Below are 57,671 nucleotides of genomic sequence, written 5' to 3'. Positions count from 1 at the left end.
GCGCTACCGTGCAGGTAAAGTAAAATCTGTGGATGTTGAAGAGATTCGGGCAACTCAGGTTTCTGAACAAGCGGGTATTTTAAGCGCGCAAGCTGACTTAGAAGTAAAAAGAGCAACGCTTGCCGAACTTATCAATCAAACGCCGCAAAGTGTTGATCAAATTCGTACCGATTCACTTGTAGAGCCACCTATGTTGGTGAACTCACAACAACAATGGCTAAAGCTTGCGAAAGACAGCAGTCCAGAGCTGCTGGTGGCGGCGCAGAATGTTAAAGCGAGCGAATTTGCGAGAGATTCTGCCAAAGGTGGTTATTACCCAACACTAAAGGGAGATGTGGGATACAACGGCGGGGACCAACGCAAAGATGGTGAGTTCAGTGCTGGTATTACCCTAAGTGTCCCCATTGACCTCAATGGCTCGACGCGTGCCAAAGTAGATGAAGCATCACTTAATATTCTCAGCGCCAAGCAGGACTTTCGCAAAGTAGAGATCGACATCCATAAACGATTGGTGCAGCAATTTACTCAAGTGGAAATCAATTGGAATCAAGTGCTGATGGCAGACAAACTGGTGCTATCTCGAGAGAAAGTCCTGCGCAGTAAAGAGAAACTATACGATGCTGGATTGCTGGAAGTGTCAGAAGTAATCAACGCCCACAACAGTCTGTTTGAAGCAAAAAACAGCCTAAAAACCAATCTGTACAATTATTGGCGCCAGCGCATAGGCTTATTGCAAACGGCAGGAAAGCTGGATGATGACACGATCGCATTGATATCTAGAGCACTTAACTCATGACCAATCTGATGCAGCAAACATGGCAAACTCTGCTGGCGCACCGCATGAAAAGTGCACTCGCAATTATTGCCATTGCTTGGGGTGTCATCTCCGTGGTGGTATTGATTGCACTTGGAGAGGGCTTTTATCGTCACCAAACTCAACAGCTATCTTTCTTGATGAATAATGTACAGGTTGCATTTCCTTCTAGTACCAGCAAGGCTTGGCAAGGCTTACCTTCTAGACGTCAGATCACTATTTCCCAAGAGCAAGTTGAAAGAATAAAAAACACCGGCTTCGTCGATGCTGTATCGAGTGTTTACGCCAAATGGGATGCCAGTGTTACCAATGAAAAAGGGCAAAACCTATCGAGCAGTGTAAACGGTATCGACTCGAGCTATTTCTCCCTTATGCAAAGTAAGTTCGAACCCACTTCGCGCCATATCTCGCCTAGTGATATTGCTAATCACACTCGTGTAGCCGTGTTAGGCGACCAAATTGCCAAGATGGGAGGCCTCTCCATTGGCCATACCGTCAAAGTGAACGGCATTCCTTTTCTAGTGATTGGCGTGCTCAAAGATGAAGATTCCGCCAGCTTTTTCAGTGATAGTCGCACTGTGTACATTCCTCAAACTACTTATCGTGATTTATGGAACGTTATACCATGGATGCTGTTGATGAAGCCTATTGAGGGCATGGACGCACATTCGTTCAGAAAAAGCGTCGCCGACTTTTATTCGAAGCTGCTTCATTTTGATCCCACAGATAGAGAGGCCATTGATATGCCAGACTTTAGCGAGGGCGCCTCAATGATTAAGGGGATCTTCAGAGGTATCCAGATTTTCTTGGGCGCGAGTGGCGCTATGACCATGGCAGTTGGTGCGCTTGGTGTTGCTAATATTATGTTCCTGTCTGTTACCGAAAGAACCAGAGAAATTGGTGTACGCCTAGCAGTCGGAGCAACGCAAAAATCGATTCTGAATCAGTTTATCCTTGAAGGGCTCATTCTTGTTGCCGTTGGAACGGCGCTAGGGTTGGCGTTCGCCTTTGCCACCATAATGTTACTTAACTCTATCGCTCTTCCCGAGTGGTTAGGCACACCAATGATAACCGGAGGCTCCATTGCTTGGTCGCTACTGGTGACTCTGATTTTAGCGTTGATGGCCTCTTATTTTCCCGCGAGGCGAGGTTCACGCCTTACTCCGGTTATTGCGTTAAGTGCGAGGGCGTAGCGATGTTGTTACCAATAAGACAAATCTTTCAGGAAATGTCAGCAGAAAAGTTACGTCTGGGTTTAACCATATTGGCGGTGGCTTGGGCAACGCTATGTATTGCTGCCATGCTTGCTGTCGGTGAAGGTATTCGTCAAGGAGTACTGAAAACGGCGCAAAATGGCAATGGCAACTTGATCTACTTAACTGGTGGCATCGCCAGTATCGACCATGGCGCTTTCCACCAAGGTAAGTTTCTTAAGCTAAAAAAAGAGGATGTCCAAGTTATCAAGGCGTTACCTGAAGTAGCCAGTGTCGCTCCTACTGCTCAATGGAATGAAAACATCACGGTTGGCGATAGAGGTTCATGGCAACAGCCGATAGCGGTTCCGACCGATTTTGCGTCGATGACTAACCTAACCCCGTTGCCGGGAGGACGATGGTTGAACCCGCTTGACCAAAAGCAGATGCGCAAAGTGGTTGTGCTTGGCTATTCATTGGCTGCGGATCTGTTTAATCCAACTGACGACTATAACTGGTTTGCGACGGTGACTTTACAAGCGGATCCTGTTGGAAAAAAGGTGAAAATTGGCAGTGAGGAATTTACGGTTGTTGGGGTTTTGGCGAAGAATAGCGGACGAGTTGAGCAAGGGGATGGCATTAACTATTCGAGCTTTGTACCGCTGGCTACTTGGCAACGGTTTCACACCAATGGAGACATTGGCGGTATAAACGTCGAACCTAAAGCCAATGTGGACCGCAAAAGGTTGGCGCAAATCATTCGCCAAGTCATCGCTCGTAAACACGGAGCAAGCGTCCATGACGAGCAAGTAGTTCAAGTGGAAGACATGTTCCTACGACAAAAAAGTATGCAGCAGTTTCTTATTGGCTTACAAAGCTTCCTAGGCATTATTGGTTTTGTCACTCTTGCGGTGGCGGGTGTTGGGATTGCCAATGTCATGTATGCGACGGTAAAGCGTTCAACTCGCGACATTGGCGTTCGTATGGCGGTGGGGGCAACGCCTACGGCTATCCGTGTTCATTATTTAGTTCAATCTCTTATGACCATGATGATGGGTGGCGCGTTAGGGTTAGGTGTCACTTACGCTCTGATCTCTGCGATTAGCACCATCAGCCTTGAGGGCAATGCGTTCTATGAACAACTCGGAAAGCCTGTTCCTGAATTATCTTGGATTGTGGTCGCGATTGTTATCGTTACCTTAATGATTATCGGTGTCGCATCAGCTTGGTTACCCGCCAACAGAGCGGCAAAAGTCAGCCCGTTGGAGGCATTACAAAGTGAGTAACAATAACGCGAAACAAAGCTTGGCAAATATGCCTCTTGTTGAGCTGACTAACATTTGCAAATACTACGCTAGTGGTGAAATGGAAGTACGGGCATTAGATGGCGTTGACTTAACCATTAACCAAGGTGAATTCCTGTCGATTCTTGGTCCTTCAGGTTCTGGAAAATCAACCCTAATGAACATGCTTGGTTGCTTAGATAAACCTAGCGATGGGGACTATTTATTAGCAGGCCAGAATGTCGCGAGTTTAACCGCTAATGCTCTAGCTGCAATTCGAAACCAGAAGATTGGCTTTGTGTTCCAGAGCTTCAATTTACTTGAATACGCTACCGCACTCGACAATGTAGCGTTACCTCTGGTGTACGGCGGAATTAAAGCCAAAGAGCGTCGCCAGCGTGCGGCAAGACTGCTAGAGCAGGTAGGCTTAGGGGACCGCCTTGACCATAAACCAAACCAACTATCTGGCGGTCAAAAGCAGCGAGTTGCCATTGCTAGAGCCTTGGTAAATGACCCTCAAATTATCCTAGCTGATGAACCCACAGGCGCATTGGACTCGAAGTCAGGCGCTGAGATTGAAGCATTGTTTAATCAACTTCATGAGGAAGGCAGAACACTCATTATTGTTACTCACGACAATGCATTAGCAGAGCGTACTAAACGTATTATTACTATTAAAGATGGTAAGGTGATTTCAGATAGAGCGCCGACTTAGAGCTTCTGCGTAAGATTCCTTCAATGAGTTAACATGCCGACCACTATCTTAGTGGAGGAATATAATTAGCGGCGGCATGCATTCTACTAAGTTAGCGCTGTGCTTAGTTCGTTATTTGATAGCATACGTCTCGAAAATCAACCCACCAATTTCGTTGATGATTTGGTTACGTTCAGACATCGATAGGTCGGTTTGTGTTAGATAAATGCTGATGATCATTGGCTTGTGATTGTCAGCCCAAATAGCACCAGTAAAACCACGTGAACCATTAGCGCCTGCACCAGAGCGGTCTGCAATAGACCATCCTTTCGGTAGAATTGATCTTAGCAATGAATCTGAAACCGTGTTCCCTTGCATCCAAGCTATTAACTGATTTTTCGAACCTTGATTCAGTGCACCTTCAAATAGAAGACGATGCAGTGTGGTATTCATCGCATTTGGTGTTGTTGTATCCCGTTTATCGCCTGAAAGTGCCTGATTTAACTCTGGTTCAATGCGGTCTAATCGAGTCACGTCATCTTGGTTCAAACGCAGAAACTCAGTGAGTCCTTGAGGTCCCCCTATGGAATGTAGAACGATATTGGCTGCGGTGTTGTCGCTCGTTTCCATTGTCGCTTCACAAGCTTTGCTGACGGTAATAGAACTGCCCACCATTTTTTCTGTGACCGGTGACCAAGGAATAAGCTTGTCAGACGTTATGGGAGCCAGAGCGTTCTTGTCTAGCTCTCCTGAGTCAACGTCATGCAACATCTTGGCACATGCCAGAGTTTTAAACGTGCTCATCATAGGAAACCGCTCATTGCCTCGATAGTGCCATTGCTGTTGATTGCTGGAATCCAAAACGGAGACACCTATGCGTCCTGAGATTCGTTGTTCAATTGATGCTATAGACTCATCGAGCGTTGAGGCAGATGAAAAGAAAGATATAAGTATGAGGCTCAAGAGCAAAACAGGTTTTTTCATGGTTTCAGTTCTTACAGGAAAGTGAGTTACGGTGCGAAGTATTACTAGGGAACCGGTATTATTCAACCGTCAAAATGCGCGCAGTGCTTAATATGTTCAATGAACAACGGTATCTTGTTAGCTACATGCTTTCTTGACGCGTAAAATGCGTATAGCACCAAGTCATCAGGTTGATGCTCCATTTCTATCACTTTTAAAGCACCAGAACTCAGTTCACTTTGGCATATGTCTCTAGGGAGAATTGCCAGCCCTATACCAGAGAGCGCGCCTGTTTTAGCAAGATGTCCGCTATTGACCTTAAAAGAAGACTTAACTTTTTGGGTAATTCGTTCACCGCTGTCCGTTTTGAAAACCCACGGTTCGCCGTTGATGGCGGTCAGACTGCTAATGCAAGGAATGTGTTGTAAGTCAGTGGTCCTAAAGGGTTTTGGATAACGATCAAGAAGTTCCGGAGCACTGACTACAATACTAGGCCAGCGTTTAATTTCCCTCGCTACCAAATTAGTATCGTCAAGATTCCCTCGATGGAATTTTAAAATCACATCGAACCCGTCGAATAAATCTTCCTTGGGGCTGACGCTGGTATCACAACTAAGCGAAATTGAGGGGTGTTTTCTGCAGAAACTCACCACGGCATTAGCCAAGACAGGAGAATCGGGCATCAGTATTCTCAACTGCCCAATGGCCTCTCGAGAATGATACGTAACCTCTTCAAGTGCATCATTAAGCTTATTTAGCAGAGGCTGTGTGAGTAGATATAGCTGCTCCCCAGCACTTGTCGGCGCAATTTTTCTAGTCGTTCTATCGAAGAGTCGGGTATCAAGTCGCTCTTCAAGCAAGCTGATATGGCGACTGAGATTGGAGGTTGGCAATTGGAGAAACTCCGCGGCACGTTTAAAGCTCATGTTTTCGTACACACAATGAAAGCTCTTTAGCCATTGTTGATCAATTCTCTCAAGCATGACTTATTGTCCCAAAATACTGGATTAAGTAACTCAATATAGACACTTTATTGCTAAATATGAGTTTATACAATGATGAAATCAGTTAAATCACGAAGGTATAAACGCGCATGAATTGGCTTGAAAAGCTATTACATAGAAAAAAATTGGTTAGTAATCGCAAAGCAAACATACCAGAAGGTTTGTGGAGAAAGTGCCCTCAATGCGGCCACATTCTTTACAACAAAGCGTTGCAACTGAGTTTGGAGGTATGCCCCAAATGTAGTCACCATATGCGAATAACAGCGCGTCGGCGTCTCGCTAGTTTCTTAGATACCGAGGAACAGGTTGAAATTGCAAGTCACTATCAGCCAGAGGATATCTTGGGTTTTAAAGATAAAAAGCATTACACCGACCGCATAGCTTCAGCACAAAAAGAAACTGGGGAGAAAGATGCCCTCGTCGCAATGAAGGGAGAGCTTATGGGGTTACCTGTTATCGCCTGCGCGTTCGAGTTTTCGTTTATGGCTGGTTCTATGGGGTCGGTAGTAGGTGCTCGGTTTGTTCATGCTGTTAACGTCGCGAGAGATAGCAATTGTGGCCTAGTGTGTTTTTCAGCTTGTGGTGGTGCACGGATGCAAGAATCTTTAATGGCATTGATGCAAATGGCCAAAACCAGTGCCGCTTTGAATCAACTATCAATGGCTGGATTACCTTATATTTCCGTCCTCACTGACCAAACATATGGCGGTGTGTCTGCTAGCATCGCTATGCTGGGTGACATTAATATTGGTGAACCCCAAGCAAGAATTGGCTTCGCTGGACGCAGAGTCATTGAGCAAACCGTACGTGAAGAATTGCCAGAAGGCTTTCAGCAAAGTGAGTTTCTTTTGGAGCATGGGGCGTTAGATATGATTGTGGATAGGCGCGATATGAGAAATCGAATCGCTGAGCTTTTATCTAAGATGACCAATAGTCAGTTGGTGGAAGAGAGTGATTAGACATTTACACTGATTTACTCTCCCTGACGTAGGGTTACATTGGAAGGAGTAGAGTTAAAGCTCAACAGGAGCGTTATTATGAACAAACTCTATTCAATGGTGCTCACCCTCACCCTGGCTATCATTTTTATTTGGCTTCAGGCAAGTTAGATTTTGACGATAGTAAAAAGCAAGTATGGATTGCTGGGGGGATTGGTTGCGCGGCGTTTAAAGCCCGATTGGAGGAACTCGCCCAGCAACCAAATAGGGGTGGAGTTGTTTTCTATTATTGTACCGAGAGCCCATCGCCTTCACTGATCCTAGAGATGGAAAGTGCAGCCAGAAAAGCAAACGTTGAGTTTCATGTGATCGATAATCGGCTAAACTCTTTTTTGTCTATTGAGCAGATACGTCAAAAACATCCTGATATTGCGCAACGAAGTATCTGGTTTTGTGGTCCTGTTGGATTTAGGAAGGCGTTGCTTGGTCAACTAAAAGCAATCAGATTCGACACGAAGAATTTTCATTCAGAGTGGTTCAACTTTCGCTGATCTTGTTTAGTCTGGATTCTCTCACAAGGTTCAAAGGTGCTGTTTGGTGTGTTCAACCAAAAATAAACTAATGGTTGCTAATTGAACTGGTATAAAAAGATTGCAATATTGAACGACAAAATCCATTAAAAATCAGCCAATAAGCGTTAGGTCGCTTGAATCAGTGAATGGGAGAAGACATATGGAAGTTAAAGAATGGGATACTCCATTCAGTGAAGGAACGATATATATCGTCGATTTATCATGGAATGGAAGGCATTTTTCAGTGACGTATCCAGATGGTAGTGGTTACGAGCTTAAAGGAAGTGAGCGGCATAAAGATTACGCATTGATAGTAAGTGTCTTCCATGAAGAAACTGAATCTCTATACGATGTCATGTTTGAAACGGTAAGTGGGTTTCGCCTATTAGATGAAGGCGGTTTACTCGAACTTTGGGCGGTAGGGGAGAAATTCCCAAATTGTGCTCTTATTAAAGGGCATCAATGGAGCAAAGAAAGTCCAATAACGTTCATTTCAGGCTATGAAGATGAATGGTCTCATTTAATGGCAACCTCAGATGAGTGTGTAGAAATTGTTTCTCATAAGCATCCAGACATCAAACTCGTAGGGAAATCTAGTAAACGAATAGCAACCAGTTAACAAATAGGCCGAAGGGAAACGTAGCTCCTCTGAGAATGGTAAAGAAGCTTGATAAAAGAGAATACATAAGTTGCGAATGTTAGGTATTCCAAAACGAGTTCTGTCCATTTTTGTATCAGCAACTTCAGTACAGGCTTACATGAAATATGTAAGGTGAGAACTAGTATGTTGGTTAATAAATGCAGCTTTGTTCATATCAAGAGCATTATGTCTGTATAGAAATGTCAGGTCTGATCTGAAAAATTGATCTTGAACAAGTTATACGAATGCGATTTTATATTTAGGTACTCATATAACAGAAAGTAAAGGTATAAAAATGGCACAAGTAACTTTCCAAGGTAACCCTGTAACTATTGCAGGCTCTATTCCTGTAGCTGGTGAGTCTGCACCTGAGTTTTCTCTTGCTGCGTCTGATTTATCGGACCTTACGTTATCAGGCCTTACAGGTAAGAACCTGATTCTTAATATCTTCCCAAGCATTGACACGCCTGTGTGTGCGACTAGTGTAAAGCGTTTCAATGAAGAAGCAGCGCAGCTAGAAGATACGCAAGTGATCTGTATTTCAGCTGATTTACCTTTTGCCGCTGGTCGATTCTGTGAAATTGAAGGGGTTGAGAATGTTCAGCACGCATCGACCTTCCGTAGCGCAGATTTTGCAGAAACCTATGGAGTGGCAATTCCAGAAGGTGCTCTACGAGGTTTGACGGCTCGTGCAATCGTATGTGTGAATAAAGAAGGCGTAGTGGTTCACAGTGAGTTAGTTTCAGAGGTAACCAACGAACCAAATTACGATGCTGCAATTGCTGCGGTAAAGCAATAAAACTAAAACAAGCAGTGCGAGCAGAGAAGCGTATTTGTAGTTTATTGCTACTTCATCTCTAGCTGTACGGCATATGTTAATTAAAGCGCCTTGGTTTGTGGGGCGCTTTACTGTTTAGGCAATCTAAACATTACTAATGTAGTGGTGCTGTCGAACCTAACTGCGCATTGTCTTAAAGAATCACTTCGGTATTGCAATTTTTCTAAAGGCTTTCGATGATTTTAGATACCTCCATGTGGATTTGGCTACCACTCTCTTTGGCCATTATCTTTGCTTTTGTTGATAAAACTAGACTTAGTATCGTTCTTGTTATTATCAGCTTGATTGGCGGCTTGATAGAGAACAGGCTTAACATCATCGGCTTGACTACACTGCTTGTTGGCCTTGCCATCGCTTATAAAACCCCGAGTTTGGAACGAAAATGGCAATTAGGAAGTTACCTATTTATTCTGCTCTGGTGCGTGGTTCTTTTCTTACATTTAATACCAGGCTTTGGTAATGCGAAAGTGCTTGATTCTGTTATCGCAGGCCCCCAAAGCATCCCGTTTACTATGTACTTAAATCTTGATAAGCCGTTCATCTTTTTCGGTTTGTTGTTGGCTTACCCTGCAATTTTAGGAAGTAAGGCTACGTTTAATTACAAAGCTATTTTATTTAGCGCAATCCCATTATTTGCTTTGTTACCCTTTGCATGGCAACTCGGTGCGTTGCAGCCAGAGTTTACAATGCCTTATTGGTGGTGGCTATTTTCGTTAAATAACTTACTGCTTACCTGTACAGCAGAAGAAGCCTTCTTCCGTGGTTTTGTACAGCAATCACTAAGTAAACGATTTGGTTGGATTGTGGGCGTAGCTGCGGCGAGTTTGTTATTTGGTATAGCGCACTTTAATGGTGGTTTACTACTGGTTTCTTTTGCAACATTAGCTGGTGTGGGCTATGGCTTGATTTATCATTACAGTTCACGACTTTGGGTTACAGTGTTATTCCACTTCTTATTTAATTTGGCTCATCTATTATTCTTTACTTATCCAATTATGAAATAAAAGTGGCGGAAATTGTTGGTCTGCAGTATCAATATTGCAGACCAAATCCATCATCGCTAAACCTTACTTCGCTGTTAACGCCGCACCTTCAAAGCGAATACCAGCCCAGCCATGCTGGATAAAATTACGAATGTTGGCATGGTCACTGCCATCTGGATTCTTTAACACGTCATCACGATAGAACTGGCCGAAGCAAGCGAGTGTTGATGGTTTGTCTAATCCTTGTATCTGAGCAAAAGCAAAAATCTTACAAGAGCCATTGTTTTGTCCTGCCTGATTTTCGGTTTCTCTGTTTACAAAGCTGACTGGGCTAAAGTCAAAATGTTCGTCGATAACCTGCATTGTTTGCTCGAAAGTGACTTCATTAGGCTTAGTCGCCAGTAGCTTTAGAAATTTATCCATTTTACTTTATCCTTGATACTTGATTAGAGTCGCTACTATAACACCCAGTCAACAGAATGTGATGATATCGATATAGGAAAGTACTAGTTTACGGGGAGTTACGGTTCGTTCTTCGCAATTTGTATGCATGATGGCAGAGTTCTTAAAACAGCCCATTAGTCCTTAAAATAAAAAAGCGAACCGATTAAGGTTCGCTTTTGAGTATCATTTGTGGCATAGAAAACTAGTCTTCGTAGTTATCAATGCTTGGACAAGAGCAAATTAGGTTACGGTCGCCGTACACGTTGTCTACGCGGTTAACCGTTGGCCAGTATTTCCAGGTCTTAGTCGCGCTTGACGGGAAGCAGCCTAGTTCGCGAGAGTATGGACGATCCCATTCTTCTTTCGATAGGTCTACTTGTGTGTGAGGCGCGTTAACAAGAGGGTTGTTATCTAGTGGCCAAACACCTTCTTTAACTTGTGTCATCTCGTTGCGGATAGCAATCATTGCGTCACAGAAACGGTCTAGCTCTTCAAGGTCCTCGGACTCTGTTGGCTCTACCATTAGCGTGCCAGCAACCGGGAACGACATCGTTGGTGCGTGGAAACCGTAGTCCATTAGACGCTTAGCGATGTCTTCTTCACTGATGCCTGTCTCTTCTTTAAGTGGACGAATGTCGATAATACATTCGTGCGCTACGCGGCCGTTAGTGCCACGGTAAAGAACAGGGTAGTGAGGAAGTAGACGTTCCATTACATAGTTCGCGTTTAGAATCGCGACTTTAGTTGCGTCAGTTAGACCCGCTTCACCCATCATTGCAATGTATGCCCAAGAGATTGGTAGGATAGAAGCACTGCCTAGATCTGCCGCAGATACCGCGTAATCGCTACCTTCAACACCATTTTCGATGTGGCCTGGAAGGAAAGGTGCTAGGTGTGATTTTACACCGATAGGACCCATGCCTGGACCGCCACCACCGTGTGGGATACAGAAGGTTTTATGAAGGTTCAGGTGAGAAACATCAGAGCCGATGAAACCAGGGTTAGTCAGACCAACCTGCGCGTTCATGTTCGCACCATCTAGATAAACCTGACCGCCAGCTTCGTGAACCATTTCGCACACTTCTTTCACATGCTCTTCGTACACACCGTGTGTAGAAGGGTAGGTGATCATGATGCTTGATAGGTTTTCGCGATGTTTTTCAATCTTCGCAACTAGGTCGTCAGTGTCGATGTTACCGTTGTCGTCACACTTCACTACCACCACTTTCATTGACACCATAGACGCTGTCGCTGGGTTAGTACCGTGTGCGGAGCTTGGAATCAAACAAACGTTACGGTGACCTTCGCCACGGCTTTCATGATAGCGTTGAATCGCAATCAGACCAGCGTACTCACCAGATGCACCTGAGTTAGGTTGCAGTGAGAACTCATCGTAGCCTGTGATTTCACATAGCTTCTTCTTAAGGTCAGTAGCTAGGGCTGTGTAGCCCGCCGCTTGGTCCATTGGTGCGAATGGGTGAATAGAACCAAACTCTGGCCAAGTTACAGGAATCATTTCAGCTGCCGCGTTTAGCTTCATGGTACAGCTGCCTAATGGAATCATACCGTGCGTCAGTGAGAAGTCTTTGTTCTCAAGCTGTTTTAGGTAGCGCATCATCTGTGTTTCGCTGTGGTGCGTGTTGAACACAGAGTGAGTTAGGTAGCGAGAAGTACGACGACAGTTCTCTGGAATAGCGGCAAACTCATTACCAGCGATTTCAGCAGATAGAGTTTCTACTTTCTCTTTAACTTCGAAGACGGCAAATAGGACGTTGATATCTTCAATCGTTGTTGTTTCATCGAAGCTGATACCGATTTGACCATCTAGTTGACGTAGGTTGATGTCAGATGCCACGGCTTTTTGAAGCAGCTTATCTGTGTTCTCACCGGTGTTGACTGTGATGGTGTCGAAGAAGCTGTTGTGAGCCAGTTCATAACCAGATTTAGTCAGACCTGCTGCTAGGATAGCTGTCATGTGGTGTGTACGGCGAGCGATAGTTTTAAGGCCTTCTTCACCGTGGTAAACCGCGTAAAACGCAGCCATGTTGGCAAGCAGTGCCTGAGCAGTACAGATGTTCGATGTCGCTTTCTCGCGGCGGATGTGTTGCTCACGAGTTTGCATTGCCATACGAAGTGCTTGGTTACCGTTAGTATCGATAGAAACACCGATAACACGACCAGGCATAGTACGCTTATGCTTATCTTTTGTTGCCATGAACGCTGCGTGTGGACCGCCGTAGCCCATTGGTACACCAAAGCGTTGTGCAGAACCGATAACTACGTCTGCACCCATTTCACCCGCAGGTTTAAGTAGGGCAGAAGCAAGAAGATCGGTGGCTACCGTTACTAGCGTCTTGTTTGCTTGTGCTTTAGCAATGATGTCAGTTAGGTCGCGTACTTCACCTGTTGTGCCAGGGTACTGTACTAATGCACCAAACACATCTTGTTCAGGTAGTGACTCAAGTGAACCAACTTGAACTTCGAATCCGATGAACTCTGCACGAGTTTTCACAACTTCTAACGTTTGTGGGTGTACATCGTCAGCGACAAAGAAGACTTTGCTCTTGCTCTTACCAGCACGCTTACATAGGGTCATCGCTTCTGCCGCTGCAGTTGCTTCATCAAGTAGCGACGCGTTAGCGATTTCCATACCAGTTAGGTCCATGACCATTTGTTGGTAGTTTAGAAGTGACTCAAGGCGGCCTTGAGAGATCTCAGGCTGATAAGGTGTATAGGCTGTGTACCAGCCTGGGTTTTCCAGAACATTTCGCAGAATCACGTTTGGCGTGAAGGTGTTGTAGTAACCCTGACCGATGAATGTGCGTTTAACTTGGTTCAAATCCGCGAATTTTTTCATTTCAACCAGCATGTCCGCTTCGCTCATTGGAGCGTCTAGCGTCATTGGCGTTTCAAGGCGGATTTGCGCTGGGACAGTCTCTTCAATTAACGTATCTAGGTTGAGTACGTTAATCGCGTCCAGCATCTTTTGTTGGTCAGATTTGTTTGGCCCATTGTGGCGTGCAACAAATTCATTTTGCGTGCTTAGGCTTTGAAGTAATTCAGTCATGATTCCTTTACCTTCTCAAAGATCCTCTGCGAGATCTTTAAAATCGTTGCTCGAATTTTTAACGTCATCCCTACTTTTTACGTCATTCCTGCGCAGGCAGGAATCTACTAAAAGTATTTGCCCAACTAAAATAAGATCCCCGCCTACGCAGGGGTGACGACGCTTTTTACTGATGCGTCGATTGACGTTAGGCGACATTAAAACAGACGAGCAACGCCTGTATGTTGCTTACTCGTCTTCGATAGAAGCTTGGTACTCTTCTGCGCTCTTAAGGTTTTCCAGCTCAGAGGCGTCAGACATTTTCACCTTAACAATCCAGCCGCCTTCGTACGACTCTTCGTTGATAAGCTCTGGGCTGTCTTCAAGCTCTTCGTTGATTTCAACGATTTCACCTGAAACTGGCGCGTAAATGTCAGAAGCTGCTTTCACTGACTCTACTAGAGAGAAGCTTTCGCCCGCTTCGATTTCGTCTTCTACTTCTGGTAGGTCAACGAATACTACGTCACCTAACATCTCTTGAGCGTGCTCTGAAATACCGATAGTCACAGTACCGTCACCGTTGTCACGTACCCATTCGTGGCTGTCAGAAAACTTCAAAGTGTTATCCATTGCTTTATCTCCAAAATTAAGGATGTTTTATTCTTTAAGTGTAAAGTGGGAAGCGAGCACACAGTGCCTTCACTTCTTTACGAACACGTTGTTCGACTTCTGGGTTACCTTCAGGGTTTTCTACCAGACCGTCAAGAACATCGCCAATCCACTCACCGATGAGTTTGAATTCTTCAGTACCGAAACCGCGAGTGGTTCCAGCTGGCGTCCCTAAGCGAATACCAGAAGTAATCATAGGTTTTTCTGTATCAAACGGGATGCCATTTTTGTTACATGTGATCCCCGCACGCTCCAATGCTTCTTCTGTTTTGTTGCCTTTCAGACCCTTAGGTCGTAAGTCAACAAGCATAAGGTGCGTATCTGTACCGCCAGTCACAATGTCACAACCGCGAGTTTGCAATACTTCGGCTAGAACTTTTGCGTTAGCGATCACTGAATCGATATAAGTTGAGAACTGAGGGCCTAAAGCTTCGCCAAATGCCACGGCTTTTGCTGCGATGACGTGCATTAGTGGACCACCTTGAAGACCCGGGAATACTGCAGAGTTAATCTTCTTAATGATGTCTTCGTGGTTAGTCAGGATCATGCCGCCGCGAGGGCCGCGTAGTGTTTTGTGTGTTGTCGTAGTGACAACATGCGCATGCGGTAATGGGCTAGGGTGAGCACCTGTTGCGATAAGACCAGCGATGTGTGCCATATCTACCATCAGGATTGCCCCCACTTCGTCAGCAATTTCACGGAACTTGGCGAAATCAATAACACGTGGAATGGCACTACCACCTGCGATAATCATTTTTGGTTTGTGTTCAACGGCTAAGGCACGAACGTCGTCGTAGTTAATTTCTAATGTATCTTTATCAACGCCGTATTGAACAGCATTAAACCATTTACCAGACAGTGCTGGACGTGCGCCGTGAGTTAAGTGACCACCTGCATCAAGCGACATACCCATAATGGTGTCACCCGGCTGTAAAAGGGCTAACTTAACTGCGCCGTTTGCTTGTGCGCCAGAGTGAGGTTGAACGTTTGCGTATTCACACTTAAAAAGGGTTTTTGCACGTTCAATAGCAATAGCTTCGACTGTATCTACGTGTTCACAGCCACCGTAGTAGCGACGGTTTGGGTAACCTTCTGCGTATTTGTTGGTCAGGCATGTGCCTTGTGCTTGCATTACCGCTTTAGAAACGATGTTCTCAGAAGCGATAAGCTCGATTTGTTCATTTTGACGGACAAACTCGGCTTGTATTCCGGTGAATACTGCGTCGTCTGTAGCAGACAGGTTGGTTGAGAAGAAGCTTTCTAGGCTGTGATTTTGGTAGCTTTTCAAGTACTGAGCATTCATGGCGGTGAACCTTCCATTGTTCAATCAGTGCCTTTTATTACCTATTGTTGGTACTGACTGAGGCTTGTCTTAGTACTGCTTGGACGAAACAAAAGTCCAATGTTGCAGCGCGAGAATGTCCCAAAAAGTAGGACTAAATCATTCAAAAAAACGGCACAGGTTGGAGTTAACAACGCAACGGACCTGTACTCGCTAATGCATCTCTTCATCTAACAAGCCGATAACATACCTCGCTCGGCACCAACAATCAATCAAAAATTTCCTATAGGAAACACAGTTTCCAAAACTGTTACGGAGAGCACGCTTTATTTTTGTACATGGTCTTTAATAAAGACACAGCTTCATGCAACAATGAAAATGAGTCACAGGAAGTTACTGGTAGAAGAGGGAAAGCATGTCAGAAGACATCTATGATGAATACCCATCGCTGACTTTAGCGAAGGAAGGTGATGAGAACATTGAGCCTCTAAAACTAGGCGAAAGAATTAAAGATATTCGCGCTAAACTAGGACTGACGTTAGAAGAAGCGAGTCAAAGAACTGGCCTTGCACGTTCAACGTTAAGTAAGATTGAAAACGAACAGATATCGCCAACGTTTCAAGCCATGCAAAAACTTGCATTGGGCTTGCATATAGATATGCCGCAACTATTTGAACCGCCTAAGAAAAAGGTGGCAACCGGTCGTCGAGATTTTACTCGTCGAGGTGAAGGTAAACCTCACCCAACACCTACCTATGAGCATGAGTTACTTGCCACTCAGCTATCAAACAAAAAGATGATGCCTTTTAAGAGTACTGTTAGGGCTAGAACCTTCGAAGAATATGGTGACTGGGTACGACATGATGGTGAGGAATTTTTGCTGATTCTCTCAGGGGAAGTGAAGTTCTTTTCTGAGTTTTATGAGCCGATGATAATGTCGGCGGGAGATAGTGTGTATTACGACGCAAATATGGGTCATATGCTGATATCCGTCAGTGAAGAAGATGCCCATATTTTGTGGGTGACGGCGAAATAATCGTCAAACTAGATAGTTTCCTATAATAAAGGCAAACGTTTGCTTTTGTGTTTAAAAGTTGTGAACGAGCGTGGTTTTGATGAAAATGTCGTCGAAACCACGCTTTTTTTATGCCTGTTACTCTGTGAATGGAATGTTAAATGTCACATTTTTGAGTGTTCATATCTTGTTAAAGGTGAAAAATGGGCGCATTCTTGTTTATTATAGGAAACAAGGTTTCCAAATGACGAAAATCTAACTTCGTATAGGCGTCAACTATAAGAAGTAAGGTGCGATAACTCATGCTCCGCCATTCCTACTGCAAAGCAGATAAATTAGGGATAGCGGAATTTAGACATCCCCGATTTAGGAGCAGGGCTAATTAATGCAGCCCGACCCAATGGAGAATACAATGGCTCAAGAACAAGCAACCCAAGATTTGTTGAAAACACCACTGCATGCATTACACGTGGAAGTGGGGGCGAAGATGGTTCCTTTTGCTGGCTATGATATGCCAGTTCAGTATCCACTTGGTGTGAAGAAAGAGCACTTGCATTGTCGCGATGCGGCTGGTCTGTTTGATGTGTCTCACATGGGACAAGTGCGTTTATACGGAGAAAACGCAGCGAAGATTTTAGAGTCATTGGTGCCAGTTGATATTATCGATTTACCGGAAGGTAAGCAGCGTTATGCTTTCTTCACTAATGAAGAAGGTGGCATCATGGACGACTTGATGGTTGCGAATCTAGGCGACCACTTGTTTGTAGTCGTAAATGCTGCATGTAAAGAACAAGACATCACTCACTTGGAAGCGCACCTTACTGATGGCGTAGAAATGGAAGTGATTGAAGATCGTGCTCTGCTTGCGCTTCAAGGGGCAAAAGCCGCTGAAGTGTTGGCTCGTGTACAACCTGAAGTAGCAGATATGCTATTCATGGACGTGAGAAAACTCGACATCAATGGCGTTGAGTGCATTGTTAGTCGTTCAGGTTACACTGGAGAAGATGGTTATGAAATTTCAGTACCATCTGCAAATGCAGAAGCACTGGCGAAATCTCTAACAGACTTTGAAGAAGTAGAGTGGATTGGTCTTGGCGCCCGTGACTCACTTCGTCTGGAATGCGGTCTGTGTCTATATGGTCATGATCTGGATACTACGACGACACCAGTTGAAGCGAGCCTGCTATGGGGCATTCAAAAGGTTCGCCGTGCTGACGGTGAGCGTGCTGGTGGCTTCCCGGGTGCAGACATTATCCTTAAGCAAATCGAAACTAAAGACGTGGCACGCAAACGTGTTGGTCTTGTTGGTCAAACCAAAGCACCTGTTCGTGAAGGTGCGAAGTTGTTTGATGCTAATGATAACGAAATCGGTATCGTGACAAGTGGTACTGCTGGTCCTACAGCAGGCAAACCTGTATCAATGGCTTATGTAGCGACTGAATTTGCGGCAATCGGTAGCGAAGTATTTGCTGATGTTCGTGGCAAGAAGCTGGCTATGACAGTAGAGAAAATGCCATTCGTTCCTCAGCGCTACTATCGTGGCTAAGCACAGTTCTGCAACAAAGAACTAGATTATATGAAGCATCGCATTAGCGGTGCTTTTTCGTTTTAGGACATTATTTCTATTAATGATAGAAAAGGCCATAAATTGAAAAAACCGTATGGTGTTAAATAATTAGTGAGATGACTCCACACAAAAGTCGTACCTTATTTGCATGTTTTTTTCGGGAGTGATATCAAAAAAGAATGAATCTCAGTTCGTCGATAGTATACAAGGAGTAACTGTCTAGTGATTCTATTATTACCATTTAAACGGTCAGTTTATACAACGCTCGCTTCTACCACGTTAGCGTTTTCTTTTGCACCATCAACCAATGCGCAAGTCGAAGCTGCTCCTTATATTGTCAACGGCAGTACGGCGAATGTCGCCGACTATCCGTCGTTTGTCAGTTTGTATTTGGACGGTCAAGAGTATGGGGTGGGCTATTCTTCCTCTCCTTATTGCGGGGGAACACTTCTTAATTCTGAATATGTTTTGACGGCGGCGCATTGTGTTTATGGCAATCGCGATTCGCAGTTACTTACAATGGCTGCACCTAACTTGCAGTATGAGTCAGATTACGTTAACTCGGAAAAAAGGCGAGTGGTCGAGATATTTTATCCATCCGACTATGTCGATGATATTAATAAATTAGTACCTAACGACATCGCGATCCTTAAACTGGAATCTGCATTAGGGTTGGGTACGGCAATAAACCGTCCAAGTAATGAAAGCTATCTCAATCCTGCGAACGTGTTTACTGCTGTTGGTCATGGTAATACACGTTATGGTCATGATGCGTTTGATGTACTGCAGAAAGTGAATCTAACGTATGTGGACAATACTATTTGTGCAGGCGCTTTCTCGGATGGTAGTTACCTGACGTCGAAGCAAATCTGCTTCACCGGTGATTACAGCAGGGCGACGGACTTGTTGGCAGGCACTTGTCAGGGCGACTCTGGCGGACCTATTTATTGGGATAACAATGGTCAACAAGTTCAGATTGGTATTACAAGCTTTGGGCCTGTACCTTGTGGCGACAAAAATCGTTCAGTAACCGCGGTGTTTACCGAAATAGTGGATTATTCTGATTGGATTAGTCGTGTCCTTAATGGGCAAGAGGCGGCTAAGCATGTGTCTAACGATACTGCGAGACGTAATTATCTGATCAGTAAAGGTTATAACATTGGTTCATCTGGCAATAGTGGTTCTTCTTCATCAAGTTCCTCTTCGGGTTCCGGAGGTGGTGGAGCGGTGCATTTTTCTTTTGTTGCGTTACTGGTTGGTTTGAGCTGGATGAGACGACGAACGACAATTCGAGTCTGAGTCTTACTTTCTATACTACCTGGTTAACAACAATTTCTCGAACTCCCTTAATTGAGCCCTATACTTATTTATGAACGACTGCTCCTAAAGCGTCGTCGATAAGGTGGGTTGTAAAGGGAGTTTTTTATGAAATCATGGGTTGCCAACCATCCAGGTTCTGTACTTGCCCTTCTCAGTTCACTGAGTGTTGTGGCATTGCCATCCAATTCGGCTGAAATTGATATCGTACCCATGATTGTTGGTGGTGAAGACGCTTCAATCAACGACTTTGATTCTTTTGTTAGTTTATACATTGATTCTACGGATTACGATGGTCGCTACTCAAGTGGAGCCTATTGTGGGGGAACGTTCTTAACGTCGGAATATGTGATGACGGCGGCTCATTGTATTGAAGGTGATATGGGGGCGTTACTTTTCACATCCGCTGTTGCCATGTTGGAAAGTGAACGAGATTTCTTGAATGCGGACCGGCGCCGTGTCACCGAAGTATATATTCATCCTGATTTTAACAACAACATTACCTTACTACTGCCTAATGATATCGCTATTTTGAAACTGGAATCACCAGCGTCTTCAGGGAGTAATGTTAATCGTGTTACGACGCAAAGCTATCGAAACGTCAATGAGAGCTTTGTTGCTGTAGGGCATGGCAACACACGCTCCGGTGTAGATGGCACACCGATTTTGCAAAAGGCGAATTTGTTTTGGGTAAGTAATGCGGATTGTGCTTCAAACTTTCAGAATGGCAATAATTTAACAGATAAGCAGGTTTGTTTCAGTGGCGATGTTAGTCAATCAACTGGGCTGAAAGCGGGGACGTGTCAGGGAGATTCCGGTGGTCCTATTTACTGGAACAATAATGGTAGTTACCAGCAGGTTGGTATTACGAGTTTTGGTCCAGCGACGTGTGGTGACCCTCAATCTTTGGTAACGGCTGCATATACAGAAATAGCGGATTATGCGACGTGGATTGATAGTGTGTTAGCCGGATCGGAAACGCCGTTTATTGTTTCCGATGAACAAGCGCGATTGGACTATCTATCAGTTAATGGTCAGGTCATCTACACTGGTGGCACGACTTCCTCCAACACATCCTCGGGTGGCGGTGGTGGGGCACTGACCTGGTTCACATCGCTGGCGTTACTTGTTATCGCGGGATACAGACGTCGCCTTGGCTAAGTTATGAGTCCTTTCTGATTTGTGTGTAAAGTCGAGTCGTTGTACTCGGCTTTTTCTTAGGTGCAAGTTTAATCACACTTTTTTGTAGCATTAGGCTGTTTGGATAGGTAATCAAGTTACCATTGTCGTGTTTAATTAAGACATGGAACATTCGTATGTCTTGAATAATGCCAGAAATATCCTCGTCTTTATCAACCACTTTAATTCGGTCACCAACACGATAAGGAAAGACAAAAAAGATCAAGAAACTCGCGGTTATGTTACTCAACATTGACCACTGTGCGACGAGAGCGACACCTAATACCGCAAAAACTGAGGAGAAGAACAGTGATAAGTCGCCGTATCCGACACCCACAGTAATAGAGAATATTGCAATAAATATGAAGGCAAAAGCGATATTGAAAGTTCTCAGGATAAAACTGCTTCTAGCGGCAGATACTTTCTTGGTTTCTGCTAACCGTTTAATCCAACCATTTACCAGCTTAGTAAACAGGTAATAACCAAGAAATAGCACGATCGCAAGTAAGATTTGGACCGAGAGGGTATGCGGAATTGAGTTCGCTAGACGTAGTAAATGTACCATGGTATTCAGAGCTCGTTAACAAGTCATAAGGAATATGGAGCCCAAAGGGACGGAATACAAGCTAATAGTAAAAAACACAAAAAAGCGCTGCGAGGAGCAGCGCTGAAAATGCCTATTTGGGGGTGGCATAGTGCCAAGTGAGTAGGCTCACTTGGACTTTTAAATGGGTTAGGCTGTCGCCACTTCTTTGCTTTCTTCACGACGCTTTAGGAAAGCGTAAGTGAAGCCAGTTACTGCCGTACCTGCCGCGATAGCCACTAGGTACATAAGCACTGGTGAGATGGCACCTGGAATCAGTAGAACAAACAGACCACCGTGTGGCGCCATTAATTTCGCACCGACTAACATAGATAGAGCACCTGTTAACGCACCACCAATCATACAAGATGGGATAACACGCATTGGGTCTTTTGCTGCGAATGGAATCGCACCTTCAGAGATGAAGCACATACCCAGTACAAAAGATGCTTTACCCGCTTCACGCTCACCTGCTTCGAACTTGTCTTTAGCTAGGAACGTTGCCAAGCCCATACCTAACGCAGGAACCATACCTGCAGCCATGATTGCTGCCATCGGAGCGTACGTTTGAGAAGCTAGTAGACCAACACCAAAGGTGTATGCTGCTTTATTAACTGGACCACCAAGGTCGAAACACATCATAGCACCAAGGATAATACCTAGAAGTACTGCGTTGGCGCTGCCCATGTTGTTTAGGAAGTCAGTCATTGCTGCCATGATGCCTGCAACCGGACCACCAACGATGTAGATCATGACCAACCCAGTGAACAAACTTGCTAGGAATGGGATGATCAAAATAGGTTTAAGCGCTTCCATTGACTGTGGCAGAGACACTTTGTCAGCAATCAACTTCGCTGAGTAACCCGCAATGAAACCTGCTGCGATACCACCAAGAAAACCTGCACCTGTAGAGCTTGCCAGCATACCGCCGATTAAACCCGGAGCAAGACCCGGACGGTCTGCGATTGAGAAAGCAATGAAACCCGCTAATACAGGGATCATCAGAGCAAATGCACTGCCACCACCGATGGTCATAAGCGCAGCCGCTAGTGTGCCTTCTTCTTTAAATGCCTCGATACCGAAAACGAACGACAGAGCGATGATCAAGCCACCTGCTACAACAACAGGTAGCATGTGAGATACGCCAGTCATAAGGTGCTTATAAACGCCTTTTTTCTCTTCCGTTGCGCCAGCTTGGTTGCTTGCACCAGAGTGAGTGTAAGTAGTCGCTGAAGCGAAAGCCTTATCGATTTCTTGTTCGGTTTTCTTAAGCGCTAGACCTGTACTGGTTTTGTACAAAAGCTTGCCGTCAAAGCGATCAAGCGGCACTTCAATATCTGCGGCAATGATGACCAAGTCAGCATCAGCAATCTCTTGAGCTGTCAGCTGGTTTTTGGCGCCTACTGAGCCACGAGTTTCCACTTTAATTGTGTGACCTAAACGTTTACCGTGCTCTTCTAGTGCTTCTGCTGCCATGAAGGTGTGTGCAACACCTGTTGGACATGCTGTGATAGCAACGATTTTCTTCGCGCCACCAGTTTGTTCAACTGCAACAGGAGTAACCGATGTGCCTTTGGTTAGTTCTGCTGCTTTTTCGATAGCGTTAGCTAGGAACGCTTTAGGATCCGTTGTGCACTCGGAAATGCCCGCTTGGTAGACTTTCTTACCAACTAGGCGCTGTGTATCTACAGGCGCGTTTGCAGCAACAATCACCACTTCCGATTCAGCAATCTGCGCGTCAGTCAGTGTTTGTGTTTCAACAACACTTGAGTGACATTCGATAGTGGCATCGTGTCCAAGTGCTTTAGCCGCTTGATCGAGCAATCCGGCTGCGATAATGCTATTTGCTACCCCACTAGGGCAGGCTGTAATAATTGAAATTTTCATAGGTTTGACCTTTGTGTCCATAAGTGCCACAAAATCAGAATCAAAGATTCGGATCGATTAGCGGCTCAGCTCTTGTAACAGTATTTGTTGTTGTAGTGATTTAACTTCTTCAATGCTTGGCACTCCAACACCTACTTGACTTACCGCCAAAGCAGATAGTGCAGTTGCAAAAGAGAGTAATTCTTCTTTAGCGAATGATTGCATGTGACCCCAACATAGTCCTGCAACCAGAGTGTCGCCCGCACCAACAGTGCTAACGACATTCATTCTTGGTGGTTTTGCTTGTAACCATTGGTTGTTCTCAAGCCAAAGCACGCCATCCGCACCCATAGAAACAACAATGTTGGCAATGCCTTTGTCTGAAAGTGACTCTGCTGCTTCTAAACATTGTTCTTGAGTTTCTAAATGACGACCAACGAACTGAGACAGTTCTTCGTCGTTAGGTTTGATTAGCCATGGCTTAGAATCTAGACCTTTGGCGAGCGCTTCGCGGCTGCTATCGAACAGTACGCGTTTGCCTTTTTGTTCTAATCGTTCGATCCAATTTGCACATTGCTCGCTACTAATACCGCGAGGCAAACTGCCCGCGAAGACAAAGTAATTGTGCTCTTGCATCAACTCATCAAGAGTGGCTTCAAATTGACGGATTGCCGCTTCGTCGACTTCTACACCTGGGAAGTTAATGTCGCTCACCGCGCCGTTCTTTTCGACCAGTTTCACGTTGATGCGAGTAGAACCTGAGACGCGAATAAAATGGTCTTTGGCACCCATCTGCTCGAAAAGCTGGCAGAACAACTCTTGGTTGTCGCTGCCTAGGAAACCCGTCACAGTAACCTCTGCGCCTAAATCACTAAGCACTTTCGCTACGTTGACACCTTTCCCCGCAGCGTGCAGAGAACCTTGATTAACCAGACTGACCGAGCCAGCGTTTAAGGTATCTAGGCTACCTGTGAGATCTAGGGCAGGGTTAAGTGTGATGGTTACCACTTTATTAGTTTGTGCTGTCATGACGAGCTCCTTAACCTTCACCAAGGCCGGAAGCGATCGCTTTACCAATGGCTTCTAGTGCCTCTGCTGCATCTGGACCTTCAGCAGAGAACTGCAATTCGTGACCATGTTTCACGCCTAGAGCAATTACTTTCATTAGGCTCTTCGCGTTAACCGCTTTACTTTCACCGTTTAGGTTAGAAACCGTAATGGCTGATTCGAACTTCTTCGCTTCTGCCACTAACATTGCACCTGGACGAGCGTGCAAACCATGCGCATTTTTAATCTTAAATACGGCAACGTTTCCGTCAGTCGCATTGGCACTTGCAACTTCTTCACCAGTGAAGAAACCAAGCACCTGTTCTGCGGATAGTGATAGCAACTTCTCTTGCTCTTGCTTGAATACCACTTCAGTGATTTTGTTGAGCATAGATTGGTGAGCATTGTTACAAGCTGCGAATGCGATTAGAGCGTGTACTGGTGTACCGTCTAACTCACATTGATTGATAGTTGAAACAAACGCCATACCTGTGCGAGTGACCGCCTTGTCGCTGCTCACTAGCCACAAACCTTTACCTAGATGAGTAGGGGATTTAGTCACTAGGTCTGCAACGAATTCTGTTCCAGCACCGCCAGTATTTTTTAGCAGACCGCCAGCGACCGCTGCCATTTGAACCATGTCGCTTGCAGGGAAGTTAAGCTGGATAAGTGATGCGTCAAAATCTGCTTCAAGCTGAACATCACCATTAAGTAAGGCGATGATTTCGTTTGCTGACTTCGCTTGCTTAAGTTTTTGTTCAACACCATCAGCAGACAGTACTTTAGTAAGCTGTTTTAGGATGCCTAAGTGCTCATCTGATTTTGCGGCAATACCAATTGCGACGTACGCTGTGTTGCCGTCGCCCCAATCAACACCGTTAGGGAAGTGATGAACCGCAACACCAGTCTGTTTTACAAGGCCGCGTGTGTCTGTTGTGCCGTGTGGAATGGCAATACCGTTGCCCAAGAAGGTAGAGTTTTGACCTTCACGATTAAGCATACCGTCGACATAACCTTCTTGAACTAAGCCCTTTTCTGTTAGATCAGCAGCAATCACTTTGATTGCGCTTAGTTTGTCGTCCGACGATTGATTTAGTTTGATGTTGCTACTGTTTAGTTCAAGCATGTTCGCTCACCCACGTTATTCTTGTTCTCGAATCGACTCTTTGTTTTGCTTTAAGCTTAACTGAATCGATTCAGCAAAATTTTAAAAAAATTCAGCAAAGCGTATTTGCTGTACCGACTTTGCTGCGCTAGTTCCTATGTTTACTGACATTTTTCTTTGACCACGTCACTGTAAATATAGGCCAGTTTTCAAAACTGTGAACTTTGCTGAATCCTTTCAGCTTTTATACTGAACCGATTCAGCTTATAATTCAACTTGTCAGTTAGGTTGGAATTCATTTATATGATCCATCGCACAAAAAGGATCGAGTTATGACTTTAGATGAAATAGCGAAGTTAGCGGGGGTCTCAAAGACCACAGCAAGCTATGTAATCAACGGTAAAGCACAGAAATATCGGATTTCTGAAAAAACCCAAAAAAAGGTAATGGCTGTTGTTGAGCAGCATAATTACCGCCCGGATCATGCGGCATCATCACTCCGTGCTGGTCATAGTCGTTCATTTGGTTTGATTATTCCTGATTTGGAGAACACCAGTTACGCACGCATTGCAAAACTGCTCGAACAAAACTCTCGTAAAGCAGGGTTCCAAATTCTAATTGGTTGCTCAGACGATGATCCTGAAACGGAAAAACTTGTAGCTGATGCCTTAGTCTCTCGTCGAATTGATGCGTTGTTTGTTGCCAGTGCTATTACAGAAGCCAGTGACTTTTATCTTACGATCCAAAATCGTGGAACCCCTGTGATTGCGATTGACCGTTCGTTGGACGATGAACACTTTAGTTGTGTGATTAGTGAAGATTTTGGTGCAGCATTTGAACTCACTAACTCGGTTATCGATACCAGCACTCAATCTGTTGGACTTATCGGAGCACTACCCGAACTGAATATTTCTCGTGAACGTCAGTTGGGTTTTGAGTCTGCGGCGAAAGATGCGAGTATCGAGTGTTACGTCACGTATGGTGAGCACTTCAACAACGATGAAGGTAAGCGTGTGTTTAGTGACTGGGTTGAGTCGAACTCTATTCCTGATGCTATTGTCACAACGTCTTATACCTTGCTTGAGGGTGTGTTGGATGTCCTTATCGAAAAGCCCGAGTTAATGGGCAAGATTAAACTCGCCACATTTGGTGACAATCGTTTATTGGATTTTCTTCCGACCAAAGTAAATTCGTTACCTCAACAGTTTGAGCTTATTTGCGATAGCGCTTTGGAGCTGGCGTTAAACGCGTCTGCGAAGCGTTATAAGCACGGAGTTGAACTTATTCCAAGAAAACTAAAAACTCGCTAATAGGATTGATCATCGTAATATCAAGGCGTTGTTACATGTTAGCAATGTCTTGCGAGTATTTTGGTTTACTTTTCAGTAGAACTTAGTGCCAAGGTATTTTTGGAATTATCAGATGAAAGCGGAGACTAAACCAAGTCTTTGTGTCAAAGGTGGCTTGTGACTGTGAAATGACCTAATTCTGCGAAAACGTCTATAGTATATTAATATGAAACTCATACCTTATTATTTGAGGTGTAGAAGATGCGATTATTAGCGGAGAGAAATAGATGGTTTTAAGAAACGTCCTAGGACGTGGAGCAAAAAAATTTGGTGTTTATGTTGCCCCTAAGATTATTGAAAACTATGAGACAGCTATCTTAATGCAAGGTCCGTATAACCCAAACGGCACTACTCGGATTGACTCCATACTCGCAACTAATCACTACCGATATGGTCAAGTTGGGTTTGGGGTGAACGGTTGTATAAAGATGATTTATATCGGAATGAGAACGTATGGTGAAGCAGAGATTGGTAGCGTGTTTTGCAGTCGTAATGTTCAAAATATGCTTTCTGCTCCAAGTACGTGGCCCGATCATCTGGCCGTAGCCAAAGCGGAAGTTAAATATTGGCAAGGTATTGCAGACAATCCTAAAGATTGGGAACAGACCATTGGTTCCAACGTTGCAACTATCTTTAATGCACAGAGCAGGGTGGTAATACAAGAGTCGATGGAACAGTTTAGAAATAAACTACTTGGTAAGAATTAGTGGTGTTTTGCGTGAGTCGTGCAGATTTAGCCGTAGTCTTTTAATTAAAAACCCCTTGTTGCCGAGCGCAACAAGGGGTTTTTAATTACTGCTGAGCGCAGTTAATATCGCCTAATGCAGTGCAAATCTCTTTTTCACGCTGAGCATCTTGCTCCATTTTACTGCCAATTTCTTGGTTGTTGCGATATTCATTTGATGGTGCACAACCTGCGATCACTATAAGAGCGCCCATTGCTAATAATGCTTGATACTTTTTCATGTTACCACTCCTAATCCTTGGGTCATTTATATTGTAGTTATAAGCAAACACTATAGATTGAAAGAGATGGCTATACAACCATATGAAATTTGGTTGCTGGTGAATTGAGCGGCAGAGGACAGAACAAAGGGCGCTTTGGTATTAAGCGCCCAGTTAGGTAGGATTAACCTTTCACGGCTCCTGCGGTTAAGCCGTCGATAAGCTTACGAGAGCTGATCACAAACATCACCATGAGCGGTAACACGGCGATGGCGACTCCACTGAAAATTGCGCCGTAAGGAACCAGTCCGGTACTACCTTGCAACGCACGCAGCGCGAGCGGAACGGTGTACATTTCCATATCGTTCATAACAACCAGTGGACCCATGAAGTTATTCCATTGACCAATGAATACCACAAGACCCAGCGTACCCAACGCAGGTTTGATCAATGGCACAACAATGCGCCAGTAAATTCCGAACTCGCTACAACCGTCCATTCTCGCCGCTTCAATCAGCTCTCTTGGAATGGCACTGCCGATATATTGTCTCATCAAGAAGATGCCCATCGCCCCACATGCCATAGGGACATAGAGCGCTTTCGGCGTATTCATCCAACCGAGAATAGACATGATTAAAGCGGTCGGAATCATGCTCAAAAACGCGGGTAGCATGAGTGTGCCCATAATGAACACGAACAACATCTTTTTGTATCGAAACTCAAACATAGCAAATGCGTAGCCAGCGAGTGAACAAAACAGCAGGTTCAAGGCTGTTGTGATAGCCGCAATGTAGAAGCTCCAACCTAAGTTTTTCCAAAAGTAGGGTAAGTAATCAATGAGCGCGGTTAAGTTGTTGCCTAACTCGTCACCAAACCACAGTGGAGGTGGCACCGACATAATGGCCGTATTATCGTGAGTCGCAAAAACAAACATAAAGTAGAACGGAGCTAACATAACGATCGCACCAAAGGCGACGAAAATGTAGGCGGTGATTTGTCCTGCGGAGAAATTAGTCTTCATCGTTTGCTCCTCGGTTTTTCTCAGAGAACAGTTTGTTGTTGCCCCAAGACAGAGCGGCAATAATCATAAATAGAATCCAAGAGATCGCGGAGGCAGTACCAAAATCACCTTCTTGGAATGCAGTAATGTACATATGCATAGCCGCAGATTTACCGGCTTGGTCTATACCGCCCGTTCCATTGGTAATGATGAAGGGTTCTTCGAAAATTTGCAGACTACCAATGATCGACAGCGTAATCGCGAAGAACATCATCGGTTTAAGCATTGGCAGCGTAATGTAGAAGAACTGTTTTATTCTGCTTGCCCCATCAATGGTGGCAGCTTCATACAGGTCTTTTGGAATAGTTTGCATCGCTGAGAGGTAGAGAATGGTATTCCAACCCACATAACGCCAAAACACCACGAATGAAATCATGCCTTTAGTATATTCGGGCTGATTCCAGTCGATGTTTTGCGTTGGGAAGATCCAAGCAAACGGCTCTATACCGCCAATCGAAATAGTACCTATAGAGGTAAGGACCATATTTACTAAGCCATAGTCTCGTGAAAATAGCGTAGTAAAGATCATCGCCACCGCAACAGTTGAAGTAATGTAAGGCAGAAAGTAGACGCCGATGACTCCATTTCTGGCACGCTTAAAACTGGTATGGATGAAGAAAGCCAGAGGTATGGCGACTAAGTGTTGTGGAACGCCTGATGCGAGTGCCATCCAGAATGTGTTGTAGAGAGATTTGTGGAACCAATCGTCGGTAAGCGCAAATTGGTAGTTTTCCCAACCCACCCATTCCATCGCACTGAGACCAGCCGCTGGCTCCCAATAATGAAAGGAAAGATAGAGAGAGAACAGCATTGGGAACACACCAAATGCTAAGAAAATAATGAAAAATGGACTAATAAACAGGTAGGGTACCCATTTATGACTCTTGGCTCGCCATTGATGCCAAGTACCAGTGTTTTCACTGGGTTTATTGGTAGAGGTTATGCTGACAGACATGGTTGGACTTCCTGTAACGATACTCGATTAGGCTGCATGTAAAACTTTGCCTTCGGCATTAAATACATGCGTTCGTTTAACATCGAAAAACAGCTCGATGTCTTCACCTTCAAGTCGAGTGAGGGAGTCTGACGAATCGATTTCGGCAAGAATTTTGTTGTCACCTAACTGGCAGTGTAAGTGATACATCGATCCAAGAAGTTCAGCGTGAATCAAGCGTACTTTAACGCTGGCTATGCTGTCTGATTCAATGGCTTGTTTATTAAGATACAAATCGCTTGGACGCACACCATACTCGATGCCTTCATGTGAATTGTGCAAGCAGCGGTCAAGTTCAACAACTTGATTGCTGATATTCAGTCCACGTGAGTGAGGCATAGTCGCGGGAACCATGTTCATTTCAGGGCTACCAATAAAGGTTGCGACAAAACGACACGATGGTGCGTCGAAAATCTCTTTAGGTGTGCCAATTTGTGCCACGTAGCCATCTTTTAAAATCACGACTCTATCGGCAAGACTCATGGCTTCTACTTGATCATGAGTAACATAAAGAGTGGTCGTTTTTAACTTCTGATGCATCGCTTTGATTTCAGCGCGCATGCTGCCTCTTAATTTGGTATCGAGGTTTGATAGTGGTTCATCAAACAGAAAGACAGAAGGGACACGGACCATCGCTCGTCCCATGGCTACGCGCTGTCTTTGGCCACCAGATAAGGCTTTAGGATAACGTTTGAGTAACGGAGTGAGCTCCAAGGAGTCCGCTACGGCAGCAACTTGCTGTTTGATATCATCTTTGCTGCGACCAGCCATTTTAAGTGGAAAAGCAATGTTTTGTTCTACCGTCATATGTGGGTAAAGGGCATAGCTTTGAAAAACCATGGCGGTATCACGATCAGTTGGGTGAAGGTCGTTGACTAAGCGGTCTCCGATATAGATCTCGCCCTCAGAAATCTCTTCTAATCCCGCCAACATGCGCAGCGTCGTGGATTTTCCGCAGCCAGATGGTCCCAGAAATACGACAAACTCCCCATCGTTAATATGCAGATCAAACTGCTTAACGACTTCAGTTTTGCCGTAGCGCTTTTTTAAGTTCTTAAATGTTACAGAAGCCATAGTTTTCTACTTACCTAAATCGAGCATCACTCCTAGCAATCGCTAGGAGGATGTCTTAAAAATTGATGAAACGGGATTAACGACGAGCGCGGCGCTTAATTTGACGGGCGGCATCTGATAGCGCCTTATCGATCTCTACATTACGAGTCAGTACCGATTGAAGCGCGTCATCGACGATCTGCTCGGCGATAGGGTCATGTCGATGTGCCTTAATTGCAGGAATGTTGGCAGCGGCCAGTTTCCATTGCATGCGAGCTTGAGTTCCACCTAAGTATTCAACAGGCTGTTCCATGAATTCGGAGTTTTGGGCTTCGATAAGAGAAGGGAAGATATTAAGCTGCTCGAACACTTCCATCTGAATATCAACACGTTGGCTCATGAACTCAATGAACTTCCATGCTTCATCTTTATGCTCCGCGCGCTTTGGAATTGCCAAGAATGAGCCACCCCAGCTTGCAAATGTATTGGCAGGAAGGTCTGCGGTGCGCCAGACGTTTTCTCCCGGAGAGATCCAGCCGTTGAAGTGACCACCAAGCCAAGAGCCCATCATCTGGCTGGCAATATCACCGCGACGCAGACCTTCGGTCCACTCCGTGCTCCATGCTTTTACCTGCGCATCGAGATGAGCATCACGCACTTGTTTTACGAGTTTGAAAGCTTCTTTAAAACGATCTGACTCGACCATGATTTTGTTGTCTTGATCGAAGTAGATAGATTCGCCATCTTTGAGGCCAGAGCGGATAACGATATCTTTAATGTCCACCGCGTCTGCAACAAGGTAGGAGCCGGTTTTCTCTTTGATTTTCTTGCCAGACTCAATGAATGAGTCCCAGTCACGCAGCAGTTCTTCTTGGGTCACACCAGCTTTGGCCAACACTTCACTGTGATAGAAAATCGCACCGGGGCCGATATCAACAGGTAAGCTTGATTGCTCGCCTTTGTTGTTTTGGCCTAAAGGTACTGTAAATGGTGAAAAAGTATCAGCAAATGCGCCTGCGTTGTAAGGTGGTTGATTAAGATCTTCCAAGCCGCCTGCGTTGGCGAATCGGCCGATATAGCCCACTTCAATTGCCATTACATCGGGTACGTTCGCACCTGTCGACAGTGAGGTTGTCATTGCCGTGTGGTGATCATCGAATGCCAGTGAGGTTAAGTTGATTTTGATGTCTGGATTCTCTTTTTCAAACATCGGGATCGCCATACGAATTGCCTGGTCGTAGTTTGCAAATGCTGCCACATTTAGCGTGGTTTGCGCCAATGCCGTGCCAGACAGTGTTGCTAGCGCGATAGCAGAGACAAGTTTGGAGTATTTTAATGCTGTTTTCATTGCTCTATCTCTTTCTAATTAGGGTAAGCGCTCAGTTTTTGTTCTTCAGTGCTGAGTCACTTTGTGGTTAATGCTAGCGACCAACTTGGTCGCTAGGTCAGGTAAGCGTTAGTTTGTTCTAGAGTGCGACTACCGTCATGTCCGTGAAGTGCACCGGGCCCAATTGGTTGTAAAAACCCACGCCACCAGACTGATAGGTCTCAGGCATAGTTTCGTCAATGGATGTTAGAACTTGTTTGCCGTTAATCGAGCAAGCAAACAAATTGCCGTTCACCGAAAGGTCGAAGTGATAGCGCTCGTGTGGTTGCCATTGGAATGGCTCTATGGCGATAACGACATCTTTGCCAAACTCTCTGCGTATCAATGAGATCTGATCATCCGTATTGAGTTCGACTCGGTAGTAACGTTCCAACCCTTGGTAGCGAACTATAGGACCAAAAGCTTGTTTTATCTGAGGCTTAAGCGCGATGGATAAAGAGTAGTCGTGCCAATCTTTACTGCCGTATACGTAGAGGCCAGGGTGAGACGCGTCGTTATTGACTAAGCGGTAGATATCTTGATTGTCGAACTTGATGCAGGTATCCATAGTATTGATAAAGCTGCTTTCCCATATTTCATGGATTGGGTTGCTATCAATACCTATGGTTTGCGATGGTGTGCCTTGCCAGTCCAATGAATGCAGCTTGATATATCCAGCATCGTTTCCTGAGTGAGGGTTACTAATTTGCAGTCCAACGGTGGCAATCATTACGTTATCGAGTTTTGGTAGGGTCCATTGATGAGTTTGTGGTTGCGTTGACAAGGTGAATGGTTCACTAAAAATGCGCTCAATGTTCATTTGGCTGTCGTAAGTGTCGACGTAGAAACTGACACTGGCGTGGTCATAATCGGTTGCACCTGACACGCTCGCTTCGATAGTTTGAGACGGATAGAGTGTAGGACTGCCAACTATGTGGTACGACGATTCGTTTACTTTACTATCAAGTGGCGTATGTGTTGCGGTACTCACTTGCAACGGTACACCACATACCAAATGCGAGAAGTCCAGTCGCAGCGCTTGCTCACTGTTGCTAAGGCGTGCGTTTTGGTTGTAGTTCAAGTCAGGGTTAATAGCAAAACCTTGCAATGACCCTTTAGGCGTAAAGTGGAATCTAGGACGTTTGGGTAGGCGCTCATTATGATGTAATTGATGAGCGATCGCATAGAGCTTATCGGCTTCTTGAACTGCATCGAAAATATGATCTTGAATATTGGCACTTGGAAGAAGAATTCGATCCGCGACTGGTGTGCGCCAATCAAAGCCATCATCAAGAGCGGCTAAGCCTAATCGAATACCGTTGAGACAACCTACGTTCGCCGCGTTACAGTCGGTATCCCAACCTAATGTATTCACAATTTTCATTGATTCGTGGAAGCTTTCACCTCCGTAAAGAAGAGATAAAATGATTAATCCATGGTTAGGAATTACATGACAAGTGCCGTCAAACTTGTCGTAGCCATAGTGAGTTTTAAGCTGCGAAAATGCCCAATTCCAATCACGTGGATTCTCTTCATGCCAGCCACGAACTGCGTTAATGACTTCGGCAATTTTCGATTCTTTAGGGATATAACTCAGGCCGAGATCGATGAGAGCGTGCAAGTCGGTTTCAATAAACGCTTGAGACTCCATAACGGCAAGTAGAACTGCGGCGTGAACGGCTTCACCGTCGTGGCTAACCTTAGCGGCTTCAGTTGCCATCTGCGCGGCTTTATCTGGCATTGCAGGGTTGATGAGTGCCCAGCCATCAATAAAAATCTGTGCGCCTATTTGTTCTGCGACGGTTTTTCCGTTGGTTTCTATTGAGCCACTATGCGGTGCTTCAAACCCATTTCTTAAATTGAGCCAAGCAGTGTGCTCGGTCGATTGTCCATAGCCACCCCACCAAAGGATGGTTTTTCCTTCGATTAAATTATCAAGCCAAGATTGACCAAGGTGCTGGCTAGAAAAGTCAGAGCGATACTCATGATCTTCCAAAGCGTGAGTGAACATAAAGGTGCCGGTAATGTCGTCATCACTGACGATAAGAGGATGGTTAACTTGTTCGTTGACGTAGCGGTTTATCTCACCAAATTGGTCAACGATATGCTCGTTAACCCAACCCTCAAAAGGTCGTCCTGCATACACTCCAATTATCTTGCCTAAGATTCCAGCGTACAGCTTTTCGTAATATGTATTATCTAATTTCATTGTTGCTTAAGGTCTCTATATAAATCCGACTGAATATGGACATGACAAACATGCAGCGAGTGAATTTCTAAATTTATGCTAACGAACAATAATGAGATTTTTTGTGATCTAATCCACCATGTCTAATTTATAAAACTAACGGGCATGAAATATTTTTCATCATAAATATATGATTTATGTAGTTAAATTGTGAAAAATAAAAAGATATTTCATGGCTTTGTTGTATTTCTAAATATGGTTCATGGTTTCGATATAAATAAAATCTGCAGCAGAAGTAGTGAGACAGATATCACTCAATTAGCGCATTAATTTGTTTAGCCTTGAGTGATTACAAAGCAAGCGTGAAGTGTTGTAAGTCACACAAACCAAAGCAGATGAGATTAAGGAGAAACGATGGCTTTCAAAGATGATTTTATTTGGGGGGCAGCTGCCGCCAGTTATCAAATTGAAGGTAATACCCAAGGTGTTGATGGCTGTGCAGATTCCGTCTGGGACATGTGCTCTCGCCGTGATGGATTCGTAAAGGGTGGAAACACAGGATTTATGGCTTGCGATCACTACAATCGCTATGAAGAAGACGTAAAAATCATGCAGTCAATCGCTCTACAAGCGTATCGATTGAGCATTATGTGGCCAAGGGTGATGCCAGAAGGAACTGGTAAAGTGAATACTCAAGGGTTGGATTTTTACGACCGTTTGGTAGATGAGTTGCTTGCTAAAGGCATTTCACCTTGGGTGACGTTATTCCATTGGGACTATCCGATGGCGCTGTTCCACAAAGGTGGATGGTTAAATGACGACTCTAGTGATTGGTTCGCTGAATATACTCGAGTGATTGTCGACCGTTTGTCTGATCGAGTGGAAAACTGGTTTACGTTAAATGAGCAAGCATGTTTCATTGGACTTGGCCACCAAACGGGAATGCATGCCCCTGGTCTTGAACTCCCTGCGAAGGAAGTGAATCGTGCGTGGCACAATGCACTACTTGCCCACGGTAAAGCGGTACAAGTGATTCGGTCCAATTCGAAACGTCCAGCTAAGGTCGGGGCAGCACCTTGTTTCCGAACCGCTGTACCTATGACCAACAGCCCAGAAGATATTGCAGCTGCAAAAGCGCATACTTTTAATGTTATTAATAAAGAAATGTTTAACGCGAGCTGGTGGATGGATCCTGCATTCAAAGGTGAATATCCAGAAGATGGATTGGCATTATTTGGCGCTGATGCACCTATTATCAAACCTGGTGATATGGAAACCATTTGTCAGCCTTTGGATTTTGTTGGAATTAATGTCTACAGCTCGGAAATGGTACGTGCAGCAGCCGATGGGACACCAGAAGTTGTGGAGTATCCGAATAACTATCCGAAGACCCATTTCGATTGGCCAATTACGCCTGAAGCACTCAAGTGGGGCACTGAATTTTTGTATGAGCGTTATAACAAGCCGATTATTGTCACCGAAAATGGACTTAGCACCAATGATTGGGTCAGTTTAGACGGTAGAGTGCATGATACGACTCGCATCGACTTCTTGCATCGTTACTTATTAGGTTTAAAAGAAGCGGCCGCGAATGGTGTCGACATCATGGGATACTTCCAATGGTCAATACTCGATAACTTTGAATGGGCGGAAGGTTACAAGCAGCGCTTCGGCCTGGTTCACGTTGATTATGAAACAATGAAGAGAACGCCCAAGGACTCTGCACTTTGGTATAAGTCAGTGATCGAATCAAATGGCGCGTCATTAGGAGAGGCGAGCGCGTTGCAAGGCTGGATGAAACCGAGCGACTTTAACCGAAATACTTGTTAACGCTCTCGGTTTGACCCTACCGTTTCGAGTAAGTTATAAAGCGTCTATGTTTAGGCGCTTTTTTTATGGGCGCTGATGTTGGTAGGACCATGAAAAAAGAAAAGGAAAGCAAAGTTACCTTAACCGAGGTAGCAAGACGAGCGGGTGTCTCTCCTAGTACTGTTTCTCGTTACTTAAATCGAACCAGCTTCATTGCTAAAGATAAAGTGCGTGCTATCGAAGAAGCGATGTTTGAGTCTGGGTTCAAAAGTAAATCTCGAAAATCGCAACCTATTACCAAGCGCAGTATGTCGATTGGGGTTGTCGCTGCATCATTTGATAGTCCACATATCGCAAGAATATTAAAGGGCATGGACAGTACTGTGCTCAACCACTCATACCAGATCATTGTTGAAACGAGTCATTGGAATAAAGCCCGCGAAACTGAAATCCTCAAACAGTTTAAGCAGCGAAATGCCGATGCTATTGTGTTAATTGGTAGCTACCTCAATGATGCTGAAGTAAAAACGATCCTTGGCAAAACGCCGGTGTTACTACTGGGAAGTCCGGTCTATCTAGCTCCTACAGATAGCATTACTGGTATTCCTCAAGTCTTAGTCGATAATGAGCTTGGTGGGTACTTAGCGACCAATCATTTGATTCAGTTAGGTCACACCAGAATCCTTCATCTTCGCGGAGCCATCGGTAACAACGATTCTGATGAGCGGGTAGTTGGGTATAAACGCAGTTTGGAAAAAGCGGGAATCGAAGTGCTGGATGAGTTGATTGTTGAAGGTGAATTTAAGTCAGAGCAGTCGCTTGAAGTGGTTAAAGAGACAATAGAGCAAGGGATTGGGTTTACGGCTATCTTCGCGTCTAATGATGAAAGTGCTTATGGAGCAATTCAGGCATTACATCAAAAAGGCTATTCTGTTCCGGATGACATTTCACTCATAGGTTTTGATGATCTGCCATTTTCCAGCTACCTAATTCCACAACTCACCACGGTTAAACAGCCACTCGAAATCATGGGATCTATTGCGATACGTTATGCTCTTGATTTGATTAGTGGAATTAAGCCAAACTACCAAGTCCCTCCTGTGGAGGTAATTGTCCGAAATAGTACACAAAGGAATGCGGTGAAATCGGCCATATGAAAGAGAAAAAAGCCACCATATACGACGTTGCTAGAAAAGCTGGCGTTTCGCCAAGCACCGTCTCACGTTATTTAAATCGAACGACCTTCATCGCTAAAGACAAAGTCGACACCATCGAAAAGGCTATCTTTGACCTTGGTTTTAAACCTAAAGGTCGTAAAGCCCAGCCTAAGACAAAGCGAAACATGAAGATCGGTGTTGTTGCACCTTCATTTGATACCCCTTATGTAAGCCGCATCCTATATGGCATGGATCGTAGAATGCGTAACCACAGTTACGATATTATTATCGAAACCACGAACTGGGAACAAAGTCGTGAACGTCACGAGCTTCAAGATCTGGTTTCACGGCAAGTGGATGGCATTATCGTTGTCGGCGGTGATTTGGCAGAAGAAGATATCGCAGCACTAACAGGGAAGATCCCGACATTATTGATGTGTCGTAGAGGTAAAGGAATTTTGCCTCTCATAAACGTTGATAATGAAATGGGGGGATATCTTGCCACTAACCATTTGGTTCAGCTAGGTCATAAGAAAATCATGCATTTGACGGGACCAAGTGGCAATATTGATTCTGAGAACCGTATTGCTGGTTATTTGCGCTCGCTGAAAAATGCAGGGTTAGTGGCAGAACCCGGTATGGTTATCGACGGTCACTTTGAATCAAGAAATGCTTTCCAAAACCTTACGACTGCATTAAAGGGCGGTGCCAAGCCCACTGCAATATTTGCAGCTAATGATCATAGTGCGTTTGGCGTAATTCAAGCATTGCATCAGTACGGTTTACGAGTCCCTGACGATGTTTCGGTAATTGGTTTTGATGACCTTCCTATTGATGAATACTACATTCCTCGTCTAACTACAGTACGCCAACCATTTGCAGAAATGGGTGAGATCGGTGTCAGATATCTACTCGATCTTATCAGTGGCAATAAACCAAATTACGACATCCCCCCTGTGCAAGTTATCATTCGAGACAGCACTCAAGCACACAGCTAATTGGTGCGCCCTTAGTGGATCTGGGCGCATTTTCGTTACCTTCTAAACGTTGCTATTGTCCTTTTAGTTATTAAATGAAAATATATTTTTTTGCGATCTTGATCGATGAAGTAAATTTTTATTAATGCAAAGGTAAACTAGGCTGTATGACATGCTAGTGACCATTTTGCGTCACTCAGTTTTTTATTCAGGCCTACTTTGTTGTGATTCAGAGCGTTGTCGAGTCGTTGTCGCAAAGTAACACCATGAGTTAGTTTGGATTTAGACAGAAGGGAACAAATATGGTTTTTAGGAAAAACCGACAAGCAGTTTGGCTCGTTATGGCAATAGGTACCGCTCCGCTGGCAAACGCAGAGCTGTTTGATTACATGGCAACAACTGACCCCGTCAAAGATCAGCCAAGTGAACAAGGCTGGATTGCAGATCATAGCCAAAGTGGTAGTGGTGCGCTATCAACAGTAGATGGGGTAACAGCATGGGTCGCACAAGGTGAAGGCGGACGAGCACAGTGGAAAACGGTGTTATCTGACGCGTTAAAGAGTCAAGCAACGAACTACGGCTGGAGGTTATCGACTGAAATGCGCGTGGTTAGTGGCGGCATGATCACCAACTATTACGCCGATGGCAGTCAGCGTGTGTTGCCAATATTATCCATAAACAGTGCTGGTGAGCTGGTGGTGGAGTTTGAAGGTCGAAGTGGTACTACTGTACTGGCGACAGGCGCGGCGGCAACGGACTACCATAAGTACGAATTGGTCTTTCACCCGGGGGATAACCCTAATGCGAGCTTTTACTTCGATGGACAGCTAATTCTCGATCAGATATCTCCTTCACCAACGTCACAAAATATGTTGGTGTGGGGTAACGGCTCAACCTATACCGATGGTGTCTCAGCATACAAGAATATAGAGTTCGAAGTGCAAGGCGATGTGATTTTCAACGGCCCCGATCGCATACCATCTCTAGTTGCGAGCACAGAAACACCCGGTGTGGTGACAGCCTTTGCAGAGAAACGAGTGGGGGGAGGTGACCCAGGTTCAACCGCCAACACCAATGATATTATTACTCGCGTCTCTACCGACTCAGGGGTGACATGGAATACTGAATTGAACTTAACCGAGCAGATCAACGCTAACGACGACTATGATTTCTCTGATCCTCGTCCTATTTACGATTCAGCGTCTGACAGTGTTATTGTTTCTTATGTCCGTTGGCCGACTGACGCCGCGCAGAATGGCGATAAGATCAAGTCATGGATGCCAAGTGGGGTCTTCTACAGTACCTACGATATCGCTACTTCAAATTGGCTGGCTCCGGTGGATGTGACTCATCAAGTGAAGGAGCACAGCTATCAAATTGCAGGTTGGGGAGGTTCAGAGCTCTACAGTAAATCAGCCACTCTAAACAGTAATCAGGACTGGCAGTTGAATGCCACTCTACGAATCTTTGACGGTGCTGCCAACCGAATACAGGCGGCAGATGGAGCTCGTACTTTTGTGGTGACGTTTGCTGTAGACCCGTCAGGACAGCTTACCGCGCAATTAAATGGTGAGTCTTCGCCTGTTGTTGTCGCGCTAAGTAGTGGTGATGTGTATGGTTTTCATCAATACCAAATTGCCTATTCAGCCCTGAGTAATCAAGCGTCTCTATTGGTCGATGGCAATACTCTGGCTAGTTGGTCAGGTGAAACGTCGAGTAGCAATCTTGTGGAGTTTGGTAACGCAGACAGCAGTGTTGATGGCCGAATTCATCTACAGGATATCGCTCTTGAGCAATCAGGCGTGACCTTGGTTAGCCTAGATGCGGCTTATTTAGCTCAACAAGATCCAGCGAGTACCACGACTGACCTAGAACAATTAGGTTGGAGCAAACAGAAGTCCGGCAATACCATGAGCTTTTACGGACACGCCAGTGTGAACCCTGGGCCTGGTCACGGGATCCAGCTTGAACGACAGCAAGCGATTGCTGGTAGTCATAATGGACGCCTAATATATCCCGCTATTACACTAGACCGATACTTCTTAAACGTCATGTCTGTGTACAGTGACGACGGTAGTAAAAACTGGCAAACAGGGGCAAGCTTACCGCTTCCTTATCGTTGGAAGAGTGCGAGCAGTTTGGAAACGCTTGAGCCGAGTGAATCGGATCTTGTTGAACTAGATAATGGTCATTTGCTCTTGACTGCACGCCTTGATTTTAACAAGACCGTAAGTGGTGTTAATTACGGTTCGCGTCAACAGTTCTTGAGTGAAGATGGCGGTAAAACATGGGCTATGCTCAGCGGTAACAATGCCGATGTTTTCCCAGGTATAAGCTCTGGAACCGTCGACGCTTCAATTACTCGCTTCGAAGAAGCGGATGGTAGTCGATATCTGCTGTTCACCAATCCCCAAGGTAGTCCGTTTGGAGCGAGCAATCGTCAAGACTTAGGTTTATGGTTTAGTTTTGACGAGGGCAACAGCTGGAAAGGTCCAATTCAATTGGTCGAAGGTGCATCGGCTTATTCAGATATTTATCAACTTGATGCTGAAACAGCAATTGTGATTGTCGAAACCAATAGTTCCAATATGCGTATACTGCGAGTGCCTGTCACTTTGCTAAAACAAAAGGTGTTGGCGCTGCCTTAAAAAGCGCGCAAACAAAAGCCAGACGAGTTGTCTGGCTTTTTTCTTTTGGGTTATTCGCTTAGTGATTTACCTTGGGTTTTAATCACTTCTTGATACCAATGGAAGCTTTTTTTACGCTTACGTTCTAGTGTGCCGTTGCCGTCATCATGACGGTCGACATAAATGAAACCGTAACGCTTACTCATTTCTGCGGTGGAGTTCGCTACAAGATCGATAGGACCCCAACTAGTGAATCCCATTAGTTCAACACCATCTTCAATCGCTTCTCTCGCTTGTACTAAATGGTCATTTAGGTACTGGATGCGGTAGTCATCTTCAATGTTGCCATTCGCATCAATTTCGTCTCTTGCTCCTAAACCATTTTCTACAATAAACAACGGCTTTTGGTATCGGTCGTGCAGGAAGTTAAGTAAAATGCGCAGTCCTTTCGGATCGATCAACCAACCCCACTGGCTTTTCTCCAGATATGGGTTCGGTACACTGTCAACGATGTTACCCACTTCTTTTTGCTTTGGATCGGCACTTGCACAGCCGCTGGCGTAATAGCTAAACGAAATGAAGTCGACTGACGCTTGTGCGATGGTCTCTAGATCTCCGTCGTGAATATCGAGTTCAATTTGGTTTTCACGGAAGTAACGCAACATGTAGCCTGGGTATTGACCACGAGTTTGTACATCTCCAAAGAAGAGCCATTTGTTATTTTCGTGCATCGCAGCGATCACGTCATCAGGGTTGCACGTGTACGGGTAGTTCAACGCGCCTAACAGCATGTTACCGATCTTGCCATCTGGAACGATCTTTTGGCACAGTTTTACCGCTTTGGCATTGGCGACCAACTGATGATGGATAGCCTGATAGATTTCTTGTTCTGTAGCATCTTCTTGCAAACCTACACCGGTAAAAGGTGCGTGCAATGACATGTTGATTTCGTTGAATGTCAGCCACAGTTTCACTTTGTCTTTGTAACGTTCAAACACTGTTGTAACGTAACGTTCAAACATCTCAATCAGTTTTCGATTACCCCAGCCGCCGTAGTTTTCTACTAACGCGTAAGGCATCTCGTAGTGAGACAAGGTTACGAATGGTGTCATGTTGTACTTCGCTAACTCATCAAATAGACGGTCGTAATAAGCGAGTCCCGCTTCGTTTGGCTGTGTGTCGTCACCATTTGGAAAAATGCGAGTCCAAGCGATAGAAAGTCTCAAGCAGTTAAAGCCCATCTCATCAAAAAGCGCAATGTCTTCTGGATAACGGTTGTAGAAGTCGATAGCAAGATCTTTGATACCAGGAGTACGTTCATCGCGAGTTTGATGAGGACTCAAAATGCCTGAAGGCAGCATGTCTGAGGTCGAGAGTCCTTTGCCATCAAGGTTATAAGAGCCTTCAACTTGGTTGGCAGCAATGGCACCACCCCACAGAAAGTTATCCGGAAATTGAGTCATATGAAACCTCTAAGCTTATTTGCTTTATTGATTTGGATTTGTCGCTAATGAGCTTGCTGCAAGCAACAATCTGTAAGTAAAACTACTATAGACCTAGTATTGATTAATATGAGGAATGAATAAAGAGTGAATGTTTTTGTATAATCTTCCTCAATATGTGTTTATTAGCGAATTTTAGTGCTAAATAGAGGTGATGGGATTTAAATGAGGAAGAAAATGTATCGTAATTTTCCTGATTGTGCTTCGAAATCAGCACTCTTCGGTAATTGAGGGATGAAATGAAAGACCAACGCGCACTGCATTATTATGAACGTTTACTGCCTCTAGGAACCAAATGTGATGTGTTTATTTCTCTGTCTGAGGTGGCAGAAAAACTTTGTACTACGACTCGTCACAGCCGCACCTTGTTGCAAGAGCTTCAACAGCGACAATGGCTTACCTGGCAGCCCAAAGTCGGGCGAAATCAGCGCTCGGTAATACACCTTGCTTTTGAACGTGCCGAAATTCGCCAAGTATTAGCTCGAGTGCAGATTGAAGCTGGATACTATGAAAATGCGATGACGTTCCTCGAAGATGACCAACAGCAGTTTGCCGCTTTACTGCGCCAAACTTCAGGCGCGATCGTTCGTGAAGATCAGCTGCATATTCAACTAACGTATCAACGCGTATTCGATGAACTGTTGCCTCACACTCCATTGAGAAACAGCGAGCGATTCTTAGTAAGGCAGGTTTATGCTTGTTTGACAGGGTGTGACAAAGAAGGGCAGTTAACCCCTCAGCTCTCTCACGCGTGGACCAGCAATGAAGATGCTACCATTTGGCGCTTTTATATTCGCCCGCAACTTAAATTTCATTCCGGTGAGGTTATCACCGCCGCACTCATCAAAGAGCTGTTTGAGCAGTTGCGCGGGCTTCCAGAATACCGCGTAGAACTGTCGCATGTGGTGGCTATCTCCTTTACAAAGCAAAGTGTGACGTTTGAACTTAGTAGTCCAGATCTAGGCTTTGCAGCATTGCTCTCTGACTTGCGCTATTCTATTCAACCTCCTAAGCAAATCAGTTCCCCCATAGTAGCAACCATAGACGGCTCTGGAGCTTTCCAAGTCGTTGAGCAATCGGACGAGCGTTTAAGGTTACAAGCGCACGACTTTTATTTTGGTCTGCGTTCTTTAACCGACACTGTGACGATTTGGCAATTAGCCAATACACCAAGTGAACGCATTCAGTTAGGTCATTATGATCAGCCTAATCTTCTAGATCGGCCTGACTATTTAATAGAAAACCGCAGTGATGTTCAGGAAAGTACCCAGACCAGAATCGAAAATGGTTGCCTGTATATGTTGTTCAATATAGCCAGTCAGCAACAGTTAACCCTCGCACAGCGACGTTGGTTGGCGAGTGTGCTCTCACCTGAAACGATACTACAGCATGATCAATTGTCAGAACTGTTAATGGCCTCGATTCCAGCTCACAACTTTCTACCTAGTTGGACACAGATTAAACCTTGTCAACCAGAGCCGGCATCGCTTCCAAGTTGTCTGGATATAGCAGTCTACGACCATCTGGTAATAAAAGATTGTGCTCAGGTGATGAAACATACTTTGAACCAAATGGGTATAGACTGCACCATCAATGTCTACTCGCTAGAAGAAATGCATAAGTTGTCGCAACACCGTCAGCTCAGTGAGCCTTTAGTGATTGCCAGTTTTAATGTAGATGACAACTTGCCGATTTCTGTGTATCGATGGTTGATGTCAGATTCTATCTTACACCAAGGTTTATCGGACGATGCATCTGCGTGGCTAAGGGCAGAAATGATCAGCCTTCGTGAAAGTAGCCAAGTAACTCAGTATTTAGCGAAGCTAGAGTCTATTGCCACAACGATGCATTATCAGAACTGGCTCACACCGCTGTTTCACCACAGACAGACACTGCGTTGGAAAGGAGTGTTGCAGGGAGTATCCATTACGGATTGGTCGTGGCCAGATTTTAGAAATGTTTGGATAGAAGATGAGTTAGAGCAATAGAAAAGATGTCATGGAGCTTATAAAAAGAGAGTGCTCCATGACGTATTCGTTATTTCAGAGGGTCATTGTCAGGTAAGGCACTGTGAAGCCAAATGGCGAGTCGTTTTTTGATGTGAGGTCCATCTTCTTTGTCTTCCGGGAGAGGGACGATTTGTTTCACTTCTACGAGAAAGTGATAGAGAGCTTTTGCTTTCGTTGCTGGTGTCGCTGATTGATCCTGAATGGGATATCCCTGCATTGCTGCCATTTTGCAGCCAACTTCCAATGCCTTTTTGAATAACTTGTCTTCGTTCTCAAGTTTGGTTGTTTTTGACATCTGTTTACCTCGTACACTGATAACTGTGCTGTTCTGCGATTAGAATTTACCGCCGTTGACCCACTCATGCTTTGGTGGAATAGGCTCTTCATTGATCCAAATTTCGACTATTTTCGCATTACTCACTCTGAATATCTCAAAGCGCGCATACTCTTGTTTTTGATGGATTACGCGACTGTACGCCACCACCGTATCACCCTGTCCGATGATTTTAAATACTTGGTTGTAAGCGCCGATGAGTTTTGATGGGTGAACCACGTTCGAGGAGGCATGAATGGGAATATCGTCGAAGGTGATGTAGTTGTCTTTTGATTCCGTTTGACCAAGAACCATCACATCACAAAGAAAGCGACGTACTAGTTCTTTGTTGGACTCGGTGTGCTCTAAATCAGTGATTTCAGTTGGCCCACTAACCTGGTCGAGTTGGTCATCCGGATTATTTTGATAGGCAGAAATGACGTCCCAATGCTCAACTCTTGTCGTGTTGGTCGGTGTCGAATAGGTCAGTTGTGAGCCAATAAGCTTCTCCGTTATTGATATCTTGATAAGCTTGAACAAAAACATATTGTCCGTCGACAACAGAGCGAATGATCTGGATATCTCTGACTCGACAGCGTTCAATGAATGGCTCAAAAAACTCCACGAAACCCTCAATTCCATTTCGGACACCAGTACTGTGCTGGGTATAACGAATTCCTGTATATTTGGTCACAGCTTCTCTTACGTGACCATCGCGAATTCCTTCCATATATAGATTGGTGGCATTTTCCAGCTTCTTGCTCATATCTAACCCCGTCAATAAAGTGTCATTGTTAGAGTATTAAGCGTAGTTGAATCTTATTTAATGAGGAGAGAAACAAAAAGCCTCTCGTTACCGAGAGGCTAGGATAAGACTATTGTCCTTTAATGGTCTTCTTCAAATTTTGCATGAAGGTTTTGAAGTGGGGCATAAAGTCAGAGAATAGCGGATGCTTACGATCTTGCATCATCAAAGGACCTAATAGACGGATACTGACTCCAAGACGAGTCGCCGCTTGCTCATCCAGTCCACTCGACTGCTTCATTTTTTCGACAATGGCAAACATATCTTCTCTATCCTCGATTTCAAACGTCATGGTTTGAAGCTCGCGTTCCGCTTTAGTATTAGTTTCTTCAATAGTGATTCGATAAGTGTTGTGTTTACTATTGAGTGAATTCATAGTGCGCTCCTGTAGGGGGATTATTATTCTAAAGTCTAGCTTTTTAAGAAGGTTTCGATTTTAGGTTTCACTGTCATTGACATAACGACCATGATCGTTAGGCCAACAGGCAGTGCGGCAATAAAGCCCTTGAACCATTCATTGGTGAATACTGTCATATCAGCAAATCCAATGTTGTTGGCTGCGGTAACGAAAGCCAATAGCGATTCCATTACGACCGCCATACTTATCCCAACGATGAGGTTACGAAATGTCGCGCTTATTGACGGTAGCAGTCGATTGGCGAGCTTAGTAAGTAAAGTCATCATCACCATCCCGAAAGGCATCATTACGATAGCGGCTAGGGCAAATGAAGATAACCAATCGCTGTAAAAGGTTTCACCTAAACCGACATTCATGTAAGTCATCACACCTGTCAGAGTTCCTCCAATCACTGTCATCAAACTGACAATGACAAGCACCTTATATAGGATAGGGGTGCTTGCATCATTGGTGACAGGGGAAGCAGGCATTGTTTGTGTCGTCATTTAGGTTCTCCAGTCTTGAAATTGCTTAGAATTAAGTTGATAATATCAACTATAAGTATAATGGTTGATAATGTCAACTATATTTTTAAGGATCACTATGTCTGAAAACACCTCACTTGAATCGATTTTCCGCCTCGTCCATACGCTGAAGCGTCAAATGAGTGAACAAATTGAAAGCCTTGATTGTGATGTAGCACCGATGCATATCAGAGTAATGAAGATCATTACTAAGCGAGCACCTTGTACATCAATTGATATTGCAAACCTGCTAAGCAGAGATAAAGCTCAGGTTACAAGGCTTATTAATACTTTGATTTCAGAAGGGTTGTTGGAGAAAGCTCCAAACCCTGAAGACAAGCGAAGCCACTTCCTGATATTGACGCCCGCAGGTGAAACCATCATGAGTAAAGTGGCTGAGATTGATAAAGCGATGTTGCTTCAAATGACGGCGGGTATTGATAAGCAAGACTTGGCCAAGTTTGCTGCCGTTGCGGACGCGATGACGGATAACCTAACAAACTAGCGTAGCAGTCCTGATAGTGTGGGTTACCTAAACGGTCCGCAATATAGGAAAAATTGGAAAATTGCTGCAATCTGATTAGAATGCGCGGTTCAATTTGATCGTTAACCAGAGCAACTTACTATGCTTCGTGATTACACCTTTAACTGCCTTGTGACCATGCCTCGTCATGAACTGGAAGAATTCAGCCTTCGAATGATTAGCCGAATGGTGCCAGAAGATGTTATGAGTGAGCTGTTTACCTTTGAACAAGAAGAAGTGGACAGCGAAGAGCGCATGATGTCGGCCCGTCTTGACGCAACGTTGCGAATGACGGCAATTGCTCTGAGCGAGATTCAACAGGCATTTGATGATTCTGAAAATGCAAAACAGAACAGTGAGCGAATGACACGACTTGTTTTGTGGCATTTCTATGCCATCTCATTCAATTTAGAGCAGGCAATTACCCTAGAGGTGCACTGTGAACAGGTCGAAAAACTGCTGATTGATCCGCCACAAGATGCGTTTGGCTGGGTCAAAATACTCACTGAGCTGCTGCACACGTACGCGAAGATAAACGCTGAACAGAATCCGCAACAAGACGCCGAATAATTGCTGGCATTTAGAGTTTAGTTATATATATGCATTGAGAAGGTGGCCGCGCCTTCTCAATGCATAGCTAGGTAGAGCTATCGCTCAGAATCGAATGATTACCTAGTTAAAAACTGACTGTTTTGTCCGCCATTAATACCCAATTTGCCAAATCATCCATTGTGGCGAGTTCACAGCCTTCAATAACATCAAGCCCTGATAATCCGCGCGCCTGAATACAAGAGCCGCAGAATTTGACCTCACTATCTTGGGCAATCACTATCTCTAGCATTTGTTGTATGTTGTAGCCTTCGTTCGGGGATTGTCTTGGTAAGACTGCAGTGACAGCATCGGAAAGCAAAAATAGATTCACCTTAACGTTCTGACTGTCTTGCTCATTGAGTTGAATGGCGAGTCGCAAGGCATTAAAGAGCTTCTCGGAACCATAAGGTGCATCATTGACGATAATCAGGACCTGCTGCATTTGAATTTTCCCTCTCGCAAAAAATAACCGTAAGCAGGGTAACATTACCTCACAAATTAAAGGGTTAATGGGATCACGTTATAGGTTCTGTTCGCAAGCTTAGACTGCCACTGTCTTAATATAGTCTCGAGGTGATAAACCAAATTTTCCTTTGAAGCGTTGGCTGAATCGACCCTCGGATTGATATCCACACGATTGGGCTAATAGTGCGACGTTATAAGAGCCGTTTTGGATTAAAAACAGAGCATGGTTTAAACGCACTTCTGCCAGTACTTCTCGATACTGTGTACCTTCTTGTTTTAACCGACGAATCAGAGTAGCACGACTCATAGCGAAATGTTGTGCGACGGTTTCTAGGGCATGTTCTTCGCTTGGGGAATGAGAAAGATAGCGACTCAGTTTTTGACTAAATCGAGTCTCTGAGTCAGAGAACAACTGATGCAACGCGCCGTATTCCGCTAATTGTTGGTAAAGCCCCATCACCCAGAAATTCTGGGTTGCGTTACTCATGTGGTGTTGTTCAAATGAAAACAAAGCATTGAGTATGTCTTGTAATGCGTTTGTCGCTTCTAAGATTGGTAGGTCGTCTTCTTGGCTACGATTTCTGCTTGTCTCTAACATGGATTGTGTAGGTAAGCAGTGGAAACTGAATACTCTGGAAAGAAATCGTCCTTTCTGTGGTAGGTTTTCAAAGCTGAGTGATACAGAGGCTTCGCAAAGCAGCAATTGAGAGTGCGACACATCCATGGCATTGTCTTTCCAAAAAAGTCGCTTACTGCCAGAAATGATTTGAATAATACTCGGGGAATGAATCCGCACATTTCTGAGTCGTTGAAGTTGTTCGGCTCGAAATAACGTTACTTGGTATGGATGGTTCATCATTCCCCCTTGAATAAGTTAGCGTGTATAAGTAGCAGTCAGTTTTGCTTTGCCTATCGCCATATTATTAAGCGTAAAGCCGATAACCGCAGATGGTGTGTCCTGATTAAGATCGAGCTTCTCTGTTGGCAACGCCCAGACGGTAAATTGGTAACGATGCATACCATCGGCCTTCGGTGGGCAAGCACCACCAAATCCAACACTACCATAATCGATTCGAGACTCTTGGCCCCCTAGTTTTTTGATGTCCACACCTCGCGGTAACTCGGTCACAGAAGCTGGAATATTAAAGGCGACCCAATGCCAGAAACCACTGCCGGTTGGGGCATCTGGGTCATAGGCGGTGATTGCAAAGCTCTTTGTTCCCTCTGGAACGTCGCTCCAAGTCAGTTGCGGTGACTGGTTGCCACCATCACAACCCCAACTGTTATATTCAAAGGTTTTAGCCATTGGATGGCCTTCTTGAATATCATTACTTTTTAATTCAAAGGCGTGTGCTGATCCCATGGCTAACAGGCTTAGCGCTAATACTGACTGAGTAAATACTTTCATTGTGGTGTCCCTTTGTGTGAGTTCGAAGTTAAGTGTATTCCTTAATTCACACTTCAGGCTGTCAAAAAGTATCAAAGTTAACGGTAATTAATAATTTAATGATACTTAATGATAAAGGCAAACACCTCAATAGAGGTTTAAATGAATTGGGGTGCCAGTTTTGTTGTATAGGAAAGATATTGTTGTAGTAGGAAGACCCCTAACTCTGAACGGTGACTAGATATTGACGCGCACCAAAAACAGCACGAATAACGTTTCTATGGCATAATCCTGCGCCATCAAAGTACGCTTTTTATTATCTGACAAACCAAGTAGAACCCTATCAATGACAACAGAATCTACCGTCATTATCGGATTACACAATCCGAAGAGCCCAACGAATGTCGGTGCCGTAATGCGAGCAGCAGGGTGCTATAACGCAACCCAAGTTCGTTATAACGGAACCCGTTATAGCCGAGCTGTGAGATTTCAAACGGACACGCAAAACACCCATGAACGGATTGAGCTGGTTGAGATGAATGACTTAACGGCTGACGTCGCAGATAACGTTTCAGTTGTTTGTGTCGAGTTCGCCGTCGGCGCGACGTCGCTTCCTTCATTTAATCATCCAGACAATGCCGTTTATGTATTTGGCCCTGAAGATGGCTCATTACCACAAGAACTAGTAGATAAAGCCGACCATGTGGTTTATGTGCCTACCCATGGCTGCATGAATCTTGCGGCAACCGTCAATGTTGTCTTGTATGACCGTTTGGCCAAGTCGTTAGGACCGATCGACGATCATCAACAAGTTATTAGCAATCGAGATAATAAGAATCGTCTAAAGGTGAAAACAGTCTCCGTGTGACGACTTCAAGACCGCAAATAGTTGAGTAAAGCCCACTTTCTAAGGTGGGCTTTGTTTTCACTAATCCTATGTGAAAAACAATTACCTTCCAATCTGTTAGCTTAGGTGTTATACATATATATAACACCATTTCAGTCAAGGGGCGCTAATGACGCATTGGCATGATCGTCAACCGATTTTCCGTCAGTTGGCTGATCAAATTACTCAACAAATACTCCAAGGTATATGGCAAGAAGGCGAGCCGTTACCGTCAGTTCGTAATGTCTCTGCAGACATGAAGATTAATCATTTAACGGTAATGAAAGGTTATCAGTTGTTGGTAGATGAAGGGCTAGTAGAAAAGAAGCGTGGCCAAGGCATGTTTGTGGCGATAGGGGCTAAAAACAAATTACTGGCTGATGAAAAAGCCCGTTTTCTTGAGCAGCAAATCCCTCAAATTGCTGTAACTTTGCAGCGTCTGGATATGTCATTAGACGAGTTTGTCCAGCAAATTAAACCCCATATTAAAGGTGACCAATGAGCGCTTTAGTCAGTGTGCAAAATGCATTCAAGCAATATAGTAAGCAAGGTGAAGGCTTGCACGATATCAGTTTTGAGTTACAGGCTGGTCAGGTACTAGGTTTGCTTGGACACAACGGTGCAGGTAAATCGACACTCATTAACGCCTTACTCGGCGCACACGATTACAACGGAACCATCCGTATCAATGGATTCGAACCGATAACTCAGCGTGACAAGATCATGCAAAGCTTGTCGTACATTTCGGATGTTAATGTGCTTCCTGGGTGGATGACCGTGGCGCAGTTATTGGATTACACCGAAGGGGTGCACACAGGGTTTGACCGCAGTAAAGCAGATGAACTACTGCGCCAAACTGACATCAAACCACGTGCTCGAATCAAAGCTTTGTCTAAAGGTATGAAAGTGCAATTGCACCTAGCGGTAGTCATTGCGACCAATACCCAAATACTGATTTTAGATGAACCAACATTAGGACTCGACTTGGTTTATCGAGATACTTTCTACCGCCACCTTCTAGAGTGGTTCCATGATGGTGATCGAGTACTACTTATCGCCAGCCACGAGGTGAGTGAAATCGAGCATCTACTTACCGATGTGTTGATTCTTAAACAAGGGCGTACAGTGCTACAAAGCTCAATGGAAGCCATCAGCGAAGACTACTTCATTCTGGATGCTAGCGATGAATATCGCGCTGAAATTGAAGCTATGAAGCCGCTCTCTTCTCAGAAAGGACTAGGCAGCACCAAGTGGTTGCTGCACTCACACTTTTCAGAACAGGCAGAAACGCTAGGGGCGGTATACGGCGTGAAATTGGCAGACTTATTTTTGGCTTTGCAAAAGGAGGCGGTGTAATGCGTTCTATTATGGCAATGCTACGTAAAGAGTGGATAGAGAACCCGCTTGTAACGCGAGTTCCGTTATTCCTATTTGCTTGTGGTTTACTTTTGTTTATTAGCTTAATGAGCAGTTCGACCTTGCAGCACAATATGTTCTTTCACATGAACTTTAGTGGTGACGTGAGTGACATCCATAAAGAAATGGCTAACGATGTCAACATGCTGATTGCAGGTGGTGCGGGGCTTTTATCAATACTGCTGGGTACTCAGTATTTTCCACGAACACTGCGTAAAGAACGTACTGAAGGCAGCATTATGTTTTGGCGTAGTATGCCAGTCAGTGATGTGAAAACGCACCTAGTTAAGTTAGCTTTTGGATTGCTAGTGATTCCACTGGTGTGTTCAATATTGGTGTTTTTTGCCGATTTTCTGTTGTGGTTGCTCAATACTTCAACCGATCATCAATTGGCATTGTTACATAAACAGTCTTCTTTACTAGCGGTTATGTTTAGTTGGGTAGGCTTCTACTTGAGAATGGTGATTGCCGGAGTACTCTTGCTCCCATTGGCCCTTAGCGCTATGGCAATATCGCAAAAAGTAAACTCTCCATTATTGATTATGCTTATTGCAATCTATGTACTGCGCTGGATGCCGATAGCCATGTTTGGGTTTTATGGTGTCGACCAGTTCTTTTCGGACATTTTCTATCTGCCATTACATGCGATCTTGGCACCAAATCCGTTGAGTGCGATTCCAGCCGCCGGTTGGATGAATGTTAGTGTGTACGCAATTATCGGGCTCGCTGCTTGGACATTGAGTTTGAGGTTTAGTAAAACCGTTAGCTAATCGATATCACTCTAACTGACTGCCGTCTCCTGCTTGAACAAGGGACGGCTGTTTTGTATTGAGGTTAAATAGATTGTCCAGCCATCACAATGGCAACAATTCCTAAGCTTGCTCCAAGGCCGCGGTTGACCCACAAGAAGTATTTAGGCGATGTCAGTAGCTTATTGAGTGCTGAGCCACAATATGCCCAAATGCACATAGACGACACTCCAATTGCAATGAAAATCGCCATAATCACCGCGTCATCCGATAGAACTCTGTTTTGACCGGGCAGAAACTGCGTCAGTAGAGTTAAAGACGCAACCCAAGCCTTGGGGTTCAGAATTTGAACCAGCGTACCACTGAAAAAGCCAGTTTGTTTGTCCGTCTCACTATCGCTCAGTTTGAGGGTTGAAATCGACCAAGCGAGATAAAGTAGGTAACAGGTCCCTAGTACTTTTAGCGCTGTGTATAACATTGGTTCGGAGCTCAAAAGGTTTGTCAGTCCGAGACTTGAGCCAACAAGAATAATCGATACGCCTAAAGCACTGCCTGCGATGAAAGGTAACACAGCAACAAAGCCATACCGACTCGACAAACTAAGTAGCGCGATATTACCAGCGCCAGGTGCTATCGATATAGAAAATGAAAAAACGATAAACGCAAAGAGCAATTGTGCACTCATAAAATCCCCTGATAGTGTAATGTTGCGGTCACTATTTAGCTTATCGAAACCACTAGAAATAGAATTGCCATTTACGTTAATATCGAACTCATATTGAGCAGAAAATTTCCAAATTAACCATGAATAAGAAAGAAAGCGCTACATATGAGTTGGATGATATAGATATTGCCATACTGCGGATCATTCAACGTGAAGGTCGAATTAGTAATAATAAACTTGCTGAACGAGTGAATTTGAGTGAAACGCCATGTTGGAGGCGTTGGAAACGACTTGAAGAAGCGGGTTATATCGACAACTACACAACGGTTCTCAATCGACAGAAACTCAACCTACAAGTGTCAGGCTTTACATTGGTAACGCTAGGTAATCACGATGTTGAAAGTACAGAGCCGTTTGAAGAGTTTGTGGGTTTGGTAGAGTGGGTGGTTATGTGTAGCTGCATTGCTGGCAGCGCCGATTACATTGTCCAAATAGTTGCCCAAAGCCTTGAGCAATACTACGACAGGCTTAGCGAGTTGCGACGTGTCAAAGGTGTCACGGCGCTACAGTCGAATATGTCGATAAAAGAAATAAAGAGTACCTCCCACTTACCGATTGGCTGAACACGAGCAATTTCAGCTCAAACGTTGACCATTGTCACTTAATTTCTAGAGAAAACTATCAATAGGTTGCTTGGTGGAAATTTCCTACTCTTTGATAAAAATATAAGCAAATTTCGCCTATATGCCTCATTTTATTACCTTGGTCTAGAATTATTCACTAATTGATTTTTCATCGTGAATTAAGATCACGATATCGAAAATCTATACAAAAAGTATCTGTATATCATGTGATTAATTTCTTACTTCAATCATATAATTCCTACGGAACTCAATGCGTTGCTGTATCTAAATGCTGAGTGAATCCCGTAATGAAATTGAATAAATAAGAGGTAATATGATGAAGCAAAAAACGCTCTATCTTGCTGTGGCTCTAGGTTTAGGCAGTATTGCGAGTGCAGCATCAGCGAATGAGATGGTGAACCCGGAAGCTGGTGTTGTAGTTGGTTATTGGCATAACTGGTGTGATGGCGCTGGCTATAAAGGTGGTAATTCGCCTTGTATTACGTTGGATGATGTTGACCCTATGTACAACGTTGTCAACGTTTCATTTATGAAGGTGTTTAACACCAGCGAAGGCCGTATTCCCACTTTTAAACTAGACCCCGCTATTGGCCTTTCTGAACCGGAATTTATCGCACAAATTGAGAAGCTCAATCAGCAAAACCGAGCAGTGTTGATCGCGTTAGGTGGTGCTGATGCTCATGTCGAATTAAAGACAGGTGATGAACAAGCATTCGCACAAGAGATCATTCGACTGACTGACAAGTTTGGTTTTGATGGTTTGGACATTGACTTAGAACAGTCGGCGGTAACCGCTTCTGACAACCAAACTGTCATTCCTGCTGCGCTACGTATTGTAAAAGAGCACTACCAGCAGCAAGGTAAGAACTTCCTAATCACGATGGCCCCAGAGTTTCCTTACCTAACGGAAGGTGGCAAATACGTTCCTTATATCACTGGACTAGAAGGCTACTACGATTGGATAAACCCACAGTTTTATAACCAGGGTGGGGATGGGATATGGGTGGACGGCGTTGGCTGGATTGCTCAGAACAACGACGCTTTGAAACAAGAGTTTATTTATTACATCTCGGATTCTCTGGCTAACGGAACACGAGGGTTCCACAAGATTCCGCACGATAAATTAGTATTTGGTATTCCTGCCAATATTGACGCTGCGGCGACGGGTTTTGTCCAAGATCCTCAAGACCTCTATAACGCGTTTAACCAACTAAAGGCTCAAGGTCAGGCGCTGAGAGGTGTGATGACATGGTCAGTAAACTGGGACATGGGCACCAACGCTTCAGGTCAGGCTTACGGTGAACAGTTTATTAACGACTACGGTGCGTTTGTATATGGTCAGACACCGCCGCCACCAAGTGAAGGTAAGCCTGTATTTAGTGGTGTATCTGATGTTCGTGTTCGTCATGGTAACGCGTTCGACCCTTATGCAGGCGTGACCGCAAAAGACAAAGAAGATGGAGACTTAACCAATAGCATTTCTGTTGAAGGCTCGGTCGACACTAACACCATCGGTACTTATGTATTGATTTATAGTGTGACAGACAGTGATGGCAACGAGACCAAACAGAGCCGTAATGTGGAAGTGTACAGCTTAGCTCCAGAGTTTGAAGGCGTCGCCGACGTCACCATCAAATTGGGCGACAGCTTTGATCCAATGCAAGGGGTAAAAGCCATTGACGCAGAAGATGGTGACTTAACCTCTCAAGTGCATGTAGAAGGCAGCGTGGATGTAAACAAACTAGGTAAATACGACTTAGTTTACCGGGTAACAGACAGTGCTAGTCAAACCACTACAGCAAATCGTGTGGTAACCGTCGCTGATGGCAGTTCTTGTGCTAACGCATGGGATGTTAGCGCTACCTACTCTAAAGGAGATCTCGTTTCTCATAATGGCTCAACGTGGCATGCTGAATGGTGGACTCGTGGTGATGAACCAGGCACTACCGGAGAGTGGGGAGTATGGCGAAAAGTGGATGATAATGGTTGCGGAACGCCAGCGCCAGGTTTTGACTTCACTATCGATGGGTTGAGCTCTCAGTACACTTTGACTGGTGGTAGTGTTACTTTAAACCCAGTCATAAAAACCAGTGAATCTGCTTCTGTCGCCGTTACAGTAGAAGATAGCTCTAGCGCTAAGATATACGAGCAAACCCAGCAGGTGAATAGCGAAGCGACGTTAACCGTGACATTGTCAGCTATTGAAGCTGGTAACTTTGTATTCAGAGCCACCGCGACAGCAACTCGGAAGTAGCGACTCATGGATTTAAAGTGGTGGATGAATCAGTAACACCTCCTCCGGGAGAGCATCCGGCTTACGATCCTAACGCGACCTACGCAGAAGGGGATATCGTCACTGGCTCTGATGGCGGCTTATACCAATGTAAACCATGGCCTTATACAGGTTGGTGCTCAAACCCATCGTATGCACCGGGTGAAACAGTGCATTGGTCAGATGCTTGGGACAAACTCTAATAGATAACTTCTGAGTTCCAAAGATAAGCCTCTCTGAATATCAGAGGGGCTTTTTTGTTGGAGGTGTGGACTTTGCTCGGAAATGTGTTCTTTTACGTGATTCGTAGACTAAACAGCACTATTTTTGAAAGTGGCTGAATACATCATCAATTGAACATGATACATCGAGTGGATTTTCTTGCCCTTGCACTAACATCATAGCGGAGCTAATTTCGGCTAGTGTACTGTTTCTCGAACTAGCAACCCTCTCTGGGGTCGACATACCAGCATGTGGCCAACCAGCATAGCCACCTTCTCGCCAGTTATCATTCGCACCACCTTCACTACCACTTGGTAATCGAAAGTCATCCTCTTCGGCTTTATCGATGACGACCATAACTAAGTCTTGGTCCCTTGGGTAGTAACCTGGGTCCATACCCAATAAGGGTTCTATTCTTAGCTGTGACAGGCCTATGCCAAAGCTATCAAATGTACAGCGGTCTGTAACCCAGAAAACACCGTCTTTCTTCCGAGTGTCCTGTTGGATTTCACATACTGCTCAAAGATATTCCTAGGAAACACGCAGACTGGAATATTAAGCTTATAGTTTTTCACCGGCACGAGAGCGGTAGAGGTTTTGTCGATAACGGCTAAAGCATTACACAGTTGAGTTGGTGTAACTAGGTTTTTAGACTGCTGTAATAACTGTCGAGATAGTAATAAAGGTGATGGAAACATGGTATGACCTCTGTAAATAACTAGTAGTGAAAATGACAGCTCATACTTCGATAGTGCGTTTGAGAATTAGTATGGCACAACATTCATATCGCGTTGCGTTTTATAGAGCAATTTCCACAACGAACGTTCTATAGGGCGTTAATGAAGTATGGTCAGAAAAAGTTATTTGAAATGTTGCTGTGAAAGGCCGAGAGCACGAAGCTCTGGTTACATGTACTGGCAGTGTTTTGACAAGAATCAATGGGGTCACGTCTTGCTTTCCTACTATTAGTTTGGGTATTTCAAAGAATTGTCGTCGGACAATGAACTTTGTGAGCAATTTCGAAGAAGCTTTTGGACACAATCTCGTTAGTTTAGTCACTCAAACATGATGGTTACTAGTTATTGATTTATATTGGTCTTGGTAACAATTTCGCGACTATCAGAGACATACAACTTAAGCCTTTTACATTTAGTCTGGCAAACTATACAAGATTAATTCTAAAAGTATGAATTAAGTAACACTAAATGAGTTTTATTAAATTCTAGTTACAATAGATTTTTGAATAAACGTTTAGGTCATGTAATGAACTATATAAAAAATCTATCGTAGAATCCTTGTTAACATTTTTAGCATTGTGTCCTGTTTCGATTTACCTACCGCGTTATGAAACTAAAGCACTGGAGTTAATTGGTATTCCCGTAGAATCTGGTATAGCGACTATAATCATCAACCTTATTGTACTAATCGTTGCGTTAGGCATACTTTTACCAATAATAAAGTTTGTTGTTTTTAATGAGCGCTTTGAGAATGCTTCAAATTACTTTGTTTACCAACTTAGTGAAGTGTTTATAGTGTTTGTTCTGGTTTATCCGCTAATTATTGTGATTCCAGAAGTTCTCTCTTTATTTGGAATTTCTACTGAAAATTATCAAGGGATAATTCTAACCGACGCTATTGTTATTATACTATCTACGTTTGTTCTGATGCCGGTTCTATTCAGAGCTATTGAAGAAGTCTCTTAATGATAACCAATAATGATTAATGTTTATCATGC

General features: G+C 44.4%; 54 protein-coding genes and 1 pseudogene (1 of these 55 only partly in view). 28 read left to right on the top strand and 27 right to left on the bottom strand.

Translation table 11 applies throughout. The annotated features are described in order from the left end of the window. The 4 genes in view from HW45_RS11700 to HW45_RS11685 are tightly spaced (at most 19 nt apart) and all read left to right on the top strand, a layout consistent with a single transcriptional unit that may run on beyond the window. Nucleotides 1-796: the 3' portion of a TolC family protein gene (locus tag HW45_RS11700; protein WP_038227095.1), read on the top strand. It extends 476 nt beyond the left edge of the window; the window shows 796 of its 1,272 coding nt (coding positions 477-1,272); its start codon lies off the left edge, out of view; it ends in the stop codon at nt 794-796. Further along, nucleotides 793-2,007, top strand: a complete 1,215-nt coding sequence (locus HW45_RS11695) for an ABC transporter permease (protein WP_038227094.1) — start codon at nt 793-795, stop codon at nt 2,005-2,007. The genes HW45_RS11700 and HW45_RS11695 overlap by 4 nt, the downstream gene beginning before the upstream one ends. Nucleotides 2,008-2,009: 2 nt before the next feature. Further along, complete coding sequence (locus HW45_RS11690) at nt 2,010-3,293, top strand: ABC transporter permease (RefSeq protein WP_038227093.1); 1,284 nt, start codon at nt 2,010-2,012, stop codon at nt 3,291-3,293. A 19-nt stretch (nt 3,294-3,312) separates the two neighbouring features. After that, nucleotides 3,313-4,005: an ABC transporter ATP-binding protein gene (locus HW45_RS11685; RefSeq protein WP_031493825.1), complete on the top strand. Its 693-nt coding sequence runs from the start codon at nt 3,313-3,315 to the stop codon at nt 4,003-4,005. A gap of 111 nt (nt 4,006-4,116) precedes the next feature. Here the strand turns inward: HW45_RS11685 and bla are convergent, their stop codons facing one another. Beyond that, on the bottom strand, nt 4,117-4,968 hold the full coding sequence (gene bla / locus HW45_RS11680; RefSeq protein WP_038227092.1) for a class A beta-lactamase: 852 nt from the start codon (nt 4,966-4,968) through the stop codon (nt 4,117-4,119). Nucleotides 4,969-5,030: 62 nt separating this feature from the next. Next, entirely contained in the window at nt 5,031-5,930 is a 900-nt protein-coding gene (locus HW45_RS11675; RefSeq protein ID WP_038227091.1) for a LysR family transcriptional regulator, read from the bottom strand. 110 nt (nt 5,931-6,040) lie between these two features. Between HW45_RS11675 and accD the strand changes: the two genes are divergently transcribed. The 4 genes from accD (at nt 6,041) to HW45_RS11650 (ending at nt 9,943) form a co-directional block, all read left to right on the top strand. Further along, on the top strand, nt 6,041-6,910 hold the full coding sequence (gene accD, locus HW45_RS11670; RefSeq protein WP_038227090.1) for an acetyl-CoA carboxylase, carboxyltransferase subunit beta: 870 nt from the start codon (nt 6,041-6,043) through the stop codon (nt 6,908-6,910). Nucleotides 6,911-7,621: 711 nt separating this feature from the next. Then, complete coding sequence (locus HW45_RS11660) at nt 7,622-8,080, top strand: hypothetical protein (RefSeq protein ID WP_038227088.1); 459 nt, start codon at nt 7,622-7,624, stop codon at nt 8,078-8,080. Between the two features lie 316 nt (nt 8,081-8,396). Beyond that, entirely contained in the window at nt 8,397-8,900 is a 504-nt protein-coding gene (gene tpx / locus HW45_RS11655; protein ID WP_038227087.1) for a thiol peroxidase, read from the top strand. A 215-nt stretch (nt 8,901-9,115) separates the two neighbouring features. Continuing rightward, nucleotides 9,116-9,943, top strand: a complete 828-nt coding sequence (locus tag HW45_RS11650; protein WP_038227086.1) for a CPBP family intramembrane glutamic endopeptidase — start codon at nt 9,116-9,118, stop codon at nt 9,941-9,943. Between the two features lie 63 nt (nt 9,944-10,006). Here the strand turns inward: HW45_RS11650 and HW45_RS11645 are convergent, their stop codons facing one another. From HW45_RS11645 to HW45_RS11630, 4 genes are all read right to left on the bottom strand, one after another. Next, a complete protein-coding gene (locus tag HW45_RS11645) occupies nt 10,007-10,345 on the bottom strand; it encodes a HopJ type III effector protein (RefSeq protein ID WP_038227085.1) in 339 nt (112 codons plus the stop codon). Nucleotides 10,346-10,568: 223 nt separating this feature from the next. Beyond that, nucleotides 10,569-13,433 (bottom strand): aminomethyl-transferring glycine dehydrogenase, encoded by a 2,865-nt coding sequence (gene gcvP / locus HW45_RS11640; protein ID WP_038227084.1) that lies wholly within the window; start codon nt 13,431-13,433, stop codon nt 10,569-10,571. A 228-nt stretch (nt 13,434-13,661) separates the two neighbouring features. Beyond that, nucleotides 13,662-14,042 carry a glycine cleavage system protein GcvH gene (gene gcvH, locus HW45_RS11635; RefSeq protein ID WP_006069462.1) on the bottom strand — a complete coding sequence of 127 codons (381 nt, stop codon included), beginning with the start codon at nt 14,040-14,042 and terminating at the stop codon, nt 13,662-13,664. Between the two features lie 34 nt (nt 14,043-14,076). Beyond that, entirely contained in the window at nt 14,077-15,384 is a 1,308-nt protein-coding gene (locus HW45_RS11630; protein WP_006069463.1) for a serine hydroxymethyltransferase, read from the bottom strand. A gap of 394 nt (nt 15,385-15,778) precedes the next feature. Here HW45_RS11630 and HW45_RS11625 point away from each other — a divergent pair, with 394 nt between their 5' ends. From HW45_RS11625 to HW45_RS11610, 4 genes are all read left to right on the top strand, one after another. Then, complete coding sequence (locus HW45_RS11625; protein ID WP_006069464.1) at nt 15,779-16,399, top strand: helix-turn-helix domain-containing protein; 621 nt, start codon at nt 15,779-15,781, stop codon at nt 16,397-16,399. Nucleotides 16,400-16,790: 391 nt separating this feature from the next. Next, nucleotides 16,791-17,924, top strand: a complete 1,134-nt coding sequence (gene gcvT, locus HW45_RS11620; RefSeq protein ID WP_038227083.1) for a glycine cleavage system aminomethyltransferase GcvT — start codon at nt 16,791-16,793, stop codon at nt 17,922-17,924. Nucleotides 17,925-18,167: 243 nt separating this feature from the next. Continuing rightward, entirely contained in the window at nt 18,168-19,244 is a 1,077-nt protein-coding gene (locus HW45_RS11615; protein ID WP_081875808.1) for a S1 family peptidase, read from the top strand. Nucleotides 19,245-19,370: 126 nt separating this feature from the next. Continuing rightward, nucleotides 19,371-20,423 (top strand): S1 family peptidase, encoded by a 1,053-nt coding sequence (locus tag HW45_RS11610; RefSeq protein ID WP_038227082.1) that lies wholly within the window; start codon nt 19,371-19,373, stop codon nt 20,421-20,423. Nucleotide 20,424: 1 nt separating this feature from the next. On the opposite strand, the gene HW45_RS11605 is transcribed toward HW45_RS11610, so the two are convergent. The 4 genes from HW45_RS11605 to fruB form a co-directional block, all read right to left on the bottom strand. Continuing rightward, nucleotides 20,425-21,006 (bottom strand): mechanosensitive ion channel family protein, encoded by a 582-nt coding sequence (locus tag HW45_RS11605; RefSeq protein ID WP_081875807.1) that lies wholly within the window; start codon nt 21,004-21,006, stop codon nt 20,425-20,427. A 168-nt stretch (nt 21,007-21,174) separates the two neighbouring features. Further along, entirely contained in the window at nt 21,175-22,911 is a 1,737-nt protein-coding gene (fruA, locus tag HW45_RS11600; protein ID WP_038227080.1) for a PTS fructose transporter subunit IIBC, read from the bottom strand. 57 nt (nt 22,912-22,968) lie between these two features. Beyond that, complete coding sequence (gene pfkB / locus HW45_RS11595) at nt 22,969-23,919, bottom strand: 1-phosphofructokinase (RefSeq protein ID WP_038227079.1); 951 nt, start codon at nt 23,917-23,919, stop codon at nt 22,969-22,971. Between the two features lie 10 nt (nt 23,920-23,929). Next, a complete protein-coding gene (gene fruB / locus HW45_RS11590; protein ID WP_038227078.1) occupies nt 23,930-25,063 on the bottom strand; it encodes a fused PTS fructose transporter subunit IIA/HPr protein in 1,134 nt (377 codons plus the stop codon). Nucleotides 25,064-25,374: 311 nt separating this feature from the next. Here fruB and cra point away from each other — a divergent pair, with 311 nt between their 5' ends. Then, complete coding sequence (gene cra, locus HW45_RS11585) at nt 25,375-26,352, top strand: catabolite repressor/activator (RefSeq protein WP_038227077.1); 978 nt, start codon at nt 25,375-25,377, stop codon at nt 26,350-26,352. Nucleotides 26,353-26,618: 266 nt separating this feature from the next. Beyond that, nucleotides 26,619-27,098 (top strand): hypothetical protein, encoded by a 480-nt coding sequence (locus HW45_RS11580; protein ID WP_038227076.1) that lies wholly within the window; start codon nt 26,619-26,621, stop codon nt 27,096-27,098. A gap of 85 nt (nt 27,099-27,183) precedes the next feature. Here the strand turns inward: HW45_RS11580 and HW45_RS29570 are convergent, their stop codons facing one another. The 6 genes from HW45_RS29570 to HW45_RS11555 form a co-directional block, all read right to left on the bottom strand. After that, entirely contained in the window at nt 27,184-27,357 is a 174-nt protein-coding gene (locus HW45_RS29570) for a hypothetical protein (RefSeq protein ID WP_156750273.1), read from the bottom strand. 163 nt (nt 27,358-27,520) lie between these two features. Further along, nucleotides 27,521-28,357, bottom strand: a complete 837-nt coding sequence (locus HW45_RS11575; protein ID WP_038227075.1) for a carbohydrate ABC transporter permease — start codon at nt 28,355-28,357, stop codon at nt 27,521-27,523. Continuing rightward, on the bottom strand, nt 28,347-29,351 hold the full coding sequence (locus HW45_RS11570) for a carbohydrate ABC transporter permease (protein ID WP_006069477.1): 1,005 nt from the start codon (nt 29,349-29,351) through the stop codon (nt 28,347-28,349). The genes HW45_RS11575 and HW45_RS11570 overlap by 11 nt, the downstream gene beginning before the upstream one ends. 27 nt (nt 29,352-29,378) lie before the next feature. Further along, nucleotides 29,379-30,464, bottom strand: a complete 1,086-nt coding sequence (locus HW45_RS11565; protein ID WP_038227074.1) for an ABC transporter ATP-binding protein — start codon at nt 30,462-30,464, stop codon at nt 29,379-29,381. 76 nt (nt 30,465-30,540) lie between these two features. After that, complete coding sequence (locus HW45_RS11560) at nt 30,541-31,791, bottom strand: ABC transporter substrate-binding protein (RefSeq protein WP_038227073.1); 1,251 nt, start codon at nt 31,789-31,791, stop codon at nt 30,541-30,543. 118 nt (nt 31,792-31,909) lie between these two features. After that, the gene (locus HW45_RS11555; protein WP_051868022.1) at nt 31,910-34,018 is read right to left on the bottom strand and encodes an ADP-ribosylglycohydrolase family protein; all 2,109 of its coding nucleotides are present in this window, start codon (nt 34,016-34,018) and stop codon (nt 31,910-31,912) included. Nucleotides 34,019-34,411: 393 nt separating this feature from the next. Here HW45_RS11555 and HW45_RS11550 point away from each other — a divergent pair, with 393 nt between their 5' ends. The 4 genes from HW45_RS11550 to HW45_RS11535 all read left to right on the top strand — a co-directional run bounded on the left by HW45_RS11550 (nt 34,412) and on the right by HW45_RS11535 (nt 40,588). Further along, complete coding sequence (locus tag HW45_RS11550) at nt 34,412-35,827, top strand: GH1 family beta-glucosidase (protein WP_038227072.1); 1,416 nt, start codon at nt 34,412-34,414, stop codon at nt 35,825-35,827. 89 nt (nt 35,828-35,916) lie between these two features. Next, nucleotides 35,917-36,963: a substrate-binding domain-containing protein gene (locus tag HW45_RS11545; RefSeq protein WP_038227758.1), complete on the top strand. Its 1,047-nt coding sequence runs from the start codon at nt 35,917-35,919 to the stop codon at nt 36,961-36,963. Continuing rightward, nucleotides 36,960-37,961, top strand: a complete 1,002-nt coding sequence (locus HW45_RS11540; RefSeq protein ID WP_006069483.1) for a LacI family DNA-binding transcriptional regulator — start codon at nt 36,960-36,962, stop codon at nt 37,959-37,961. Before HW45_RS11545 ends, HW45_RS11540 begins: the two co-directional genes overlap by 4 nt. Before the next feature lie 281 nt (nt 37,962-38,242). Beyond that, nucleotides 38,243-40,588, top strand: a complete 2,346-nt coding sequence (locus tag HW45_RS11535; RefSeq protein WP_038227071.1) for an exo-alpha-sialidase — start codon at nt 38,243-38,245, stop codon at nt 40,586-40,588. Between the two features lie 50 nt (nt 40,589-40,638). On the opposite strand, the gene HW45_RS11530 is transcribed toward HW45_RS11535, so the two are convergent. Next, nucleotides 40,639-42,030 carry a glycoside hydrolase family 1 protein gene (locus HW45_RS11530; RefSeq protein WP_038227070.1) on the bottom strand — a complete coding sequence of 464 codons (1,392 nt, stop codon included), beginning with the start codon at nt 42,028-42,030 and terminating at the stop codon, nt 40,639-40,641. Nucleotides 42,031-42,308: 278 nt separating this feature from the next. On the opposite strand from HW45_RS11530, the gene HW45_RS11525 reads away from it, so the two are divergent. Then, nucleotides 42,309-44,057, top strand: coding sequence for an SgrR family transcriptional regulator (locus tag HW45_RS11525; protein ID WP_038227069.1), 1,749 nt, complete (start codon nt 42,309-42,311; stop codon nt 44,055-44,057). Between the two features lie 49 nt (nt 44,058-44,106). On the opposite strand, the gene HW45_RS11520 is transcribed toward HW45_RS11525, so the two are convergent. The 5 genes from HW45_RS11520 to HW45_RS11505 form a co-directional block, all read right to left on the bottom strand. Further along, nucleotides 44,107-44,373, bottom strand: coding sequence for a DUF5062 family protein (locus tag HW45_RS11520; protein ID WP_031494115.1), 267 nt, complete (start codon nt 44,371-44,373; stop codon nt 44,107-44,109). A 39-nt stretch (nt 44,374-44,412) separates the two neighbouring features. Beyond that, nucleotides 44,413-44,931: a nuclear transport factor 2 family protein gene (locus HW45_RS11515; RefSeq protein WP_235225456.1), complete on the bottom strand. Its 519-nt coding sequence runs from the start codon at nt 44,929-44,931 to the stop codon at nt 44,413-44,415. Continuing rightward, entirely contained in the window at nt 44,843-45,157 is a 315-nt protein-coding gene (locus HW45_RS29985; RefSeq protein ID WP_235225455.1) for a hypothetical protein, read from the bottom strand. The genes HW45_RS11515 and HW45_RS29985 overlap by 89 nt, the downstream gene beginning before the upstream one ends. Nucleotides 45,158-45,266: 109 nt before the next feature. Beyond that, complete coding sequence (locus tag HW45_RS11510) at nt 45,267-45,572, bottom strand: DUF3861 domain-containing protein (RefSeq protein WP_006069489.1); 306 nt, start codon at nt 45,570-45,572, stop codon at nt 45,267-45,269. A gap of 35 nt (nt 45,573-45,607) precedes the next feature. Next, the gene (locus HW45_RS11505; RefSeq protein WP_006069490.1) at nt 45,608-46,099 is read right to left on the bottom strand and encodes a DUF2798 domain-containing protein; all 492 of its coding nucleotides are present in this window, start codon (nt 46,097-46,099) and stop codon (nt 45,608-45,610) included. Nucleotides 46,100-46,196: 97 nt separating this feature from the next. Between HW45_RS11505 and HW45_RS11500 the strand changes: the two genes are divergently transcribed. Next, complete coding sequence (locus HW45_RS11500; protein ID WP_006069491.1) at nt 46,197-46,622, top strand: MarR family winged helix-turn-helix transcriptional regulator; 426 nt, start codon at nt 46,197-46,199, stop codon at nt 46,620-46,622. Nucleotides 46,623-46,742: 120 nt separating this feature from the next. Continuing rightward, a complete protein-coding gene (locus HW45_RS11495; RefSeq protein WP_006069492.1) occupies nt 46,743-47,210 on the top strand; it encodes a hypothetical protein in 468 nt (155 codons plus the stop codon). A gap of 106 nt (nt 47,211-47,316) precedes the next feature. Here HW45_RS11495 and HW45_RS11490 read toward each other — a convergent pair whose 3' ends face one another. The 3 genes from HW45_RS11490 to HW45_RS11480 form a co-directional block, all read right to left on the bottom strand. Then, nucleotides 47,317-47,673, bottom strand: coding sequence for a DsrE/DsrF/TusD sulfur relay family protein (locus tag HW45_RS11490; RefSeq protein WP_038227068.1), 357 nt, complete (start codon nt 47,671-47,673; stop codon nt 47,317-47,319). 99 nt (nt 47,674-47,772) lie between these two features. Further along, nucleotides 47,773-48,552 carry a helix-turn-helix transcriptional regulator gene (locus HW45_RS11485; protein WP_006069494.1) on the bottom strand — a complete coding sequence of 260 codons (780 nt, stop codon included), beginning with the start codon at nt 48,550-48,552 and terminating at the stop codon, nt 47,773-47,775. 18 nt (nt 48,553-48,570) lie between these two features. Further along, nucleotides 48,571-49,104: a YbhB/YbcL family Raf kinase inhibitor-like protein gene (locus HW45_RS11480; RefSeq protein WP_038227067.1), complete on the bottom strand. Its 534-nt coding sequence runs from the start codon at nt 49,102-49,104 to the stop codon at nt 48,571-48,573. A 325-nt stretch (nt 49,105-49,429) separates the two neighbouring features. Here HW45_RS11480 and HW45_RS11475 point away from each other — a divergent pair, with 325 nt between their 5' ends. The 4 genes from HW45_RS11475 to HW45_RS11460 all read left to right on the top strand — a co-directional run bounded on the left by HW45_RS11475 (nt 49,430) and on the right by HW45_RS11460 (nt 52,155). After that, a complete protein-coding gene (locus HW45_RS11475; RefSeq protein ID WP_038227066.1) occupies nt 49,430-49,951 on the top strand; it encodes an RNA methyltransferase in 522 nt (173 codons plus the stop codon). 148 nt (nt 49,952-50,099) lie between these two features. Further along, nucleotides 50,100-50,471, top strand: coding sequence for a GntR family transcriptional regulator (locus HW45_RS11470; RefSeq protein WP_006069497.1), 372 nt, complete (start codon nt 50,100-50,102; stop codon nt 50,469-50,471). Further along, on the top strand, nt 50,468-51,325 hold the full coding sequence (locus HW45_RS11465; RefSeq protein WP_038227065.1) for an ABC transporter ATP-binding protein: 858 nt from the start codon (nt 50,468-50,470) through the stop codon (nt 51,323-51,325). The genes HW45_RS11470 and HW45_RS11465 overlap by 4 nt, the downstream gene beginning before the upstream one ends. Beyond that, the gene (locus HW45_RS11460; protein WP_038227064.1) at nt 51,325-52,155 is read left to right on the top strand and encodes a hypothetical protein; all 831 of its coding nucleotides are present in this window, start codon (nt 51,325-51,327) and stop codon (nt 52,153-52,155) included. Before HW45_RS11465 ends, HW45_RS11460 begins: the two co-directional genes overlap by 1 nt. Before the next feature lie 64 nt (nt 52,156-52,219). Here the strand turns inward: HW45_RS11460 and HW45_RS11455 are convergent, their stop codons facing one another. Further along, nucleotides 52,220-52,819 carry a LysE family translocator gene (locus HW45_RS11455; protein WP_038227063.1) on the bottom strand — a complete coding sequence of 200 codons (600 nt, stop codon included), beginning with the start codon at nt 52,817-52,819 and terminating at the stop codon, nt 52,220-52,222. A 119-nt stretch (nt 52,820-52,938) separates the two neighbouring features. On the opposite strand from HW45_RS11455, the gene HW45_RS11450 reads away from it, so the two are divergent. Together HW45_RS11450 and HW45_RS11445 are read left to right on the top strand one after the other, a co-directional pair. Then, nucleotides 52,939-53,421: an Lrp/AsnC family transcriptional regulator gene (locus HW45_RS11450; protein ID WP_031494763.1), complete on the top strand. Its 483-nt coding sequence runs from the start codon at nt 52,939-52,941 to the stop codon at nt 53,419-53,421. A gap of 334 nt (nt 53,422-53,755) precedes the next feature. Then, nucleotides 53,756-55,917, top strand: a pseudogene (locus HW45_RS11445) (immunoglobulin-like domain-containing protein). Nucleotides 55,918-56,035: 118 nt separating this feature from the next. Here the strand turns inward: HW45_RS11445 and HW45_RS11435 are convergent. Continuing rightward, complete coding sequence (locus tag HW45_RS11435) at nt 56,036-56,338, bottom strand: hypothetical protein (protein ID WP_152559663.1); 303 nt, start codon at nt 56,336-56,338, stop codon at nt 56,036-56,038. Between the two features lie 893 nt (nt 56,339-57,231). Here HW45_RS11435 and HW45_RS11430 point away from each other — a divergent pair. Continuing rightward, entirely contained in the window at nt 57,232-57,639 is a 408-nt protein-coding gene (locus HW45_RS11430) for a hypothetical protein (RefSeq protein ID WP_038227060.1), read from the top strand. The last annotated feature ends 32 nt before the right edge of the window (nt 57,640-57,671 follow it).

The sequence above is a fragment of the Vibrio sp. ER1A genome (assembly GCF_000733315.1).
In the GTDB taxonomy this organism is placed as follows: Bacteria; Pseudomonadota; Gammaproteobacteria; order Enterobacterales; family Vibrionaceae; genus Vibrio; species Vibrio mediterranei.
Note: the sequence above shows the minus strand (reverse complement) of the source record. Positions and strands in the feature narration are given on the sequence as shown.

What these genes read in the sequence shown, in the direction of transcription:
- HW45_RS11695 (WP_038227094.1), top strand. Translation starts at nt 793, where the DNA reads ATGACCAATCTGATGCAGCAAACATGGCAAACTCTGCTGGCGCACCGC.
- HW45_RS11690 (WP_038227093.1), top strand. Translation starts at nt 2,010, where the DNA reads ATGTTGTTACCAATAAGACAAATCTTTCAGGAAATGTCAGCAGAAAAG.
- bla (WP_038227092.1), bottom strand. Translation starts at nt 4,968, where the DNA reads ATGAAAAAACCTGTTTTGCTCTTGAGCCTCATACTTATATCTTTCTTT.
- HW45_RS11675 (WP_038227091.1), bottom strand. Translation starts at nt 5,930, where the DNA reads ATGCTTGAGAGAATTGATCAACAATGGCTAAAGAGCTTTCATTGTGTG.
- accD (WP_038227090.1), top strand. Translation starts at nt 6,041, where the DNA reads ATGAATTGGCTTGAAAAGCTATTACATAGAAAAAAATTGGTTAGTAAT.
- HW45_RS11660 (WP_038227088.1), top strand. Translation starts at nt 7,622, where the DNA reads ATGGAAGTTAAAGAATGGGATACTCCATTCAGTGAAGGAACGATATAT.
- tpx (WP_038227087.1), top strand. Translation starts at nt 8,397, where the DNA reads ATGGCACAAGTAACTTTCCAAGGTAACCCTGTAACTATTGCAGGCTCT.
- HW45_RS11650 (WP_038227086.1), top strand. Translation starts at nt 9,116, where the DNA reads ATGATTTTAGATACCTCCATGTGGATTTGGCTACCACTCTCTTTGGCC.
- HW45_RS11645 (WP_038227085.1), bottom strand. Translation starts at nt 10,345, where the DNA reads ATGGATAAATTTCTAAAGCTACTGGCGACTAAGCCTAATGAAGTCACT.
- gcvP (WP_038227084.1), bottom strand. Translation starts at nt 13,433, where the DNA reads ATGACTGAATTACTTCAAAGCCTAAGCACGCAAAATGAATTTGTTGCA.
- gcvH (WP_006069462.1), bottom strand. Translation starts at nt 14,042, where the DNA reads ATGGATAACACTTTGAAGTTTTCTGACAGCCACGAATGGGTACGTGAC.
- HW45_RS11630 (WP_006069463.1), bottom strand. Translation starts at nt 15,384, where the DNA reads ATGAATGCTCAGTACTTGAAAAGCTACCAAAATCACAGCCTAGAAAGC.
- HW45_RS11625 (WP_006069464.1), top strand. Translation starts at nt 15,779, where the DNA reads ATGTCAGAAGACATCTATGATGAATACCCATCGCTGACTTTAGCGAAG.
- gcvT (WP_038227083.1), top strand. Translation starts at nt 16,791, where the DNA reads ATGGCTCAAGAACAAGCAACCCAAGATTTGTTGAAAACACCACTGCAT.
- HW45_RS11610 (WP_038227082.1), top strand. Translation starts at nt 19,371, where the DNA reads ATGAAATCATGGGTTGCCAACCATCCAGGTTCTGTACTTGCCCTTCTC.
- HW45_RS11605 (WP_081875807.1), bottom strand. Translation starts at nt 21,006, where the DNA reads ATGGTACATTTACTACGTCTAGCGAACTCAATTCCGCATACCCTCTCG.
- fruA (WP_038227080.1), bottom strand. Translation starts at nt 22,911, where the DNA reads ATGAAAATTTCAATTATTACAGCCTGCCCTAGTGGGGTAGCAAATAGC.
- pfkB (WP_038227079.1), bottom strand. Translation starts at nt 23,919, where the DNA reads ATGACAGCACAAACTAATAAAGTGGTAACCATCACACTTAACCCTGCC.
- fruB (WP_038227078.1), bottom strand. Translation starts at nt 25,063, where the DNA reads ATGCTTGAACTAAACAGTAGCAACATCAAACTAAATCAATCGTCGGAC.
- cra (WP_038227077.1), top strand. Translation starts at nt 25,375, where the DNA reads ATGACTTTAGATGAAATAGCGAAGTTAGCGGGGGTCTCAAAGACCACA.
- HW45_RS11580 (WP_038227076.1), top strand. Translation starts at nt 26,619, where the DNA reads ATGGTTTTAAGAAACGTCCTAGGACGTGGAGCAAAAAAATTTGGTGTT.
- HW45_RS29570 (WP_156750273.1), bottom strand. Translation starts at nt 27,357, where the DNA reads ATGAAAAAGTATCAAGCATTATTAGCAATGGGCGCTCTTATAGTGATC.
- HW45_RS11575 (WP_038227075.1), bottom strand. Translation starts at nt 28,357, where the DNA reads ATGAAGACTAATTTCTCCGCAGGACAAATCACCGCCTACATTTTCGTC.
- HW45_RS11570 (WP_006069477.1), bottom strand. Translation starts at nt 29,351, where the DNA reads ATGTCTGTCAGCATAACCTCTACCAATAAACCCAGTGAAAACACTGGT.
- HW45_RS11565 (WP_038227074.1), bottom strand. Translation starts at nt 30,464, where the DNA reads ATGGCTTCTGTAACATTTAAGAACTTAAAAAAGCGCTACGGCAAAACT.
- HW45_RS11560 (WP_038227073.1), bottom strand. Translation starts at nt 31,791, where the DNA reads ATGAAAACAGCATTAAAATACTCCAAACTTGTCTCTGCTATCGCGCTA.
- HW45_RS11555 (WP_051868022.1), bottom strand. Translation starts at nt 34,018, where the DNA reads ATGAAATTAGATAATACATATTACGAAAAGCTGTACGCTGGAATCTTA.
- HW45_RS11550 (WP_038227072.1), top strand. Translation starts at nt 34,412, where the DNA reads ATGGCTTTCAAAGATGATTTTATTTGGGGGGCAGCTGCCGCCAGTTAT.
- HW45_RS11545 (WP_038227758.1), top strand. Translation starts at nt 35,917, where the DNA reads ATGAAAAAAGAAAAGGAAAGCAAAGTTACCTTAACCGAGGTAGCAAGA.
- HW45_RS11540 (WP_006069483.1), top strand. Translation starts at nt 36,960, where the DNA reads ATGAAAGAGAAAAAAGCCACCATATACGACGTTGCTAGAAAAGCTGGC.
- HW45_RS11535 (WP_038227071.1), top strand. Translation starts at nt 38,243, where the DNA reads ATGGTTTTTAGGAAAAACCGACAAGCAGTTTGGCTCGTTATGGCAATA.
- HW45_RS11530 (WP_038227070.1), bottom strand. Translation starts at nt 42,030, where the DNA reads ATGACTCAATTTCCGGATAACTTTCTGTGGGGTGGTGCCATTGCTGCC.
- HW45_RS11525 (WP_038227069.1), top strand. Translation starts at nt 42,309, where the DNA reads ATGAAAGACCAACGCGCACTGCATTATTATGAACGTTTACTGCCTCTA.
- HW45_RS11520 (WP_031494115.1), bottom strand. Translation starts at nt 44,373, where the DNA reads ATGTCAAAAACAACCAAACTTGAGAACGAAGACAAGTTATTCAAAAAG.
- HW45_RS29985 (WP_235225455.1), bottom strand. Translation starts at nt 45,157, where the DNA reads ATGAGCAAGAAGCTGGAAAATGCCACCAATCTATATATGGAAGGAATT.
- HW45_RS11510 (WP_006069489.1), bottom strand. Translation starts at nt 45,572, where the DNA reads ATGAATTCACTCAATAGTAAACACAACACTTATCGAATCACTATTGAA.
- HW45_RS11505 (WP_006069490.1), bottom strand. Translation starts at nt 46,099, where the DNA reads ATGACGACACAAACAATGCCTGCTTCCCCTGTCACCAATGATGCAAGC.
- HW45_RS11500 (WP_006069491.1), top strand. Translation starts at nt 46,197, where the DNA reads ATGTCTGAAAACACCTCACTTGAATCGATTTTCCGCCTCGTCCATACG.
- HW45_RS11495 (WP_006069492.1), top strand. Translation starts at nt 46,743, where the DNA reads ATGCTTCGTGATTACACCTTTAACTGCCTTGTGACCATGCCTCGTCAT.
- HW45_RS11490 (WP_038227068.1), bottom strand. Translation starts at nt 47,673, where the DNA reads ATGCAGCAGGTCCTGATTATCGTCAATGATGCACCTTATGGTTCCGAG.
- HW45_RS11485 (WP_006069494.1), bottom strand. Translation starts at nt 48,552, where the DNA reads ATGAACCATCCATACCAAGTAACGTTATTTCGAGCCGAACAACTTCAA.
- HW45_RS11480 (WP_038227067.1), bottom strand. Translation starts at nt 49,104, where the DNA reads ATGAAAGTATTTACTCAGTCAGTATTAGCGCTAAGCCTGTTAGCCATG.
- HW45_RS11475 (WP_038227066.1), top strand. Translation starts at nt 49,430, where the DNA reads ATGACAACAGAATCTACCGTCATTATCGGATTACACAATCCGAAGAGC.
- HW45_RS11470 (WP_006069497.1), top strand. Translation starts at nt 50,100, where the DNA reads ATGACGCATTGGCATGATCGTCAACCGATTTTCCGTCAGTTGGCTGAT.
- HW45_RS11465 (WP_038227065.1), top strand. Translation starts at nt 50,468, where the DNA reads ATGAGCGCTTTAGTCAGTGTGCAAAATGCATTCAAGCAATATAGTAAG.
- HW45_RS11460 (WP_038227064.1), top strand. Translation starts at nt 51,325, where the DNA reads ATGCGTTCTATTATGGCAATGCTACGTAAAGAGTGGATAGAGAACCCG.
- HW45_RS11455 (WP_038227063.1), bottom strand. Translation starts at nt 52,819, where the DNA reads ATGAGTGCACAATTGCTCTTTGCGTTTATCGTTTTTTCATTTTCTATA.
- HW45_RS11450 (WP_031494763.1), top strand. Translation starts at nt 52,939, where the DNA reads ATGAATAAGAAAGAAAGCGCTACATATGAGTTGGATGATATAGATATT.